Source organism: Pseudarthrobacter sp. AG30 (assembly GCF_003116525.1).
Taxonomy (GTDB): Bacteria; Actinomycetota; Actinomycetes; order Actinomycetales; family Micrococcaceae; genus Arthrobacter.
Map to the genome: position 1 here is coordinate 1 of NZ_QEHL01000003.1, position 55,910 is coordinate 55,910.

55 protein-coding genes, 5 tRNA genes and 1 other RNA gene (1 of these 61 running past the window's edge) are annotated in these 55,910 nt (G+C 66.5%); 39 read left to right on the forward strand and 22 right to left on the reverse strand.

What is annotated here, in order from left to right:
* Positions 1-447: 447 nt before the first annotated feature.
* The 7 genes from DC347_RS03180 to DC347_RS03210 all read left to right on the forward strand — a co-directional run bounded on the left by DC347_RS03180 (position 448) and on the right by DC347_RS03210 (position 5,403).
* The gene (locus DC347_RS03180) at positions 448-867 is read left to right on the forward strand and encodes a DUF3052 domain-containing protein (protein WP_109044682.1); all 420 of its coding nucleotides are present in this window, start codon (positions 448-450) and stop codon (positions 865-867) included.
* Complete coding sequence (locus DC347_RS03185) at positions 864-1,358, forward strand: peroxiredoxin (RefSeq protein WP_018763968.1); 495 nt, start codon at positions 864-866, stop codon at positions 1,356-1,358. Before DC347_RS03180 ends, DC347_RS03185 begins: the two co-directional genes overlap by 4 nt.
* A gap of 5 nt (positions 1,359-1,363) precedes the next feature.
* Positions 1,364-2,284 carry an NAD-dependent protein deacetylase gene (locus DC347_RS03190; protein ID WP_109044425.1) on the forward strand — a complete coding sequence of 307 codons (921 nt, stop codon included), beginning with the start codon at positions 1,364-1,366 and terminating at the stop codon, positions 2,282-2,284.
* Positions 2,285-2,385: 101 nt separating this feature from the next.
* Positions 2,386-2,458 (forward strand) — tRNA-Val (locus DC347_RS03195).
* 103 nt (positions 2,459-2,561) lie between these two features.
* Complete coding sequence (locus DC347_RS03200) at positions 2,562-2,852, forward strand: hypothetical protein (protein ID WP_165837973.1); 291 nt, start codon at positions 2,562-2,564, stop codon at positions 2,850-2,852.
* A 249-nt stretch (positions 2,853-3,101) separates the two neighbouring features.
* Positions 3,102-3,899, forward strand: a complete 798-nt coding sequence (locus DC347_RS03205; RefSeq protein WP_018763965.1) for an IclR family transcriptional regulator — start codon at positions 3,102-3,104, stop codon at positions 3,897-3,899.
* Between the two features lie 157 nt (positions 3,900-4,056).
* Positions 4,057-5,403, forward strand: coding sequence for an MFS transporter (locus tag DC347_RS03210; protein ID WP_109044427.1), 1,347 nt, complete (start codon positions 4,057-4,059; stop codon positions 5,401-5,403).
* A 207-nt stretch (positions 5,404-5,610) separates the two neighbouring features.
* Here the strand turns inward: DC347_RS03210 and DC347_RS03215 are convergent, their stop codons facing one another.
* Positions 5,611-6,675, reverse strand: coding sequence for a D-2-hydroxyacid dehydrogenase (locus tag DC347_RS03215; protein WP_109044428.1), 1,065 nt, complete (start codon positions 6,673-6,675; stop codon positions 5,611-5,613).
* 61 nt (positions 6,676-6,736) lie between these two features.
* Here DC347_RS03215 and DC347_RS03220 point away from each other — a divergent pair, with 61 nt between their 5' ends.
* The 3 genes from DC347_RS03220 to DC347_RS03230 are packed head-to-tail and all read left to right on the forward strand — an operon-like array spanning position 6,737 to position 9,518.
* Positions 6,737-7,663 carry an NAD(P)-dependent oxidoreductase gene (locus DC347_RS03220; RefSeq protein ID WP_109044429.1) on the forward strand — a complete coding sequence of 309 codons (927 nt, stop codon included), beginning with the start codon at positions 6,737-6,739 and terminating at the stop codon, positions 7,661-7,663.
* A complete protein-coding gene (locus tag DC347_RS03225; protein WP_109044430.1) occupies positions 7,660-8,430 on the forward strand; it encodes a glucose 1-dehydrogenase in 771 nt (256 codons plus the stop codon). Before DC347_RS03220 ends, DC347_RS03225 begins: the two co-directional genes overlap by 4 nt.
* Complete coding sequence (locus DC347_RS03230) at positions 8,430-9,518, forward strand: L-idonate 5-dehydrogenase (protein ID WP_109044431.1); 1,089 nt, start codon at positions 8,430-8,432, stop codon at positions 9,516-9,518. The genes DC347_RS03225 and DC347_RS03230 overlap by 1 nt, the downstream gene beginning before the upstream one ends.
* 3 nt (positions 9,519-9,521) lie before the next feature.
* Here DC347_RS03230 and DC347_RS03235 read toward each other — a convergent pair whose 3' ends face one another.
* A complete protein-coding gene (locus tag DC347_RS03235) occupies positions 9,522-10,247 on the reverse strand; it encodes a FadR/GntR family transcriptional regulator (protein ID WP_109044432.1) in 726 nt (241 codons plus the stop codon).
* A gap of 231 nt (positions 10,248-10,478) precedes the next feature.
* Here DC347_RS03235 and gndA point away from each other — a divergent pair, with 231 nt between their 5' ends.
* Both gndA and DC347_RS03245 read left to right on the forward strand, forming a co-directional pair.
* On the forward strand, positions 10,479-11,915 hold the full coding sequence (gene gndA, locus DC347_RS03240; RefSeq protein WP_018761620.1) for an NADP-dependent phosphogluconate dehydrogenase: 1,437 nt from the start codon (positions 10,479-10,481) through the stop codon (positions 11,913-11,915).
* 134 nt (positions 11,916-12,049) lie between these two features.
* Positions 12,050-12,883 (forward strand): oxidoreductase, encoded by an 834-nt coding sequence (locus DC347_RS03245; protein ID WP_109044433.1) that lies wholly within the window; start codon positions 12,050-12,052, stop codon positions 12,881-12,883.
* Between the two features lie 52 nt (positions 12,884-12,935).
* On the opposite strand, the gene epsC is transcribed toward DC347_RS03245, so the two are convergent.
* From epsC to msrA, 3 genes are all read right to left on the reverse strand, one after another.
* A complete protein-coding gene (gene epsC / locus DC347_RS03250; RefSeq protein ID WP_018761618.1) occupies positions 12,936-13,520 on the reverse strand; it encodes a serine O-acetyltransferase EpsC in 585 nt (194 codons plus the stop codon).
* A 41-nt stretch (positions 13,521-13,561) separates the two neighbouring features.
* A complete protein-coding gene (gene cysK / locus DC347_RS03255) occupies positions 13,562-14,497 on the reverse strand; it encodes a cysteine synthase A (protein ID WP_026264549.1) in 936 nt (311 codons plus the stop codon).
* 64 nt (positions 14,498-14,561) lie between these two features.
* Positions 14,562-15,086 carry a peptide-methionine (S)-S-oxide reductase MsrA gene (msrA, locus tag DC347_RS03260; RefSeq protein ID WP_018761616.1) on the reverse strand — a complete coding sequence of 175 codons (525 nt, stop codon included), beginning with the start codon at positions 15,084-15,086 and terminating at the stop codon, positions 14,562-14,564.
* A gap of 98 nt (positions 15,087-15,184) precedes the next feature.
* Here msrA and DC347_RS03265 point away from each other — a divergent pair, with 98 nt between their 5' ends.
* Together DC347_RS03265 and DC347_RS03270 are read left to right on the forward strand one after the other, a co-directional pair.
* Entirely contained in the window at positions 15,185-16,108 is a 924-nt protein-coding gene (locus DC347_RS03265) for a Nif3-like dinuclear metal center hexameric protein (RefSeq protein WP_206073876.1), read from the forward strand.
* A 98-nt stretch (positions 16,109-16,206) separates the two neighbouring features.
* Positions 16,207-16,944 carry a zinc ribbon domain-containing protein gene (locus DC347_RS03270; protein ID WP_109044435.1) on the forward strand — a complete coding sequence of 246 codons (738 nt, stop codon included), beginning with the start codon at positions 16,207-16,209 and terminating at the stop codon, positions 16,942-16,944.
* Positions 16,945-16,956: 12 nt separating this feature from the next.
* On the opposite strand, the gene DC347_RS03275 is transcribed toward DC347_RS03270, so the two are convergent.
* A complete protein-coding gene (locus tag DC347_RS03275; protein ID WP_018761613.1) occupies positions 16,957-17,721 on the reverse strand; it encodes a YaaA family protein in 765 nt (254 codons plus the stop codon).
* A gap of 57 nt (positions 17,722-17,778) precedes the next feature.
* Here DC347_RS03275 and rnpB point away from each other — a divergent pair.
* From rnpB to DC347_RS03300, 5 genes are all read left to right on the forward strand, one after another.
* Positions 17,779-18,165, forward strand: an RNA gene (rnpB, locus tag DC347_RS03280) — RNase P RNA component class A.
* 45 nt (positions 18,166-18,210) lie between these two features.
* The gene (locus DC347_RS03285; protein WP_165837974.1) at positions 18,211-18,750 is read left to right on the forward strand and encodes a TspO/MBR family protein; all 540 of its coding nucleotides are present in this window, start codon (positions 18,211-18,213) and stop codon (positions 18,748-18,750) included.
* Positions 18,751-19,001: 251 nt separating this feature from the next.
* Complete coding sequence (locus DC347_RS03290; RefSeq protein ID WP_109044437.1) at positions 19,002-20,480, forward strand: glyceraldehyde-3-phosphate dehydrogenase; 1,479 nt, start codon at positions 19,002-19,004, stop codon at positions 20,478-20,480.
* A 74-nt stretch (positions 20,481-20,554) separates the two neighbouring features.
* A complete protein-coding gene (locus DC347_RS03295) occupies positions 20,555-20,764 on the forward strand; it encodes a hypothetical protein (protein ID WP_018761610.1) in 210 nt (69 codons plus the stop codon).
* Positions 20,765-20,880: 116 nt separating this feature from the next.
* Positions 20,881-21,678 carry an HNH endonuclease family protein gene (locus tag DC347_RS03300; protein ID WP_109044438.1) on the forward strand — a complete coding sequence of 266 codons (798 nt, stop codon included), beginning with the start codon at positions 20,881-20,883 and terminating at the stop codon, positions 21,676-21,678.
* 19 nt (positions 21,679-21,697) lie between these two features.
* Here DC347_RS03300 and def read toward each other — a convergent pair whose 3' ends face one another.
* From def to orn, 3 genes are all read right to left on the reverse strand, one after another.
* Positions 21,698-22,270: a peptide deformylase gene (def, locus tag DC347_RS03305; RefSeq protein ID WP_018761608.1), complete on the reverse strand. Its 573-nt coding sequence runs from the start codon at positions 22,268-22,270 to the stop codon at positions 21,698-21,700.
* A 135-nt stretch (positions 22,271-22,405) separates the two neighbouring features.
* Positions 22,406-22,478: transfer RNA gene (locus DC347_RS03310), tRNA-His, on the reverse strand.
* Positions 22,479-22,607: 129 nt separating this feature from the next.
* Entirely contained in the window at positions 22,608-23,237 is a 630-nt protein-coding gene (orn, locus tag DC347_RS03315; RefSeq protein WP_081624126.1) for an oligoribonuclease, read from the reverse strand.
* A 152-nt stretch (positions 23,238-23,389) separates the two neighbouring features.
* Here orn and mptB point away from each other — a divergent pair, with 152 nt between their 5' ends.
* Entirely contained in the window at positions 23,390-24,946 is a 1,557-nt protein-coding gene (gene mptB, locus DC347_RS03320; RefSeq protein WP_026264543.1) for a polyprenol phosphomannose-dependent alpha 1,6 mannosyltransferase MptB, read from the forward strand.
* Here the strand turns inward: mptB and DC347_RS03325 are convergent.
* Complete coding sequence (locus tag DC347_RS03325) at positions 24,943-25,656, reverse strand: DNA alkylation repair protein (RefSeq protein WP_109044439.1); 714 nt, start codon at positions 25,654-25,656, stop codon at positions 24,943-24,945. The genes mptB and DC347_RS03325 overlap by 4 nt on opposite strands.
* Positions 25,657-25,736: 80 nt before the next feature.
* Here DC347_RS03325 and DC347_RS03330 point away from each other — a divergent pair, with 80 nt between their 5' ends.
* Positions 25,737-26,648 carry an aldose 1-epimerase family protein gene (locus tag DC347_RS03330; protein WP_109044440.1) on the forward strand — a complete coding sequence of 304 codons (912 nt, stop codon included), beginning with the start codon at positions 25,737-25,739 and terminating at the stop codon, positions 26,646-26,648.
* Here the strand turns inward: DC347_RS03330 and DC347_RS03335 are convergent.
* Positions 26,645-27,421 carry an alpha/beta hydrolase gene (locus tag DC347_RS03335; protein ID WP_109044441.1) on the reverse strand — a complete coding sequence of 259 codons (777 nt, stop codon included), beginning with the start codon at positions 27,419-27,421 and terminating at the stop codon, positions 26,645-26,647. The two genes, DC347_RS03330 and DC347_RS03335, sit on opposite strands and share 4 nt — an antisense overlap.
* Positions 27,418-28,500: a LacI family DNA-binding transcriptional regulator gene (locus tag DC347_RS03340; RefSeq protein WP_109044442.1), complete on the reverse strand. Its 1,083-nt coding sequence runs from the start codon at positions 28,498-28,500 to the stop codon at positions 27,418-27,420. Before DC347_RS03340 ends, DC347_RS03335 begins: the two co-directional genes overlap by 4 nt.
* Before the next feature lie 171 nt (positions 28,501-28,671).
* Here DC347_RS03340 and DC347_RS03345 point away from each other — a divergent pair, with 171 nt between their 5' ends.
* From DC347_RS03345 to DC347_RS03355, 3 genes are read left to right on the forward strand one after another with little or no spacing between them, the layout of a single operon-like run.
* Positions 28,672-29,841, forward strand: a complete 1,170-nt coding sequence (locus tag DC347_RS03345) for a Gfo/Idh/MocA family protein (RefSeq protein WP_109044443.1) — start codon at positions 28,672-28,674, stop codon at positions 29,839-29,841.
* On the forward strand, positions 29,841-31,055 hold the full coding sequence (locus DC347_RS03350) for a dihydrodipicolinate synthase family protein (RefSeq protein ID WP_109044444.1): 1,215 nt from the start codon (positions 29,841-29,843) through the stop codon (positions 31,053-31,055). Before DC347_RS03345 ends, DC347_RS03350 begins: the two co-directional genes overlap by 1 nt.
* Complete coding sequence (locus DC347_RS03355; protein ID WP_109044445.1) at positions 31,052-31,891, forward strand: sugar phosphate isomerase/epimerase; 840 nt, start codon at positions 31,052-31,054, stop codon at positions 31,889-31,891. Before DC347_RS03350 ends, DC347_RS03355 begins: the two co-directional genes overlap by 4 nt.
* Before the next feature lie 117 nt (positions 31,892-32,008).
* Here DC347_RS03355 and xylB read toward each other — a convergent pair whose 3' ends face one another.
* Positions 32,009-33,427, reverse strand: coding sequence for a xylulokinase (xylB, locus tag DC347_RS03360; protein WP_109044446.1), 1,419 nt, complete (start codon positions 33,425-33,427; stop codon positions 32,009-32,011).
* Positions 33,428-33,430: 3 nt separating this feature from the next.
* Complete coding sequence (gene xylA, locus DC347_RS03365; protein ID WP_109044447.1) at positions 33,431-34,618, reverse strand: xylose isomerase; 1,188 nt, start codon at positions 34,616-34,618, stop codon at positions 33,431-33,433.
* 141 nt (positions 34,619-34,759) lie between these two features.
* Here xylA and DC347_RS03370 point away from each other — a divergent pair, with 141 nt between their 5' ends.
* Positions 34,760-35,986 (forward strand): ROK family protein, encoded by a 1,227-nt coding sequence (locus DC347_RS03370; RefSeq protein WP_109044448.1) that lies wholly within the window; start codon positions 34,760-34,762, stop codon positions 35,984-35,986.
* Between the two features lie 51 nt (positions 35,987-36,037).
* Here DC347_RS03370 and DC347_RS03375 read toward each other — a convergent pair.
* Positions 36,038-36,110 (reverse strand) — tRNA-Arg (locus tag DC347_RS03375).
* A gap of 206 nt (positions 36,111-36,316) precedes the next feature.
* Between DC347_RS03375 and DC347_RS03380 the strand changes: the two genes are divergently transcribed.
* The 3 genes from DC347_RS03380 (at position 36,317) to ettA (ending at position 39,287) form a co-directional block, all read left to right on the forward strand.
* Positions 36,317-36,874 (forward strand): single-stranded DNA-binding protein, encoded by a 558-nt coding sequence (locus tag DC347_RS03380; protein WP_109044449.1) that lies wholly within the window; start codon positions 36,317-36,319, stop codon positions 36,872-36,874.
* Between the two features lie 112 nt (positions 36,875-36,986).
* Complete coding sequence (locus DC347_RS03385; RefSeq protein WP_109044450.1) at positions 36,987-37,544, forward strand: hypothetical protein; 558 nt, start codon at positions 36,987-36,989, stop codon at positions 37,542-37,544.
* Positions 37,545-37,604: 60 nt separating this feature from the next.
* The gene (ettA, locus tag DC347_RS03390; RefSeq protein WP_018761593.1) at positions 37,605-39,287 is read left to right on the forward strand and encodes an energy-dependent translational throttle protein EttA; all 1,683 of its coding nucleotides are present in this window, start codon (positions 37,605-37,607) and stop codon (positions 39,285-39,287) included.
* An 84-nt stretch (positions 39,288-39,371) separates the two neighbouring features.
* Here the strand turns inward: ettA and DC347_RS03395 are convergent, their stop codons facing one another.
* On the reverse strand, positions 39,372-40,307 hold the full coding sequence (locus DC347_RS03395) for an acyl-CoA thioesterase II (protein WP_018761592.1): 936 nt from the start codon (positions 40,305-40,307) through the stop codon (positions 39,372-39,374).
* A 64-nt stretch (positions 40,308-40,371) separates the two neighbouring features.
* Between DC347_RS03395 and DC347_RS03400 the strand changes: the two genes are divergently transcribed.
* Positions 40,372-41,031: a hypothetical protein gene (locus tag DC347_RS03400; protein ID WP_018761591.1), complete on the forward strand. Its 660-nt coding sequence runs from the start codon at positions 40,372-40,374 to the stop codon at positions 41,029-41,031.
* 24 nt (positions 41,032-41,055) lie between these two features.
* On the opposite strand, the gene DC347_RS03405 is transcribed toward DC347_RS03400, so the two are convergent.
* Complete coding sequence (locus DC347_RS03405; protein ID WP_018761590.1) at positions 41,056-41,535, reverse strand: globin; 480 nt, start codon at positions 41,533-41,535, stop codon at positions 41,056-41,058.
* Position 41,536: 1 nt separating this feature from the next.
* The gene (locus DC347_RS03410; RefSeq protein WP_018761589.1) at positions 41,537-42,220 is read right to left on the reverse strand and encodes a mechanosensitive ion channel family protein; all 684 of its coding nucleotides are present in this window, start codon (positions 42,218-42,220) and stop codon (positions 41,537-41,539) included.
* Between the two features lie 65 nt (positions 42,221-42,285).
* Between DC347_RS03410 and DC347_RS03415 the strand changes: the two genes are divergently transcribed.
* Positions 42,286-43,281 carry an NAD-dependent epimerase/dehydratase family protein gene (locus tag DC347_RS03415; RefSeq protein WP_109044451.1) on the forward strand — a complete coding sequence of 332 codons (996 nt, stop codon included), beginning with the start codon at positions 42,286-42,288 and terminating at the stop codon, positions 43,279-43,281.
* On the opposite strand, the gene DC347_RS03420 is transcribed toward DC347_RS03415, so the two are convergent.
* Positions 43,278-43,751, reverse strand: coding sequence for an OsmC family protein (locus tag DC347_RS03420; protein WP_018761587.1), 474 nt, complete (start codon positions 43,749-43,751; stop codon positions 43,278-43,280). The two genes, DC347_RS03415 and DC347_RS03420, sit on opposite strands and share 4 nt — an antisense overlap.
* Positions 43,748-46,321: an aminopeptidase N gene (gene pepN / locus DC347_RS03425; RefSeq protein ID WP_109044452.1), complete on the reverse strand. Its 2,574-nt coding sequence runs from the start codon at positions 46,319-46,321 to the stop codon at positions 43,748-43,750. Before pepN ends, DC347_RS03420 begins: the two co-directional genes overlap by 4 nt.
* A gap of 190 nt (positions 46,322-46,511) precedes the next feature.
* Between pepN and DC347_RS03430 the strand changes: the two genes are divergently transcribed.
* The 3 genes from DC347_RS03430 (at position 46,512) to DC347_RS03440 (ending at position 49,070) form a co-directional block, all read left to right on the forward strand.
* Complete coding sequence (locus DC347_RS03430; protein WP_109044453.1) at positions 46,512-47,528, forward strand: hypothetical protein; 1,017 nt, start codon at positions 46,512-46,514, stop codon at positions 47,526-47,528.
* 88 nt (positions 47,529-47,616) lie between these two features.
* On the forward strand, positions 47,617-48,111 hold the full coding sequence (locus tag DC347_RS03435; protein WP_018761584.1) for a ribose-5-phosphate isomerase: 495 nt from the start codon (positions 47,617-47,619) through the stop codon (positions 48,109-48,111).
* The gene (locus DC347_RS03440; RefSeq protein WP_109044454.1) at positions 48,111-49,070 is read left to right on the forward strand and encodes an Fpg/Nei family DNA glycosylase; all 960 of its coding nucleotides are present in this window, start codon (positions 48,111-48,113) and stop codon (positions 49,068-49,070) included. Before DC347_RS03435 ends, DC347_RS03440 begins: the two co-directional genes overlap by 1 nt.
* Before the next feature lie 45 nt (positions 49,071-49,115).
* On the opposite strand, the gene DC347_RS03445 is transcribed toward DC347_RS03440, so the two are convergent.
* A tRNA-Gly gene (locus tag DC347_RS03445) sits at positions 49,116-49,189 on the reverse strand.
* Between the two features lie 131 nt (positions 49,190-49,320).
* Between DC347_RS03445 and DC347_RS03450 the strand changes: the two genes are divergently transcribed.
* The 6 genes from DC347_RS03450 (at position 49,321) to DC347_RS03475 (ending at position 54,515) form a co-directional block, all read left to right on the forward strand.
* Positions 49,321-49,395, forward strand: a tRNA-Pro gene (locus tag DC347_RS03450).
* A gap of 80 nt (positions 49,396-49,475) precedes the next feature.
* Entirely contained in the window at positions 49,476-50,873 is a 1,398-nt protein-coding gene (gene tig / locus DC347_RS03455) for a trigger factor (RefSeq protein ID WP_109044455.1), read from the forward strand.
* A gap of 234 nt (positions 50,874-51,107) precedes the next feature.
* Positions 51,108-51,731 carry an ATP-dependent Clp protease proteolytic subunit gene (locus DC347_RS03460; RefSeq protein ID WP_018761581.1) on the forward strand — a complete coding sequence of 208 codons (624 nt, stop codon included), beginning with the start codon at positions 51,108-51,110 and terminating at the stop codon, positions 51,729-51,731.
* Between the two features lie 37 nt (positions 51,732-51,768).
* The gene (locus DC347_RS03465) at positions 51,769-52,428 is read left to right on the forward strand and encodes an ATP-dependent Clp protease proteolytic subunit (RefSeq protein WP_018761580.1); all 660 of its coding nucleotides are present in this window, start codon (positions 51,769-51,771) and stop codon (positions 52,426-52,428) included.
* A gap of 177 nt (positions 52,429-52,605) precedes the next feature.
* Complete coding sequence (gene clpX / locus DC347_RS03470; protein ID WP_018761579.1) at positions 52,606-53,886, forward strand: ATP-dependent Clp protease ATP-binding subunit ClpX; 1,281 nt, start codon at positions 52,606-52,608, stop codon at positions 53,884-53,886.
* 14 nt (positions 53,887-53,900) lie between these two features.
* The gene (locus DC347_RS03475; protein ID WP_304598357.1) at positions 53,901-54,515 is read left to right on the forward strand and encodes a DsbA family protein; all 615 of its coding nucleotides are present in this window, start codon (positions 53,901-53,903) and stop codon (positions 54,513-54,515) included.
* Positions 54,516-54,864: 349 nt separating this feature from the next.
* Here DC347_RS03475 and valS read toward each other — a convergent pair whose 3' ends face one another.
* Positions 54,865-55,910: the end of a valine--tRNA ligase gene (valS, locus tag DC347_RS03480; RefSeq protein ID WP_109044457.1), read on the reverse strand. Its footprint extends 1,576 nt past the window's final position; 1,046 of the gene's 2,622 nt are visible here — the last part of the coding sequence; its start codon lies off the right edge, out of view; its stop codon occupies positions 54,865-54,867.

Sequence of the window (55,910 nt, forward strand, 5' to 3'; positions counted from 1 at the left end):
AGGTATCTTCTCCTGCAGCCACGTCCAACCTCTCTTTGCGCGCATGAATCGGCGCACTCAGGCCAGGCAGGGTGACTGCCCGGCGTATATACGCCGTGTGCGACGTATCGGTTACAACAGCCCGGTCATGTGTGCCGGGCAGCTTCCTAGCGCTCCTATGCCTGTCCGGAGTCACAGGGGTGTCGTCCCGCGGGCATAGTTGTCACCAGCCACTCTAGCCCTGACGGCAACGCGATGCGTAGCTGCGGTCCAGGTGCTGCTGTTGTATTTCGTTCGTCATACTGGTTGTGTGGCCAATACCCTTGCCGGGCGCAGCCGCAGCTGGATGTGACGCAGAATATGCGCACTCCCGGGGGCGGCAGCTTGAAGCGCAGGCGCAAAGGGTGTTGGCTTGGGAGTAATGGAAATCACTATGCACAACGCATTAATGACGTATTGGAGGAACACGTGAGCGAGGCCGACGCCGCCACTTCGGTAAATGTGGCGGAAAAATTGGGTTTCAAAAATGGGGATCTGATTCAGGAGTTCGGTTACGACGACGACGTCGATTTCGACTTGCGTGACGATATTGAAGACCTCACCGGTTCGGAGTTGCTGGACGAGGACGACCACGAGGTGGCGGACGCTGTCATCCTTTGGTGGCGCGACGGGGACGGAGACCTCGTCGACAGCCTGATGGATTCCCTCACTACCCTGAGCGAAAACGGGGTTGTCTGGGTCCTGACCCCCAAGTCGGGCAGGGGCGGTTACGTTTCGCCGGCAGACATCCAGGAAGCCGCACCAACGGCCGGCCTGCATGTCACCACCTCTGCCGGTGTCTCAAAGGATTGGAGCGCGGCGCGCCTGGTCAGCAGGAAGAACAAATGACGGCAGCGGTCGAGGCCGCTTCCGCAGTTGTTCCCGCAGTGGGCACAACCGCGCCCGACTTTGAGCTGGCCAACCAGTACGGTGAGCCGGTGCGCCTCTCGTCCTTCCGCGGACAGAACGTGGCCTTGGTGTTCTACCCGTTTGCCTTCTCGGGGATCTGCACCGGCGAGCTCTGCGAGATACGTGACAACCTTGCCACGTTCGAGGATTCGAATGCCGTCGTCCTGGCAGTGTCCGCTGACAGCAAGTTCAGCCTTCGCGCCTACGCGGCCCAGGAAGGGTACGGCTTCGACCTGCTGGCCGATTTCTGGCCGCACGGGGCCGTGGCCGGCGCCTACGGCGTGTTCGACGCCGGCAGCGGCATGGCCAAACGGGCCACCTTCATCATCGATGCAGAGGGCACGGTCCGGTACAGCGTGGTGAACCCACGGGGCCAAGCCCGCGACTTCGGTGAGTACCGGGCGGCTTTGGCGGATTTGAAGCAGGCCTGAGGCGGATGGCTGGGCAGCGGCGGGGGACAGGCCTGACGGGCTTTGCCAGCATGCCGCCGGTGGCCCCGGCCCCGCCCTCGGGTGCGGACCTTGAGGTGTTGGTCCGGATCCGGGACCTGCTCGCGGGGGTTCGTTTCGCCCTGCTGACCGGGGCCGGGCTCAGCACGGATTCCGGGATCCCCGACTACCGCGGCCCGGACTCGCCGCCCCGTTCACCCATGACCTACCAGGAGTTTGTCCGCGACGCCGCCAACCGGCGCCGATACTGGGCCAGGAACCACATCGGCTGGTCGCATATGCGGCATGCTGATCCAAACCAGGGCCACTATTCCGCAGCCGAACTCGAACGGCGCGGTTTCCTTACCGGACTCATTACCCAGAACGTCGACCGGCTGCACCAGGACGCGGGCAGTTCAAACGTCGTCGACCTCCACGGCCGGTATGACCAAGTGATCTGCCTGGACTGCGGGCGGACGTATTCCAGGCGCCTCCTTGCCGGTGTTTTCGAGGAACTCAACCCCGGCTTCCTGGAGCGGGCGGCAGCTTCCGGACTCGTGGAAATGGCGCCCGACGCTGACGCCACCGTCGAGGACCAGGCGCTCATCCACAGCTTCGTGGTGGCGCTCTGCCCTGCGTGCGGCGGAACCCTGAAGCCAGACTTTGTCTACTTCGGTGAAAACGTGCCCAAGGACCGGGTGGAGCGGTCCTACGCGATGGTGGACGAGGCAGCCGCCCTGGTCGTGGCCGGTTCTTCCCTGACGGTCATGAGCGGCCTGCGGTTCGTGCGGCACGCCGCCAAGCAGTCAAAACCGGTGGTCATCATCAACCGGGGTGCCACCCGCGGTGATGACAAGGCAACCATCAAACTCGAAGCCGGGGTCAGCCAGGCATTGGGCTACCTGGCAGCTGAACTTCCTCCCCTGTAGTGCGGGAAGGCCCCGGGCGGGCCGATTCGCGTTCGCGGTCCAACGTCGGGTAGAGTTTATGTTCGTTGGTTGCGGCGTTACCGCCGGAAACCGCGCAATTTGGGTCTTTAGCTCAGCTGGTAGAGCGCCACGTTTACACCGTGGATGTCATCGGTTCGATCCCGGTAGGACCCACTCATGTGAAACCCCGTTGTCCCGCCTTCCCGGTGGGGCGGTGGGGTTTTTGCTTTTCGGCTTTTCCAGTCCCGTTGTCAGTGCCCTGCCATATGTTGCAGGGATGGAACACGTCATAGTGCACACAGACAGCGAGGGAATGCCGACGGCGGTGGTGAGCCGCGGCAGGGAATGGGCGGTGGGTGCCGCGCCGGTGAGGTGGTACGAACGCGTCAATTGGTGGGAGACCAGCCGCCGGATGCCGAAGGGCAACAGCGGCGTGGATGTGGAAGTCCTGCAGTTGCAGGTGCGGCTGGGTAACAACAGCCGGTCCGCGTTGACCACCATGTATCTCCAGCGTGACGGCCTGGGCGGCGGCTGGCGGCGCAGGGAGTCGGCATCGGATGCGGCCTGACCGGCCCCGCTTGGTCCGCCGGCTTCGGGGCATTGGAAAACCCTCCACCGCGACTATTGGGGGATGCCGCGGTGGAGGGCCTGGGATGAATATACCGTGAACTCCCGGAAACAAAAAGTCCCGAGGCGCCCGCGTGATCGCCCAGGCGTCGGCGGGCACGGCAGGTCCGCCCAAGCCAGCCACTATGATGGGTTGTGTTCAGCTGAATGGACAGAGCTGATGAGTGCATGCGCCTACCGAAGGAGAATCATGGCCGATTCCCGCACCCCACGTTCCTCCGACGGGCCTGCAAGCGCTTCGCCTGCGCCTGCCGTTACCCGGGCTGCCGCCGTCCTGGAGGCACTGGCTGCGTCCGCAGGGGGACGGCTGACCCTCAGTGACCTTGCCCGCGAGCTGGGAATCCCGAAGTCCTCCACCTCCAACCTGCTGTTGGCGTTGGAGGACGCCCGCCTCATCAGCAGGCAGGGCTCCGAATTCATGCTGGGCCGCAAGCTGGTTGAACTTGGCGCGGCGTATCTCAGCCGCATGGACGAGGTCCAGGAGTTCTACCGGTACTGCGAGCAGGCGCCCACCCTTTCCGGTGAGACGGTGCGGATTGCCATGCTGGACGGGACCAATGTCATCTACCTGGCACGCTACGAGGGGCATCCGGCCGTCCGGCTCACCTCCAACATCGGCGACAAAATGCCGGTCTCCCTCTGTGCTGTGGGCAAGGTCTTGATCGCCAGGCTTCACGACCACGACATCGACGCCTTGTTCCCCGATGACGCCGAGCTGCCCGTCCTCACCCCTAAGTCCCTGCGGACCGGTCGCGAGCTCAAGGATCAGCTGCGGTCCATCCGGGAGCAGGGCTACGCCTTCGAGGACGAGGAATCCACGACGGGCGTGGTCTGCCTGGGCGTGGCCGTCCCCACCCGCGGCTCCCACGGACCCAGCCTGGGGTTGTCGGTGACGGCGCTGAAGGCAACCTATACCCCCGAGCAGGGTGCGCAGATGGTCAAGGAACTTCAGGAACTTGCACGGTCCTTGGGTAATCCCATGAGCTAGGAAGGCGTCCCGCAGGGACCGTGCATGTACTTTTTGGCTTAACCGCTTGCCTGTTGTCCAACTTGCTGTACTCTGTTCAACATAGTGATCGACATCTCGGGTGTCGTTGCTGACCCGCCAGGCCAACGGGGGCCTGGCGCGTGATGAGGGAGTTCTTGTGACAACTCGTACTAATGCACCGCAGGCCGCGGACGGCACCGCCGTCGACGCCGACCAGCTGCGAAGGGCAACTCTTGCAAGTTCCGTGGGGTCCGCACTGGAGTACTACGACTTCTATATCTACGGCCTGGCGTCCGCGCTGATCTTCGGCCCGCTTTTCTTCGCCCCGCTGGGTGAAAGCGGCGCCGTTATTGCCTCCTTCGCCACCTACGGTGTGGGATTTGCGGCCCGGCCCTTCGGCGGCATCGTCTTTGGCCACATTGGTGACAGGTTTGGGCGCAAGATGGTCCTGATCCTCACCATCGGCCTCATGGGAATGTCCAGCTTCGCCATTGGACTCCTGCCCACTTTCGACCAGGCCGGAATGCTGGGTGCGGTCCTCCTGGTGAGCCTCCGCATCATCCAGGGCCTTGGGGCCGGCGCTGAACAGGCGGGTGCCACCACGCTGATCTCCGAAGTGGCACCGCGCCGCCGTCGTGGCTTCTTTGCCGCGCTGCCCTTCGTTGGCATCCAGCTGGGCACCCTCTTGGGCGCCGGAACATTCGCCTTGATGGCCATGGCCGACAAGTCCGTCCTGCAGGGCTGGCTGTGGCGTGTGCCGTTCCTTGCCAGCATCATCCTGATCGGCATTGCGGTGTTCATCCGCCTTCGCCTGAAGGAGACGCCGGTCTTCCAGGAGCTGGAAAAGCATAAGGCTGTGGTGAAGAACCCGGTGTCCCAGATCTGGCGGCATTCCAAGAAGAACGTCCTGGTGGGGATCGGCCTGCGTATGGGTGAAAACGGGAACTCCTCCATTTACTCGGCCCTACTGGTTTCGTTCATCAGCATGCCTGCCGGCGTCTTCCCGGGCGACAAGTTCATCGGACCAACCGGACTGCTGATCGCGGCCGGCTTTGCCGCCGTCATGGTGGTCGCATTCGGTGCCTTGTCCGACCGCTACGGCCGTGTCCCCGTCTACCGCTACGGTGCCCTGTTCCAGGCGGTCATCGCGCTCCCGGCCTTCTACCTGGTGACCCTCGGCAATGTCACGCTCGTCTGGGTGGTCATGGTGGTGGGAATCGCCCTCGGCGTCCAGGCCATGCTCGGGCCGCAATGTGCCCTTCTGCCCGAACTGTTCGGTTCCCAGCACCGCTTTACCGGGGTTGCCCTGAGCCGCGAACTGTCGGCCGTCCTTGCCGGCGGCTTCGCCCCGATGATCGGAGTCGCCCTGCTGGCGGCCACCAACCACTCCTGGCTGGTTCCCGCCCTGTACTCCCTCGTCCTCGCTTTGATCTCGTTCATCACTACGTTCTTCACGCCGGAAACCGGCGGCCGGGACCTGGTCCTCGTCGAAGACGCCAGCTGACGCCGGCCTGACGCCCGGTCCGGATCATCCGGGCCGGGCGTTTGGCGTGTGCGGGAGACAAGCCGGCCGGCATCGTGGAGGTCGGGAGGTTCCGAGGGGCACCGTTGATGCTGCGGCCTGATGGCAGCAGTCCGGCGCCACAAAAGAACGGCCGCTGCATCCCCTGGGCAGGGGATGCAGCGGCCTTTCCGGTGCCTTAACCAAGGGTCAGTAGAAGTGGACCGTGTCCACGAGGTGGGGGAGTTCGCCGCCGTCGAGGAAGGTTCGCAGGTTGCTGCAGAAACGGTCGGTGATCAGCCTGTTCTCCGCGGCGCTCAAAGCTGACGTATGCGGCGACACCAGAACCTTCGGGTGGCCCCAGAGCGGGCTTTCGAGGGGGAGCGGTTCCACTGCGAAGACATCAAGGCAGGCGTAGGAGACCTGGCCATTATCCAGGGCCTCGAGCAGCGCGTCCTCATCCACCACGGTGCCGCGTCCGACGTTGACGAAGACGGTGCCGGGTTTCATGGCAGCAAATACGTCCCGGTTGAACAGCTTCTCCGTATACGGGGTGCCCGGAAGGGTGTTCACCACGGCGTCGGCGGTGGCAAGGAGGCCGGGGAGGCCGTCGTTTCCGGTCACCTGGTCGATGCCTTCCAGGGGCTCCGGGGTCCTCTTGGTTCCGCTGACGGCCATGCCCAGGGCGCGGGCAAGCCGGGCCGTCTCAAGGCCGATCTCACCGAGCCCCGCAATGACCAGCCGGGAACCGCTCACCAGCCGCGTGGGAGTGCGGAGTTCCGGCCAATTCCTGGCCCGCTGGTCCAGCGCCAGCTCGGCGGTGCGTTTGAACCCGTTCAGGATGCCCATGGCTGCGAACTCGGCCAGGGGAAGCGCGTGCACGCCGGCGGACGTTGTGACCTTGAACTTTTGCAGTGTCTGCTGGTCCAGGCCAGACGCTTTAACCGCGCCGCCTGCGCCGGCTGCCATGGCGTGGACCCACTGCAGGTGTCCGTTGTCCGTGGCAACCCGGGCCAGGCCCGACGGGCTTTCGTTGGGGAATCCGTACAGGACCTGTGCGCTGTTCAGCATCGCCCAATAGCGTTCTTCCTGTTCCGGGGTCCGCCGGAAATCCGGATCTCCGGCGTGGTCCGCCGGGAAGCGCTCCGGCGGCAGGAGGTCGGGCTCGTACAGGACGGTCACGGACGGATCAACGGCCCTGATCCGGTCCACCAGCTCGGCTTCGAGCGGCACGGCAATGGCCACGGTAGTTATGGAAGTCATGGTGTTCATCATACTGAATCATGGCTAGGATATTGAACAAATCTTTAAAGCACGATGACGTGAGGCTGGGTAAATGGAGGACAAACGCGCAGGCTTTGCAGGCCTGGGATTGATGGGCGGACTGATGGCGGCAAACGCCCTCCGCAGCGGATGGCAGGTCACGGGCTGGAACCGGTCTCCAGGGGCAGCGGCCCGGTTGCGGGACCTCGGCGGAACAATTGTCCCCGCGGTGGAAGACCTGGGCCATCTTCCCGTCATCGTTTTCATGCTTCCAGACCTGCCACACATCGAGGAGGCGGCGGCCGGGCTCCTTGCCCGGTGGAAAAAAGAGCCGCCGGCGCCCCAGACCGTCCTGCTGGTCATGAGCAGTGTCTCGCCCACCGCCGTCCAGGTTTTCGGGCGCCGCGTCACCGAGCTCACCGGCGGGCGCGCCCAGGTTGTCGACGCCCCGGTCAGCGGCGGCACCAAGGGCGCCGCGGACGGCACCCTCGCCATCATGGCCGGCGGCGAGGAGTCCGCGTTCCGCAGGGCAGAGCCGCTCCTGCACGCCATGGGCACCACCGTCCGCCGCCTTGGTCCCCTTGGCGCAGGGTCGCTCGCCAAGGCGTGCAACCAGCTGGTCGTGGGGACGACGACGGCGGCGCTCGCCGAGGCTGCCGAACTGGCAGAGCGTTCCGGGCTCGAACCGGCGGCGCTCTTCGACGTCCTGTCGGGCGGTTTGGCCGGCAGCAGGGTGCTGGATATCGTCGGACCGCGCCTGGTCAGCAAGGACTACGCCCCCACGGGCCCGGCAAAATTCATGCACAAGGATCTTTCCTTCGTGCTCGACGCAGCCCGCGCAGCGGGAACGGCAACCCCGATCGCCACGGCCGCCGCCGAACTCTACGCCGAGCTGAAGCGCCAGGGCCTTGGCGACCAGGACCTCGCAGTAGTGCGCCAAACCATCTCCAACCTCAGCCATAGGGCCGCAGTTGCGGCGGAAGGAACAGCTGCTCCATGAGTTCACTTTTTGATTTGTCGGACCGGGTTGCGTTGGTCACCGGGTCGAGCCGGGGGATTGGCTCGTCGCTGGCCCGGGCGTTGGCGGACGCCGGTGCAACGGTTGTGCTGAATGGCGTCAATGGGGAGCGGCTCAAGGAGGCCGAGGCGGCGATGGCCGCCGATTATGCCCCGGGCCGGGTGCATAGTGTCGCGTTTGACGTTACCGACGGTGAGGCGGCAGGCCGCAGTATCGCGTGGATCGAAGAGCGTGTGGGTGCGTTGGAGATCCTGGTGAATAATGCCGGGATCCAGCACCGGGTGCCGATGCTGGAGTTGGACGTGGCGGATTGGGAGCGGGTGATTTCCACGGACTTGACCAGTGCGTTCCTGGTGGGGCGGGAGGCGGCCCGGCGCATGATTCCGCGGGGCCGGGGCAAGATCATCAATATCTGTTCGGTGCAGACGGACCTGGCCCGCCCCACGATTGCCCCGTATGTTGCGGCCAAGGGCGGGCTGCGGAACCTGACCCGGGCCATGACGGCCGAGTGGGCCGGGTCCGGCCTGCAGGTCAACGGGATCGCGCCGGGGTATATCCATACGGAGATGACGCAGAACCTGGTGGATGACGAACAGTTCAATACCTGGATCCTGGGCCGCACCCCGGCCCGCCGCTGGGGCACGCCGAAGGATCTGGCCGGGCCGGTGGTCTGGTTGGCTTCGGACGGGTCGGATTTCGTGAACGGGCAGACCATTTTTATCGACGGTGGAATGACGGTGGTGGTCTGATGCCCGCGAACACACCCGTCCAGCCAGGGGCCCACATGCTGCCCGGCTCCGGGCCGGCCGTGGTGGCCCACGCCGCGGGGGATCTCCGGGTCGATGTGGTCCCGCTGGCCCGGCCGGCGGATGACCAGGCCGTGGTTGAGGTCTTGTACGGCGGGATCTGCGGGTCGGACCTGCATTACTGGCTGCACGGTGCGGCCGGGGAATCCATCCTGAAGGCGCCCCTGGTGCTGGGCCACGAAATCTCCGGTGTGGTGGTCCGCGCCGCCGCCAACGGCCAGGGGCCGCGGCCCGGAACCGCCGTCGCCGTCCACCCCGCCACCCCCGGTCCGGGCGCGGCCCGGTATCCCGCGGACCGGCCCAACCTCTCACCCGGGTGCACGTACCTGGGCAGCGCCGCCCGCTACCCGCACACCGACGGCGCTTTCAGCCGGTACGTGAACCTGCCGGCCCGGATGCTGCGGGCCCTGCCCGAGGGCATCGACCTGCGCACGGCCGCCCTGGTCGAGCCCGCGTCCGTGGCCTGGCACGCGGTCTCCCGGGCCGGGGACGTGGCCGGGAAGACCGCGCTGGTGATCGGGTCCGGGCCCATCGGTGCCCTCGCTGTCGCGGTCCTCAAACGCGCCGGTGCAGCGCACATCACCGCTGTGGACCTCCATCCCAAGCCGCTGGAGATCGCCCGGGCCGTCGGTGCCGACCAGGTCATCAACGCCGCAGACACCGAAGCGATCGCCGCCGTGGAGGCGGACGTGGTGATCGAATCCTCCGGCAACCACCACGGACTGGCCTCCGCCATCCGCGGCGCGGTCCGCGGCGGGACCGTGGTCATGGTGGGGCTGCTGCCCACCGGCATGCAGCCGCTGCCCATCTCGCTGGCCATCACCCGCGAGCTGGACCTCAAAGGCTCCTTCCGCTTCAACGACGAAATCGACCAGGTCATCGCGGCGCTTGCCGACCGGTCCCTGCACATCAGCCCCGTCATCACCCACCAATACCCCGTCGAGGACGCCCTGCACGCCTTCGAGATGGCCAAAGACTCCACCAGCTCCGGCAAAGTCCTCCTCAGCTTCGACGGGAACGGAAGCAGCTGACCGTTACTGCCGGACGGGGATGAACACCCGCGGTTGCTCCGTCCAGGTGTCAGCCATCTGTGACATGGTCCGCCGCATGATCCGGTCCGATGCCTCGCGGGCAGCGGGAGCGTCGCCCTTGGCGATCGCCTCTGCCACATCTTCGTGCCATTGCAGGGCGGCCTGGTGGGGATGGTCCGGCATCAGGCCGTGTACCGTCCGGCCCGTCAGTGTTTCGGCCACCTGCCCCATCAGGTTGGCGAACATCTCGTTGCCGGAGCCGGAGAGCAGCAGCGAATGGAAGCGGATATCCAGTTCCAGGAAGCGGGCAACCTCGCCCTTGTTGCCGGCCTCCCGCATGGCGCGGGCAACATCCACGAGTTCCAGGCGCAGCGGCGCCGGCGCGTTCTCTGCCGCCAGTTCGGCGGCTGCAGGTTCGACGGCGGCACGGAGTTCGGCGAGGGAGCGAAGCTGGGCTCCGCGCGCATCGCTGGCCAGCCGCCACCGGATCACCTGCGGGTCAAAGGGGTTCCAGCGGCTTGAGGGCAACACCCGGATCCCCACCCGCTTGGTGGTTTCCACCAGCCCCAGGGACTGCAGGACGCGCACGGCTTCACGGATTACGGAGCGGGAAACCTTCAGTTCATCCTCCAGCTGCTCGGCGAGCATGACGTGTCCGGCGGGGAGATCCCCTGAGATGATCCGGGTGCCCAGGTTCTCGATGGCACGGTGGTGGAGGCTGCTGGTCATGCTGTAAGCCTAGTTGCTGGCGGATGCGGGATTGCGGGCTGACCCGGACGGCCGGGACAGGGGAGTGCGGCAGTCCTAGACTGGCAGCGACACAATCGGTTTCATGACGCGGACGTTACTTTCGCGTCACCGCCAGAATATATATGCTTTATTCCGACCCCCTGATATGCCCCGGCGTCCCACCCCGCACCGGAACCTGGATCCGGGGCAAACAATGAATTGGAGTTATTGATGTCTGCACACATCGGTGTCACCGGCCTCGCAGTGATGGGCGCCAACCTTGCCCGCAACCTCGCCCGCAACGGGTTCACGGTTGCCCTGCACAACCGGTCGGTGGAAAAGACCGACGCACTGCTGGAGAAGCACGGCTCGGAGGGCGATTTCATCCGGACCGAATCCCTGCAGGAGCTGGTCGATTCCCTGGAGAAGCCGCGCCGGGTGCTGATCATGGTCAAAGCCGGAAAGCCGGTCGATTCGGTGATCGAGCAGCTGGAACCGTTGCTGGAACCGGGCGACATCATCATCGACGCCGGCAACTCACACTACGAGGACACCCGCCGCCGGGAAGCCGCGCTGGCCAAGAAGGATCTGCACTTCGTGGGCGTCGGCGTCTCCGGCGGCGAAGAGGGTGCCTTGAACGGTCCGTCCATCATGCCCGGCGGCTCCAAGGAGTCGTACAAGGCCCTGGGTCCGCTGCTGGAAAAGATTTCGGCAAAGGTGGACGGTGAGCCCTGCTGCGCGTGGATTGGCACCGATGGCGCCGGCCACTTCGTCAAAATGGTCCACAACGGCATCGAATACGCAGACATGCAGGTCATCGGCGAGGCCTTCGACCTCCTGCGCTCCGGTGCCGGCATCGAACCGGCCGAGCAGGCAAAGATCTTCTCCGAGTGGAACCAGGGCGAACTCTCGTCCTTCCTGATCGAGATCTCCGCCGAGGTCCTGGGCCACGTCGATGCCAAGACCGGCAAGCCGTTCGTGGATGTCGTCGTCGACGCCGCGGGCCAGAAGGGCACTGGACGCTGGACCGTGATCTCGGCCCTGGAGCTCGGTTCCCCCGTGTCCGGCATCGCCGAATCGGTCTTCGCCCGTGCGCTCTCCTCCCAGGCTGCCCAGCGCAAGCTTGGCCAGGAGCTGCTGGCGGGCAACGAGGCAACGGTTGAGATCCCCGAGACGTTCGTTGAGGATGTCCGCCAGGCGCTCTACGCCTCCAAGCTGGTCTCCTACGCGCAGGGCCTGGACATGCTGACCTCGGCAGCCAAGGAATACGGCTGGGACCTCAAGCTGGACGAAATCGCTTCCCTGTGGCGCGCCGGCTGCATCATCCGCGCGGAGCTCCTCAAGGACATCACCAAGGCCTACGCTGCGGACGAGAAGCCCGCAAACCTGCTGTTCGCACCGGCGTTCACCAAGGCCATTGGCGACGCCCTCCCGGCGTGGCGGCGGGTAGTAGCCACCGCCGTGCAGCTTGGCATCCCGGTGCCGGTGTTCTCCTCCTCGCTGGCCTACTATGACGGCCTGCGCCGCAAGCGCGTTGCCGCCGCCCTGATCCAGGGCCAGCGCGACCTCTTCGGCGCCCACACCTACGGCCGTGTGGACACCGAAGGCACGTTCCACACCCTCTGGGGCGAGGACAAGTCCGAAATTTCGGCAGTCGACACGCACTAGCCCACGGCGCTTCCGGCGCGGCGGCCGGCGCTTCCCGATACTCTGGGGGCGCCGGCCGTCGGCATTTCCGGCCGCACCGCCCCTCATCCGCGCAGCCCGCCCTCCCTCCGGGGCGGCGTCCCAAGGAGTCCGCCATGAACCAGCCCGTCGCTTTCGTCACCGGTGCGTCCACTGGAATCGGCTTCGAAGCTGCCCGGAAGCTCGCAGCCCGCGGATTCACCGTGTACGCCGGTGCCCGCCGGGTGGAGAAGATGGAACCGCTCAAGGCCGACGGCGTCCGGACCCTGGCGCTTGACGTGACGGACGAGGCGTCGATGGTCGCCGCCGTCGGGGAAGTCCTGTCGGCCCACGGCCGGATCGACGTGCTGGTCAACAACGCCGGCTACGGATCCTACGGCTCGCTTGAGGACGTCGAATTGGCGGAGGGCCGCCGGCAGTTCGACGTCAACCTGTTTGGCTTGGCACGGATGACGCAGCTCGTGCTGCCGGCCATGCGGGCCGCCGGCCGGGGGCGGATCATCAATATCTCCTCGATCGGCGGAAAGATGTACGAGCCCCTGGGCGCCTGGTACCACGCCACCAAGTTCGCCGTTGAGGGCCTTAGCGATTCGCTCCGGGTGGAACTCAAGCCACACGGCATCGACGTCTCCATCATCGAACCGGGCGGCACCCAGTCCGAGTGGGGCGCCATCTCCGCGGAGGGCCTGCTGGCGAATTCGGGGACCGGACCGTACGCCGCGCAGGCCAAGGTGGTGGCGGCAGCGCTGGCTTCAACCGACGGTTCGGCGTTGTCCTCGCACCCCGCCGTGATAGCGGACGCAATCGTTCATGCCGCCACCTCGCCGCGGCCCAGGACCCGCTATCCGGTGGGCAAGGGCGCGCGGGCCATCCTGCTGCTGCGCCGGCTGCTTCCGGACCGCGCCTTCGACACCGTGCTGTGGAACATCTACAAGCGCTTCCCCGGCTAACAGGACAGCGGGCCAAGCTAGGGCCCGAACTTCGTCCAGGCAACGCCGGACCCTAGATCCGGTACTCGATATCGTATTCGGCCGGATCCACTGCGGGTTTGGTTTCCCGCTGCGCATCGCGGTGCCGCCACTTGGCAGGAACGCCGGTAACGATCGACTCCGGCGGCGCGTCCTTGACCACGACCGCGTTGGCACCGACCGCGCTGTCCCGGCCAATGGTAATGGGCCCCAGGATTTTGGCTCCCGCACCGATCGTCACGCGGTCCCCGATGGTGGGGTGGCGTTTAATCCGGGCCAGCGAGCGGCCGCCCAGCGTGACGCCGTGGTAGATCATCACGTCCTCGCCAATTTCCGCGGTCTCACCGATCACCACCCCCATGCCGTGGTCGATGAAGAACCTGCGGCCGATGGTGGCACCCGGATGGATCTCGATGCCGGTGGCAAACCTGCCCAGCTGCGACAGGAGCCGTGCGGGAAAACGCAGGGCAGGGTTCTGCCACAACCGGTGGGTCAGCCGATGGATCCAGATGGCGTGCAGGCCGGAATAGGCGAAAAAGTTCTCAAAAGAACCTCGAGCCGCCGGGTCGTGGGACCGGGCGGCCTCGAGGTCTTCCTTCAGTCTTGCGAAAAAGCCCACAAAGTTCTTTCTACAGGAAACGGGCGGGCAGCTCAGTCTGCTTAGCCCCGGATGTCGTCATAGAGCACGGTGGAGATGTAACGCTCACCGAAGTCGCAGACCACGGCCACGATCAGCTTGCCCGCGTTTTCGGGGCGCTTGGCCAGTTCCAGCGCACCCCAGACGATGGCGCCCGAGGAGATGCCGCCCAGGATGCCTTCCTTGATGCCCAGCTCGCGGGCAACGCGGACCGAGTCCTCAAGCGAAGCGTCGATGACCTCATCGTAGACGGTGGTGTCCAGCAGTTCCGGAACAAAGTTCGCGCCGAGGCCCTGGATCTTGTGCGGGCCAGGAGCGCCGCCGTTCAGGATGGGGGAGTCCTTGGGTTCCACCGCCACGATCTGCACGCCGGGCTTGCGCTCCTTCAGCACCTGTCCGACGCCGGTGATGGTTCCGCCGGTGCCGACGCCCGCCACGAAGATGTCAACGGCACCGTCGGTGTCGGCCCAGACCTCTTCTGCGGTGGTCTTCCGGTGGATCTCCGGGTTGGCTTCGTTGGCAAACTGCTGTGCCCAGATGGAGTTCTCCGTGTTGGCCACGATCTCCTGGGCCTTTTCCACGGCTCCGCGCATACCCTCGGAGCCCGGGGTCAGCACGATCTCGGCGCCGAAGGCGCGCAGCATGACGCGGCGTTCGGTGGACATGGTTTCCGGCATGGTGAGGATGACCTTGTAGCCGCGCGCGGCACCGACCATGGCCAGGGCGATGCCCGTGTTGCCGGAGGTGCCCTCGACGATGGTGCCGCCGGGCTTCAGTGCACCCGACTTTTCCGCGGCGTCGATGATGGCGACGCCGATACGGTCCTTGACGCTGTTGGCCGGGTTGTAGAACTCCAGCTTGACCGCAACGGTGGCGTCCAGTCCCTCGCTGAGCCGGTTCAACCGAACCAGCGGGGTCCCGCCGACCAGTTGCGTTACATCGTCATAGATCCGTGCCATGTACATACGCCTATCTCTAAGGGGTGAATACTGAGGTCAGCCTAACGAGGCCGCGTAACGCAGGCTAAGCGTTAAGCCATGCAGAGTAATATTTCCTGGCCTTGGCCAGCTTGGGGTTGATGATCACCTGGCAGTACCCCTGTTCCGGGTGCTTGGCGTAGTAGTCCTGGTGGAATTCCTCCGCCACGTGGAACCGCGGCAGGCGGCTGACTTCGGTGACGATGGGGTGCTTCCACAGCGCCTGGTTGCGTTCGATCGCTTCCTCGAACAGGATCTTTTCCTCCGTGGTCTCGTAGAACATGGAGGAACGGTACTGGGTACCCACGTCGTACCCCTGGCGGTTGAGCGTGGTGGGGTCGTGCAGGGCAAAGAACATGTCCAGGATGACTTCGGCCGGAATGACCTCCTCGTCGAAGGTCACGGCCACAACCTCCGCGTGGCCGGTGGTGCCGCTGCACACCGAGTAGTAGTCGGGATGGGGATCGTGGCCGCCGGTATAACCGGACACCACCGAGGTGACGCCCCTGGTCTTCTGGTAGACAGCGTCGAGGCACCAGAAGCAGCCCCCGCCAAGAACAAAAGTTTTCATGACCTCTTCAATGGTTGACGGCCCCGGATGATTCCCGCCGGCCCTTCCCGGCACCGCAACATGCGGCGCCGGGAAGGCGATGGGGTAAAACTAAGACTATGGAACCTGTGGACACCGACGTTACCGGCCAGGCAGATCACGACGGCGAAGCCTCCTCCGACGCGCTGGGCCACGACAGTGCCCCCGAGGCTCCCACCCTGGCCGAATTGTTGCTTGCCGTTGAGGAACTGTGGCCCGAATCGCTGGCGGAGAACTGGGACGAAGTGGGGCTCGTGGCAGGCCACCCGTCCGCGCCCGTCAGCAAGGTGATGTTCGCGGTGGACCCCACCCTGGAGGTCATCGAAGAAGCCGTTGAGTGGGGTGCCGGCCTCCTCATTACCCACCATCCGCTGCTGCTGAAGGGTGTCACGTCGGTGGCGGCAACCACGGCGAAGGGACGGGCTGTCCACCGGCTGATCGAGTCGGGGACGGCACTGCTGACCGTGCACACCAACGGCGACTCCGCCGTCGGCGGCGTTTCCGATGTCCTGGCCGACGCGCTGGGACTGCAGGATGTTGCCCCGCTCACCGCGGCGGCCAACGGGCTGCCGGAGGAAGGCATTGGGCGGGTCGGCGACCTGGCGGATGCCATGAGCCTGGGCGATTTCGCTGCACGGGTGTTCGGCATCCTTCCCTCCGTGGCCGGGGGTGTGCGCGTTTCCGGGGACAAGGATGGCGTGGTGCGGCGGATTGCAGTGTGCGGCGGCGCCGGCGATTCCCTGTTCAACGAGGTCAGGGCCAGCAACGCGGACGTGTACGTCACCGCGGACCTTCGCCACCACCCTGCGTCCGAGGCCCGGGAAGCTGCCCTCAACGGCCGGCCCTACCTGGTGGACGTCTCGCACTTTGCCAGTGAATGGCTCTGGTTGCCGGCCGCCGCCGCAGCCCTGGGCAACGTCCTGGCGGACCAGGGGCACGACCTGGAGATCCGGGTCAGCACCACCAACAGTGATCCTTGGGACTTCATCCTCACGCCGGGCTGAGCCCGGCAGCGAGGCAACGGTTCAGCCCAGGCGATAGAGTCTAGGAAGCGCCCATAGGGTGCCCGGCCCTGGCCGGAAGGGATCAAGCGGAGGTAACAGTGGCGAAGGCAGCACCGGCGGAACAGTTGAAGTTGCTCGAACTGCAAGGACTGGACGCCAGGCTGACCGGCCTCGCCAACCGCCGTCGGACGCTCGAAAATGATCCCCGGATCAAGGACCTCGAAGCGGCCCTGTCCGTGGCCAACGGAGAACTGGGCGCTGCCAAGGTGGCCGTGCATGACGCTGAAGCCGCGCTCAAGCGGGCGGAAGCCGACGTCGAACAGGTCGCTTCGCGCATCGAACGCGACGAGGCCAGGCTCAACAGCGGAACCGGGCTCTCCAAGGACCTGGTGGCCCTGCAGAAGGACATTGAATCGCTGAACAAGCGGCGCTCAGACCTCGAAGATGTGGAACTGGAAATCCTGGAGCGGCTGGACACGTTGCGGGAACGGCAGGCCGCCCAGCAGGCGATCGTTGATGACATCCAAGGCTCGTTCGGCACGATCCGGGCAGAGCTGGACGCGGCCCTCGCCGAGGTGGCCGCCGAAGCCGAAGGGCTCGTGGCCCGGCGCGCCGAATTCGCCGCAGGCCTTGATGCAGGCATGCTGGCCGTCTACGAAAAGACCCTCGCCAAGCGGGGCGTGGGCGCCGCGCGGCTCTTCCACGGGACATCGGAGGCCTCGGGGATGAAGCTCAGCCCAGGCGACCTTGCCGAGATCAAGGCGGCCGCGGCGGATGACATCGTGTTCTGCCCGGATTCCGGCGCCATCCTGGTCCGCTCGGACGACTGGTCCTGAACCGCCGGCGCCTCAGCCCGGCAGGATGATGTTCAGGGCATGGGGCCTGCGTGCCGTACCCGGCACCAGCTCCGCGTCCCATTTTTCGCGCGCAACCTTCAGCAGGTCAGAGGCCGCAGCCGGAGCCTTCCCGCGGCGGGCCAGCAGGTGCCGGGCCAGTTCGCCGCGGGTGTGCTTGGCGAAATGGCTCACCACTTTCCGGACTCCTGCGGCTTCGGTAAAGACGTTCACCGTGACCGTACGCTCCGGCGGCGCCGCCCAGGCGGCCGCGTAGGTGCTCGACCGGCAGTCAACCACCAGATGGCCCTCCGCGGCGCGGCCCAGCGTGTCATCCAGCTGTGCCTTCCAGAACGAAGCCAGCCGGCCGACGTCGGGCAACGCCGTCCCCATGGAAAGCCGGTAGGCGGGCACGCTGTCGCCAAAGCGGATTGCCCCCCACAGCGCGGAGACCACCAGCACGGACTCGTCGGCCTTGCGCCGCTGCGCGGGCGTCAGGCTCCGGTATCCCAGGGCGTCATACAGGACCCCCGAGTAGATGCTGTGTGCCGGCGCGGCCGGCTCAGCGTGGAGGCGGGTGTTGCGTTCGACGTCGTCCCGCAGGGAGGCGCCCACGCCCAGCAGCGAGAGGGCGTCCGGGTGCCCGCTGACCGCTTCCAGCGCCGCCAGGACCTTGGTGCGGCAGGGATTGAGCTCAGGGAAACTCAGCGAGGGCCAGTCGACGGCGGACCCGCGGCGCGCGGGTGTCTTGCCTTCGGAAGGGGGTAGCAGAATCAGCACCGTCCGATCCTACCGGCGACAAAAGCGGTCGGAGGCGCCCGGTAGACTGGATCCGGATGGGACAGCCAGACGGCCGCGCGCCACGCAAGTGGCTCGAGGAACGTCCGGGCTCCGCAGGGCAGGGTGGTGGGTAACGCCCACTCGGGGTAACCCGCAGGCCAGTGCCACAGAAAACAGACCGCCTGCATGTCCGGCCTTGGCCGGAGAGGGCAGGTAAGGGTGAAACGGTGGTGTAAGAGACCACCAGCTTCCCGGGTGACCGGGAAGGCTAGGTAAACCCCACCCGGAGCAAGGCTAGACAGGACACGTTCGAGGGCTGCCCGCCCGAGTGTCCGGGTAAGCCGCTGGAGGGTGCCGGCAACGGTACTCGTAGATGGATGGCCGTCGCTCCCTTGCCGGCAACGGCAGGGAGAACAGAACCCGGCGTACCGGCTGTCCCATCCGCAAAACCGGGTTTGACCTTGGGCGCTGTGTTGGGGATGCTGGACCGTGCCCGTTATTACTGATCTCCGGCCGGCCGCCGGAACGGCCGGAACCTTGCCCGGCCTGCGCTCCCAAATTGTCGCCTTTGCGGGCTTCCTTGGACTGTCTGCTGCGGCCTGGGTGCTTGCCTCGATCCCCATCATCCTCAATTCCACGGGCTGGTATGCCGGCTCGCTCAAGGCGCCGTGGATGCCGCCGTCGCTGATGTTCCGGATCACCTGGATGGTGCTGTACGTCGGGGTGGCCGCTGCGGCGTGGCTGGTCTGGCGCAAAGGTGGATTGACCGGCCCGGCCCTGGCAGGGTACTCCGTCCAACTCGTGCTCAACGCCGCGTGGCCGGTGGCGTTTTTCGCGATGTACCCCATGGCAGGCGCCGCGGCTTTGTGGGCGGCATTCCTCGTCATCTGCACCCTGGCCGCGACCCTGGCGTTCCTGATCGTCCGGTTCGGCCCGGTGGACGCCACCGCAGGGCTGCTGGTGTTGCCGTACTTCTCCTGGGTGGTCTTTTCCGCCAGCCTCAACTTGTATGCTGCCATCCACAACTGAGCCCACGGGGTGAGCCGTGTGAGTGATTTCACGCAGCGCAGGCGTGTTCGGGGGGCTGCGCCAAATTAGAATGGATCCCGGACGCAGGAGTTCTACCGCCGAAAGTTGCGTTCGCAGCCGGCGGTTTTTCTTTGCACGCGATCCAGGTGCCTGGGGGCCGACCCCTGCAGGTGCCGGTGCCCCTGGACATCATCAGGTGGCCTACATCTGTGTACGAGGACGTACACGGCTGACCCGAGGAAGGTATTTCAGTGAGCCAGACGTCTGATTCTTGTCTTGATACGTGGATGGGCCGGGAGGCCCTCGCCGAGGCCATGATCCCGGTGATCGGCAGGCTGTACCGGGAAAACAACGTGGTGACCAGCATCCACGGCCGGAGCCTGATCAACAAGTCCACCATGAACATCCTCAAGGCACATCGCTTCGCGCGCCGGATGAGCAAGGACGAACTGCTCCTGGAGGACACGGCGCCGCTGCTCAACACGCTGGCCGGGCTGGACCTGGGCGCCGCCGCGATCGACATCGCCCGCCTGAACCAGAAATTCAAGAAAGAGGGCAACGGGGCCACCCTTGAAGAGTTCCTCCGCGCCGAACTCGCCGAGATCGTTGGCAAGCGTGGCGGCGACGAACGCACCAGCACCGATGTGGTGCTCTACGGCTTCGGCCGCATCGGCCGGCTCCTGGCACGCCTGCTGATCGAAAAGGCCGGTGGCGGCCACGGCCTGCGCCTGCGCGCCATCGTGGTCCGCCGCGGGTCCGACAACGACCTTTCCAAGCGGGCCAGCCTGCTCCGCCGGGACTCGGTCCACGGTTCCTTCGAGGGCACCATCCGGATCGATGAAGAGGCCAACACCATTACGGCCAACGGCGTCCGTATCCAGGTGATCTACTCGAACGATCCCGCCACCATCGACTACACCGCCTATGGAATCAAGGATGCCCTGGTGGTGGACAACACGGGCCGCTGGCGCGACGCCGAAGGACTGTCCCAGCACCTCCAGAGCAAGGGTGTTGCACGCGTCCTGTTGACGGCTCCGGGAAAGGGTGAACTGAAGAACATTGTCCACGGCATCAACCACCGGGACATCGACGACTCCGACCGGATCGTGTCCGCAGCCTCCTGCACCACCAACGCCATCACTCCGGTCCTGAAGGCCATCAACGACAAGTTCGGCGTGATCCACGGGCACGTGGAAACCGTGCACTCCTTCACCAACGACCAGAACCTGATCGACAACTTCCACAAGGGCGACCGCCGCGGACGCTCGGCCGCGCTGAACATGGTCATCACCGAAACCGGTGCCGCCAAGGCGGTGGCCAAGGCCCTGCCCGAGCTCCTGGGCAAGCTGACCGGCAGCTCCATCCGCGTTCCCACCCCGGACGTCTCCCTGGCCATCCTGAACCTCAGCCTGGAGAACGGCACCACCAAGGATGAGGTGAACAACTACCTGCGCGAGATGTCGCTGCACTCGGACCTGCGCAAGCAGATCGACTACATCGACTCGCCCGAGGTGGTCTCCACCGACTTCGTGGGTTCCCGCCGCGCCGGCATCGTTGACGGCCTGGCCACGGTGTCCACGGACAAGAACCTGGTCCTCTACGTCTGGTACGACAACGAATTTGGCTACAGCTGCCAGGTGGTCCGGGTCATGGAGGAGATGGCCGGCGTGAACCCGCCGTCGTTCCCTGCCAAGGAAAGCGCGGCCGCCCTGGCCGCCATCGCCGTCTGACCAAAAGCGACACGTCCTGCCAATTCCCGGCTGTTTCACTGGAATCAGCCGGGAAACCGGACCAGACTGGTGGCATGGACAACGAATCGACGCTTCAGCACGAGACCACCCTCGAACACGCACTCGACGTGGCGAAGGCCAACCACAAGGAAGCCCTCAGGCTCCTGGAGGGCGCCCGCGCCGCCCACCAGGCCGGGGACGCCAGCGAGGAGCGCGTCCGCCAACTCGAGGAACTCCTGGCCACCGCGGAGGAGGACCTCCGGAGGGTCACGCGCGAGCAGTAGATGCCGCGGGCGGGTGAGGGATCACCCGTCCTCCACAGTGTGGATATCGGCCGCCGGCCGGGCTCCCCGTCCTAGGCTCGTGGGGTGCCTCCCACTAGTGATCCGGTATCACCGCCGTGACTGTCAGCTGGTCCGACTACCGCCGTGCCCGCCGCCGGTCCCGGCAGGCTTGGGGTCTGCTGGCCGCCTTCGCCGTCTCAGCTGTGGCCGCGCTTTTCTGGTTCTTCACCGCCGGACAGTTCGCGGCAGCCGGACCTGCGGCCGCCGGGCCGACGGAGGCGCCGGTTTTCGATGCCGCCTGGATGAAGCCGGTGGCGGAGCCCCATCCGGTACCGGGAGGGGCCGCCGTTTCTGCCCTGGATGGCCTGGCCGTGAAGGGCAGGGTGCCGAATACCGGCTACAGCAGGGAAGCCTTCGGCCAGGCGTGGCTGGATGTGGACCGGAACGGGTGCGATACCCGCAACGACATCCTGCGGCGCGACCTCGCGGGAGTCATCTTCGCCGACGGTTCCACCTGCAAGGTATCGGGCGGTCATTTCCAGGAGCCGTACACCGGACACGCCATTGAATTCCGCCGCGGCGCCGACACCAGCAGCGCGGTGCAGATCGACCATGTGGTGGCCCTGGGCGACGCCTGGCAAAAGGGCGCGCAGGGCCTGACCCCGAAGGAACGCCAGAGCCTCGCCAACGATCCGCTCAACCTGATCGCCGCCGACGGGCAGGCGAACCAGAAAAAGGGTGCCGGTGACGCCGCAACGTGGCTTCCAAAAAACACTGCGGTCCGCTGCCACTACGTAGCCCGGCAGATCTCCGTCAAGGCCGCCTACGGCCTGTGGGTGACTGCGGCGGAGAAGGATGCCATGAAGAAAGTGCTGGCATCCTGCCCCGGGCAGCCAACGATCACCGCCGGCTGAGGGGCGGCCCGGGAACCGCTTAGTGGCCGAACGGGTCGGGATCGACGCCGGGCATCCAGGTCAGCCCTGGCACGCCCCACCCGTTCTTCTTGGCCTGTTTCAGGGCCTTCCGGGCGTAGCGGTCCATCAACCGGTTGACGTACAGCTTGCCGTCCAGATGGTCGAATTCATGCTGGATGACCCTGGCAAACCAGCCCGTCGCCTCGAACTTCACCGGCTCGCCGAAACCGTCGAAGCCTTCCACCCGGGCCCACTCGGCCCGCTTCAGCGGGTACTGCTCGCCCGGGAAGGACAGGCAGCCCTCTTCTTCCTCGTCCGGGTCCGGGGCGGCGCCGGAAACCTTGGAGAGGGTGAGGACAGGGTTCACCAGCACACCGCTCGGTGGCGCGCCGTCGTCGTTGGCGTACTTGTAGACGAAGATCCGCTTGCCCACGCCGACTTGCGGCGCCGCGAGACCCACGCCGTTGGCGGCGTCGTTGGTCTCGAACATGTCGGCAATCAGGGTGCGCAGTTCGTCGTCGAAAACCTCGACTTCGGCTGCCCGGCGGTGCAGGACGGGCTCGCCCCAGATGGTAATCGGCAGAACGGTCATAGCATTAGTCCTTCGGCTTCGGGGCCGGCAGCGCCGGCGTCCCTGCACGTACCTTGGTGGGACACAACAAAGGAGGCCGCACCGGATATCCGGTGCGGCCTCCTTTGTTGACGGCTGCAAGTGCCGCCCCGTGAGGGTGAGCGACGGGGGTTGAACCCGCGACCTCCTGGACCACAACCAGGCGCTCTGCCAACTGAGCTACGCCCACCATGTGTTTCAAGGTCAGGCCGTGTTACCGGCTCCTTGGAAACGCAACTCAAATAGCTTACCTGCTTGGAAGGGGTGCTTTGTCCACTTTCGGCGATTTCCGCGAAATTTCCTCCAAACGTGGCGCAGATTACTCGCCGGCAGGGTTGGCAGCGTCGCCGCTGGTGATGCGCCGGGCGATCTTCTGGGCGGTGGCGCTGTCAGGGCCCGGCGCCGGCACGAACACCGCTTCGCGGTAGTAGCGGAGTTCATCAATGGAGTCCTTGATGTCGCCCAGTGCCCGGTGGCCGCCCTTTTTCGCCGGTGACTGGAAGTACGCCCGCGCGAACCAGCGGCGGGAGAGTTCCTTGATGGTGCTGACATCGATCACCCGGTAGTGCAGGTGCTCCACGACGGCGGGCATGTCGCGGGAGAGGAACACCCGGTCGGTGCCCACGGAGTTGCCGCCCAGGGGAGCCTTCCGCGGATCCGGAACCCACGCGGAGATGTACTCCATGACGGCGGCCTCAGCCTCCGCCATGGTCTTGCCGTGGGGGAGTTCCGCCAGGAGCCCGGACTTGGTGTGCATGTCCCGGACGAAGTCGGACATCTGGGCGACGGCCGCGTCCTCGGGCTTGATCACCACGTCGACACCGTCCCCGAGGATGTTCAGTTCCGAATCGGTGACCAGGGCTGCCACCTCGATGAGGGCGTCGTTCTTGATGTCCAGGCCGGTCATTTCGCAGTCGATCCAGACGATTCGTTCGTTAGATATAGGCACCGGACCAGCCTACCGTTACCGCCCCGGACGCCCCGCCGATGCTAGGATTTCGGGTACGCGGCGGGTCGCCCCGCCGCCCTCGAAGACGTCCCGGCCGCCCACGCGGTCCGCCGGGTAACAGCGGAAACGCAAGAAGATTGGACATTCCTGAGATGACGGCGCCTGTGCCCGCAGCGGGGGAGATGGCGGCGGCTGGTACTGCCCCGGCGGGCGGTGCCGAGGTGGACAATCCCCGCTCTCCACTGCTTGCCGGCTTCCTCGGGTCGATGTTCATGATGTTCGGTTCCGCCGGCGTGGGCTGGCTTGCGCCGGTCTCCGAACTCCGCCGCATGCCGCTGTTCATCTGGATGCGCACCGAAGCGCCGGGCGTAGCCCTGTCCATCGTGCTGGTCGCGGCAGGGGGCATGCTGCTGGTTCGCGCCTGGCTGCGGCTCGGCCAAAAAGTCCGGGTGTGGGGCGGCCAGGCCCGGCGCGCCACGTTGGCGGCGGTGGTGGCGTGGGGGCTCCCCATGATGTTCAGCGTCCCGTTGTTCAGCCGCGATGTCTATGCCTACATCGGCCAGGGGCGGCTGATGGTGGAAGGGTTCAACCCGTACGAAAACGGCATCTCCGCCCTGTCCAACTACTTCCAGCTGGGAGCCGACAAGCAGTGGACCGAAGCTCCGGTTCCCTACGGCCAGCTGTTCCTCTGGATCGAGCAGTTCGTTGTGTGGGTGACCAACGTCCAGCCGGAAGCCTGCATCATGCTGTTCCGGCTGGTTGCCTTGGCCGGCGTGGTGCTCTGCGTGATCTACGTGCCCCGGCTCGCAGAGCTGCACGGCATCAACCCGCACAGGGCCTTGTGGCTCACCGCGGCCAACCCGCTCTTCCTGACCAACTTCATTGCCAGCGTGCACAATGACTCACTCATGATCGGGCTGGCCCTTGCCGGGCTCTACTACTCCGCGACCCGCCGGGAGGTCCGGGGCGTCGCGCTGGTCACGCTGTCCATCGCCGTCAAGCCCATCACCATCGTGTTCCTTCCGTTCATCGGCCTCCTCTGGGCGGGCAGGAACGCGGGGTGGCTGCGAAAGATCGCATTCTGGGCGCTCACGGCCGGCCTGAGCCTGGCGTTGCTGGCCCTGATGAGCCTGGTCAACGGCTTCGGCTTCGGCTGGATCAACGGACTCTCCGCCCCCGGCAGTATCTCCATCTGGTATGCCCCGGTGGGCCTGCTCGGCATGGTGGTGGGGTCCCTTGCCAACGCGTTCGGCCTCGACGGCTCAGTCCCGGCGGGCTGGGTGTTCGACGCCGGCAAGCTGCTTGCCGTGGCCATCCTTGCCTGGCAGATCCTGAAGGGCGACCATGACCGGCTGATGCGCCGCCTCACGCTCGGCCTGGCCGCCGTGGTCCTGCTGGCCCCCATCATCCAGTCCTGGTATGTAGTGTGGCTGATTCCGTTGTTCGCCGTGACGGGCATTCGTAATGACTGGCAGGTCAAGGCCCTGTACTTCGTGGTGTCGTTCTTCATGATCTACGCAATCTCGGACCAGCTGGACGTCTTTCCCTACCTGCAGACCCAGGACCTGGGCTTCGCCCTCCTGCTGGCCCGGATTGCGGCTGCCCTGACCGCCTTGCTCTTTGGGCTTTACCTGATCTTTTGGGATCCCGGCACCCGCCGGCTGTTCCGGAAGTCGCACGAGCCCGTCGTCGAACGTCCCGTCATTTAGCGGGGACGCTGCGGCCGGCCGGTGCTGATCCTCCGCAGGGCCTCCCTGCGGGACAACGGACTCATCTCCTGCCCGTGCAGGGCGACGAATTCCTGCACCCACTCCGGCGCCGTTTTGGCGTACTCGCGCAGCGCCCAGCCGATCGCTTTGCGGATAAAGAATTCCCGGTCCGCCAGGTTCGGTTCAATGACATCGGCAAGCAGCACCGTATCGGTGGCTTCCTTGGCCCGCAGCTGCGATGTGATGGAAGCGCGCCGAATCCAAAAGTCCGGATCACGGCTCCACGTCCTTAGCACCGCGGACATCTCCGCCGGGTGAGCCAGCAGCAGGTTGCAGATCCTGCCGGACACGCCGTCCGCGAAATCCCACCATGCTCCGGTGCGGATGATTTCCTCGTACACCGGCAGCATGTCCAGGTCATTGGCAACCAGCCGGTTGCCGGTCAGGTCGATGGCTGCATAGCGTTCTTCCCGGAACGCTGCCGTGCGCCACAGTTGCAGCGCTGTGGCGCGCAGCCCGGCGGCTGATGCCGGAGGAAACTCTGCCGTAGCGTGCGCCGCGATCCGCCGGACATCCGGGACCCGGACACCCAGCGACGGAACGGAAGACTTCATGTACGCCTGCGCGCCGGCGGCACGATCGGGATCGGACAGCTCCCACAGTGCGCTCCTGACGGCGGCGATAAGGTGCTGGTCGGGTGCCGCTTCCATGGGGCAACTCTAGCCAGCCGGATTCCGTTGCGATGACGTATGCTGTTTTAGCGCTAACAAAGATCATCGCGGAGGAAGCCATGCCCGGAACCGAAGTCCGCATTACCCACGGACCCTACACCGCCGTCGTGACCACCCGCGGTGGCGCCCTCCGGGAGCTGCGCTGCGGGGACCGGAACCTGGTGGTGGGCTTTGGGCCGGAGGGCGGGGTCCCGGACTACCGGGGCGTCATCTGTGCACCGTGGCCCAACCGGCTCGCTGACGGCGCCTATTCGTACGCCGGCCAGTCCTATTCGGCCGCCATCAATGAGCCGGAGCGCGGATCGGCCCTGCACGGGCTGGCCATCCATCAGGCCTGGGACATTGTGGAGGCATCGACGGACCGGGTGGTGCTGGGTTGCCGCGTTCCGGCCGGGCCGGGCTACCCGGGCAGCCTGGAACTCACGGTCGCCTATTCCCTCTCCGATGACGGCCTCCGCGGTACGGTTACCGCCGTCAACACCGGTACCCGGGCCGCGCCGTATGGAGTGTGCCCCCATCCCTACCTTGTCGCCGGCGCTGCTCCACTGGATGACTGGTCCCTGGAACTTCCGGCAGCTGCCTACCTCGAGGTCACCCCGGACCGGCTGCTCCCGGTGGCCGTCCGGCAGGTGGAGCAGGATGCTTTCGACTTCCGCCTCCCGCACAGGTTGGGACCGGTCAGGATCGACCACGCTTTTACCGGTATCTCCCGCGACGCTGCCGGACTGGCGCGCGTGCGCGTCATGGATCCATCGGGCACGGGCGTGGAGCTTGAATGGGGGCCGGAGTGGCCTTGGGTCCAGGTGCACACGGGAGACAAGCCTGTCGGTCCGGACCGGCTGGGCCTCGCGGTTGAGCCCATGACCTGCCCGCCGGACGCGTTCAATTCCGGAACGGACCTGATCCACCTGGAGCCGGGAGAGTCCCACTCGGCGGGGTGGACCATCCGCGCGGTGGACCGGCGGGGCTAAAGGCGGCCGGCTGCTGCGGTGAGGGTTGCTGCGGCCGTGGGCTCCGCCCAGCCGGCACGAACCAGCCAGGACGCGCACAAGGACGTCCACTGTCCGGGGCCGGGGTCACCGGCTGCCAGTCCGAGTCCGTGCCGCCCTTCCGGGAAGACGTGCAGTTCGGCAGGAACGCCGGCGGCGATCAGCGCCTTGGCGTAGTTCAGGCTGTTGGCCACCGGGACAGCGTCGTCGTCCGCGGTGTGCCAGAGGAAAGCTGGCGGGGTCCGGGCTGTCACGTTCCGGTCCGCGGAGAGGTCCGCAAGAAGGTTCGACGGCGGCAGCCCGCCCAGGAGGTTGTCCACCGACCCCTGGTGCGTGTCCTGGATCAGCGACACCACAGGGTAGCAAAGGACCGAGAGGTCCGGGACGGCGGCATCGACGTCGAGGTCCCGGTTGCCGGTGGCTGCTGCGGTGGACAGCGTGGCCGCCAGATGGCCGCCGGCCGAGAATCCCAGGACGCCCACACGCTCGTGGTCCACGGCCAGTCCGCGCGGTCCGCTCCGGATGGAGAGCATGGCCTCCTTGGCGTCTTCAAGGGGCGCCGGGTGGCGGTCCGGCGCCACTCGGTAACGCAGGACGAAAGCGTGGATACCCAGCGCTGCGAGCCATTCCGCAACCGGCTCCGCCTCGTGGTCCGCCTGGCGCGCGTAACCGCCGCCGGGCAGGACAAGGATGGCCGGGCGGGGGCCCGCGGCTTCAGTGCGGGCCGGAACGGCGGTGATCCTTCGCGGCATCATACGGCGGCGGCCTCGGTGCTGCGCCGCAGCGTGACCTCGCCGGTAACGGCTTCGTCGGGCGCTGCTTCCTGGTCCTGGCCGGCCGGGCGGGGGCGGGTGGCCCTGGTTGCCAGCCGTCCAATATCTTCGAGCGGCAGGCGCACGGTGGACAGGGCCGGCCGGAAGTCCCGCAGCGTTTCGATGTCGTCGAAACCTGCGATTGACGCGTCGCGGGGAATCCTCAGCCCCTCGGACCGCAGTGCTGCTGCGGCGCCGATCGCCATCACGTCGTTGACCGCGAAAATGCAAAGCTTCGGCGCGGCAGGGTTGCCGGCGGAGGCTGCCTTGATCCGTGCGGCCAGTTGCAGGCCGGCCTCGTAGCCGCCCGAACGGTTGAAAGCGCTCCTGAGCACCTCTGCCGGGCGGTGTCCGGCGCGTGCCAGGCCTTCCTGGAAACCCCGGACCCGGTCATCGGAGGTGTACAGGCCGTCGGGCCCGCCGATGATGACGAAGTCGCCATCCCAGCCGGCGGCAAGCTCGGTGGCCAGCCGGCCCGCAAGCTCCTGGTTGGGGACTTCGACGACGTGGTAGCCCTCCAGTGCGGTGGCGCCCACCACGGGATGCCCCACCACTGCCACCCTGCCGCCGTTGCGGCAATAGCGGTCCAGTTCGGCGGCCAGCTGTGCGTTGCCCTCCTGGTCCTCGGCACGGCAGGAGCGCGAACCGGCGATCACGATGGAGTCGGCACGGCGGGCGGCGAAGGCGGCCACGGCCTCCTTTTCTTCAGCGGGGCCGCCCCCCGTCGTGGCAAGGAGCACCATTTTCCGCTGTTCCCGAGCGGCATCCTGCACGCCGCGGGCAATGGCGGCGAAATACGGGTCGGCGATGTCGTGGACAATCAGGCCGATCAGGCCCGAGCTGGATTTGGCAAGGCCCTGGGCTTGCGCATTGGGGATGTACCCCAGTGAGTCCGCCGCCTGGCGGACGCGCTCGGCAATGTCCTTGCCTGGGGTCCGGGCGGAGCCGTTCAGCACGCGGGACGCCGTGGCAGGCGAGACGCCGGCGAGGCGGGCAACCTCGGTAAGGGTACTAGCAGCCACAGCATCTCCTGGTGGTCGGGGCGGCCTCAACGGCTAAGGACATTATGACAGTTCAAACTACTTCCGGAAAGCGCTTGCCAAGCGGAACGGCGCGGTGCATCATGGAAACAGAGGGAATGCGCTTTCCCGATTCGTCTTGAGTACACCTTGCTCACTCACCGTGGAGGACACATGGGCTTCGAAACTAAAACGATCCGTATTGCCATGAACGGCATCACCGGCCGCATGGGCTACCGCCAGCACCTGCTGCGGTCCATCCTGCCCATCCGCGACGCCGGCGGCTTCACGCTGGAAGACGGCACCCGGGTCCAGGTGGAGCCCATCCTGGTGGGCCGCAACGAAGCCAAAATCCGCGAGCTGGCGGAGCAGCACAAGGTGTCCGAGTGGACCGCGGACCTGGACGCCGTGATCAACGACCCCACCGTGGACGTCGTCTTCGACGCGTCCATGACCAGCCTGCGCGCCGCCACGCTGAAAAAGGCCATGCTGGCAGGCAAGCACATCTTCACGGAAAAGCCGACGGCAGAAACCCTGGAGGAGGCCATTGAACTGGCCCGCATCGGCAAGGAGGCCGGCGTGACGGCCGGCGTTGTGCACGACAAGCTGTACCTTCCCGGCCTGGTCAAGCTCCGCCGGCTGGTGGACGAAGGCTTCTTCGGCCGGATCCTGTCCATCCGAGGCGAGTTCGGCTACTGGGTCTTCGAAGGCGACATCCAGGCGGCCCAGCGCCCGTCCTGGAACTACCGCAAGGAAGACGGCGGCGGAATGACCACCGACATGTTCTGCCACTGGAACTACGTGCTCGAAGGCATCATCGGCAAGGTCAAGAGCGTCAATGCCAAGACCGCCACCCACATTCCGGCACGCTGGGACGAAGCCGGCAAGGAGTACAAGGCCACCGCCGACGACGCCTCCTACGGCATCTTCGAGCTCGTTACCCCGGCCGGCGACGAGGTCGTCGGCCAGATCAACTCCTCCTGGGCTGTCCGGGTATACCGCGACGAACTGGTGGAATTCCAGGTGGACGGCACCCACGGCTCGGCCGTCGCCGGCCTGAACAAGTGCGTCGCCCAGCAGCGTGCCCACACTCCCAAGCCCGTCTGGAACCCCGACCTTCCGGTGACGGAGTCGTTCCGCGACCAGTGGCAGGAAGTACCGGCCAACGCCGACCTGGACAACGGCTTCAAGCTGCAGTGGGAGGAATTCCTCCGCGACGTCGTCGCCGGCCGCGAACACCGCTTCGGCCTGCTCTCCGCCGCCCGGGGCGTCCAGCTCGCGGAGCTGGGCCTGCAGTCCAACGACGAACGCCGCACCATCGACATCCCGGAGATCACGCTCTAATGACTTCCCTCATCCTTCCCTCCGAAGACGGCGGCACCCGGGAGTACCGGCTGCAGGGCGGCGCCACGTGGGCCCGCCCCACGGCACCCCTGACCGCACGCCGGGCGTACGCCGCCGCCCACGTCATCCCCGAAGTCCTCGCCGACAACACCCCGGGTGCCCCCGCGCGGCTGGACTGGGACGCCACGCTGGCCTATCGCCACGAGCTGTGGTCCTACGGCCTGGGCGTGGCCGACGCCATGGACACCGCCCAGCGGGGCATGGGCCTGGACTGGTCCGCCACCCAGCAGCTCATCAAGCGGACCGGGGTGGAAGCTGCCTCCGTGGTTTCGTCCGGCAACGCGGCCACCGCCGGCAAGTCCGTCCGCGACCTCGTCTCCTGCGGCGCCGGCACCGACCAGCTGGACATCGACGCCCTGCCCTCCGGCGAGGCCGGCATCAAAGCCGTCCTTGAGGCCTACCGCGAGCAGATCGCCGTCGTCACCGAGGCCGGGCCCAAGGTCATCCTCATGGCCTCCCGCGCCCTGGCAAGAGTGGCACGCGGCCCCGAAGACTACCTGGAGGTGTACTCCACCCTGCTGCAGGAAGTGGACCAGCCGGTCATCCTGCACTGGCTGGGCACCATGTTCGATCCCGCCCTCGCCGGCTACTGGGGATCGGACGACGTTGCCACGGCCACCGAAACGTTCCTCGGCCTCATTAAGGACAATGCCGGCAAGGTGGACGGTGTCAAGGTCTCGCTGCTCGATGCCGGCCACGAGGTGGCCCTGCGGGCGGCCCTGCCCGAGGGCGTCCGGCTCTACACCGGCGACGACTTCAACTACCCGGAACTGATCGACGGCGATGGCAGCCACCACTCCGACGCCCTGCTGGGCATCTTCGCGGCAATCTACCCCGCCGCTTCGGTCGCCCTGCAGAACTACGACGCAGGCAACGCCGCCAAAGCCCGCGAAATCCTCGACTCCACGCGGGAACTGGGCAAGCACATCTTCAGCGCCCCTACGTTCTACTACAAGACGGGCATCGCGTTCATGTCCTGGCTCAACGGCAAGCAGCCCGGTTTCCAGATGGTGGGCGGCCTGCATTCGGGCCGCTCGGTCTGCCACCTGGCCAGGACCTTCGAGCTCGCGGACCAGGCCGGACTGCTGAAAGACCCCGCACTGGCGGCCTTCCGGATGTCCGACTACCTGCGCATCAACGGGGTGGGCGTATGAGCGACTTCGCGCGCCTGTCCATCAACAGCGCCACCACCAAGAAGTGGACGCTCGCCCAGGTGGTGGAGGGGTGCGTCAACGCCGGCATTCCCTCGATCGGCCCCTGGCGGGACCGGGTGGAGGAGGCCGGCCTGGACAAGGCGGCCCGCCTGATCAAGGATGCCGGCCTGCGTGTATCCTCGCTGTGCCGCGGCGGGTTCCTCACCGCGGCGGACGCCGACGGCCAGGCGGCTGCGCTCGCTGACAACCGCGCGGCGATCCTTGAGGCTGTGGCCCTGGACACCCGGGAACTTTTCCTGGTGGTCGGCGGCCTGGCCCCGGGGGAGAAGGACGTCGTGGCGGCGCGGCAGCGCGTTGCCGACCGGCTCGCCGACCTGGTCCCGTTCGCTGCGGAGCACGGCGTACGCCTGGTGCTGGAGCCGCTGCACCCGATGTATGCGGCCGACCGTGCCCTGATTTCCACGTTGGGGCAGGCGCTGGACCTCGCCGCGCCGTTCGATCCCTCAACGGTGGGCGTCGCCGTCGACACGTTCCATGTCTGGTGGGACCCGGAACTGAAGGCGCAGATCGCGCGCGCGGGCCGGGAAAACCGCCTCGCCTCCTACCAGGTGTGCGACTTCAACATGCCCATCGCCGCGGACCCGCTGCTGTCCCGCGGGTACATGGGCGACGGCGTGGTGGACTTCGCCACGATCGGCACCTGGGTGCGGGACGCCGGCTACACCGGAGACATCGAGGTGGAGATTTTCAACCAGGAAATTTGGGACACGGACGGCAATGCCGTCTTGGCCACGGTCAAGGAGAGGTACAAGGAGCTCGTCCTCCCGTTCGCCTGACCGGATGCAGACCGTGGGCTCCTGCCGGCGTTTTCCGCAGGCAGGAGCCTGCGCCCCATATGGAAGGACCCGGACCGCCGCAGGCGGTCCGGGTCCTTCGTGGTTTCGCGGACCGCCCTAGGCGTACGCCAAGGCGACGCTGCGGTAGCGGGCCAGCACGCCGGCGTCGTCCGTTCCGCCGGGCAGCTCGACGGCGTCCGCGGACCAGGCGGGGAACTGCCCGGTGAGTGCGGCGGCGGCCTGGCGGGCCGCTCCGTCCGCGACATACTCGCCCGGGCGGGGAACCGTGACACTGGTTCCCAGCAGGCGCGCTGCGACGTCCTGCACTGCGTCGGACTGGGCGCCGCCGCCCACGAGGAGGATCCGCCGCGCGGCCACGCCCTGGTCCTGCAACGCTGCCAGGCCGTCAGCCAGGGAGCAGACCACGCCTTCGACGGCGGCGCGCGCCAGGTTGGCGGGGGTGTAGTTGGCCCGCGTGATGCCATGCAGGGTGCCGGTGGCGTCCGGGAGGTTGGGCGTCCGTTCCCCGTCGAAGTACGGGACCAGGGCCAGGCCTCCGGCGCCCGGTTCGGCGGAGAGTGCCAGCCTGTTGAACTCCGCCAGGTCGACGCCCAGCAGGGCGGCGGTGGCATCGAAAACGCGCGTGGCGTTCAACGTGCACACCAGCGGAAGGTAGTGGCCGGCTGCATCGGCGAACCCGGCCACCAGTCCCGATGCATCCGCCGGCGCCGTGTCCGAGACGGCAAATACGGTTCCGGAGGTGCCCAGGGACATGACGACGTCGCCCAGGTCCGCTCCGGCGCCGAGCGCGGCGGCCGCGTTGTCCCCGGCACCGGCTCCGAGCAGGGAGCCGGCGGGGGTGCGGCCCGCCTGTTCCAGTGGCCCGAGAACCTTGGGGACGGTGGGGACGTGTCCCAGCGCGGATGCCAGGACGTCCGGCAGGTACCGGCCCTCCGCCGACGAGTAGTACCCGGTGCCCGAGGCATCAGAGCGGTCCGTTGCCAGTGCGGCCAGGCCCGACGCGCCGCTGCCGGGCCCGTAACCGGCGAGCCGCCAGGTCAGCCAGTCGTGCGGGAGGCATACGGCCGCGACCTTGGCGGCGTTGTCCGGCTCGTTCTCCGCAAGCCAGCGCAGCTTGGTCACTGTCAGTGAGGCCACGGGGACGGTGCCCGTGGCGTTGGCCCAGTACCGGGCGCCGGCAACGGGGTCTCCGTTGCCGGCGCCGTTGATGAGCTCCACCGCTGCCCCGGCGCTGCGGGTGTCGTTCCACAGCAGTGCCGGACGGACCACGTCACCGTCTGCGTCGAGGCAGACCATTCCGTGCTGCTGGCCGCCGACGGAGATGGCGGCCACGTCATCCAGGCCGCCCGCTTCGGCAACGGCTTTTTGCAGAGCCGTCCACCAGTGGTCCGGATGGATCTCGGTGCCGTCGGGGTGGCCGGCGCGGCCTTGGCGGAGCAGTTCTCCGGTGTCCGCGTCGCGGATTACCACTTTGCAGGACTGGGTTGAACTGTCGATCCCTGCGACGAGTGCCATGGCCTAGCGGGCGCTCAGGAGGTGTTCGATGGCAAGCTGGTTGAGGCGGACGAACGCGAAGGAGCGCTCGGCGGCCTTGTCGGCGTCGAAGTCCTCGAAGGAGGCGGCGTCGGCGAGCAGGTCCGCGGTGCTTTCGCCGGCGTTGAGCGTGGGCTCGCCGAGTTCGAAGACGCCGGAGGCCTTGAGCGCCTCCTGGACTTCGGGGTTGGCGCGGAAGGCGAGGGCCCGCTCCTTGAGCAGCAGGTACATGGACATGTTGGCCTTCGCGGATTCCCAGACGCCGTCGTAGCCGTCGGTGCGGGAGGGCTTGTAGTCGAAGTGGCGCGGGCCGTCGTACTTCGGTCCACCCCCCGGGAAGCCGTTTTCGAGCAGGTCCACCGTGAAGAAGGCGCTGGTCAGGTCGCCGTGGCCGAAGACAAGGTCCTGATCGTACTTGATGCCGCGCTGTCCGTTGAGGTCGATGTGGAAGAGTTTGCCGGCCCAGAGGGCCTGGGCGATGCCGTGGGTGAAGTTCAGCCCGGCCATCTGCTCGTGGCCGGTTTCCGGGTTCAGGCCCACGATGTCGCCGTGTTCCAGTTGGGCGATGAAGGCCAGGCCGTGTCCGACAGTGGGCAGGAAGATATCGCCGCGGGGTTCGTTGGGCTTGGGTTCCAGTGCGATCCGCAGGTTGTAGCCCTTGTCCTTGATGTAGCCCGCTGCGGTGTCCACGCCCTCCTTCATCCGGTCAAGCGCGGCGGCCAGGTCTTTGGATCCGTCGTACTCGCTGCCTTCGCGGCCGCCCCACATGACGAAGGTTTCGGCCCCGAGTTCCGCGGCGAGGTCAATGTTGCGCAGGACCTTGGAGAGGGCGAAACGGCGGATGGAGCGGTCGTTCGAGGTGAAGCCGCCGTCCTTGAATACCGGGTGGCTGAACAAGTTGGTGGTGACCATCGGGACCTTCAGGCCGGTCTCTGCCAGGGCTGCGCGGAAGTTCTTGTGGATCAGCTCCCGCTCGGAGGCGGTGGCGTCAAAAGGGACCAGGTCGTTGTCGTGGAAGGTGATGCCATAGGCGCCCAGTTCGCTAAGCCGGTGGACTGCTTCCACGGGATCCAGCGCGGCGCGGGTGGCCACGCCGAACGGGTCGGCGCCGGTCCAGCCGACGGTCCAAAGGCCAAAGGTGAACTTGTCAGCGGGGGTGGGGGAGTGAGTCATGATGCGTCCTTGCAATCGAGTGCTCCGCCGGATGCGAAGCTTTAGTTTATTGCCTGAACTATATGGGCGGACGTAGGGTGGGGTCAAGGGTCCGGCGGGCACATGACGGCCGGGCCCACGTGCTGACGGAGGAGCTTTGTGATGGTGATACCGGCACCTGCCGTGGCGGGATCCGGGGGGTCGGCCCCTGGAAGCGTGGGGGACGTCCGGCGAAGCAACCTGGCCTTGGTGCTGGGGCGGATCGCCGAGTTCCCGCGGGGGGCCCATCCCAGCCGTGCCCAGCTGGCAGCCGCTACCGGCCTGACCAAGGCATCCGTGTCCAGCCTGGTGCTGGATCTCCTGCATGCCGGCATCATCCGCGAGATCGGCTTCAACCCGCAGGGGCGCGGGCGGCCGGGTGTCGGGCTGGAACTTAACCCCGGCCGGGCAGTGATGGGGATGGAGATCAATGTGGACTACATCTCCGCTGCAGTGGTTGACCTGGCCGGAAAAGTGCTGGTCCGTGAGGTGCAGGAACGCGACAACCGCAACAGCGTGGAAGGTCCCGTCATGGCGGCGCTCGCCGTTCTGGCCGCCCGGGTACGGAGTGCGGCCGGGGAACACGGCGTCGAGGTCCTGGGCGGCGGGCTCGCCGTGCCCGGGCTGGTGGACCCTGCCGCCGCACGGGTGCTCACGGCACCCAACCTGGGCTGGGCCGGCGTCGACCTTGACCTTGGCGCCCTCCTGCCGGAAGTGCCGTTGGGGGTTGCCCTCTTCAACGAAGCCAACGCTGCGGCCTTGGCCGAGCTGCGGCACCGGCCCGATGGGGCATCCGATTTCCTCTTTGTCTCCGGTGAGGTGGGCGTCGGTGGCGGCCTGGTGATTGGGTCCGAACTCTTCACGGGCCCCGGCGGCCATGCCGGCGAAGTGGGCCACATCGTGGTGGACCCCGACGGCGCGCGATGCTCATGCGGCGGGACGGGCTGCCTGGAAACCGTGGCGGGCCAGGATGCCATCTTCGAGGCGGCCGGGATTGGACCCGTGGAACATTCGCGTTCGGCCGCCATGGCCAAGCTCCTCCAGGCGCTGGACGCACGGCAGCCCGGCGCGTTGGCCGCCGTCGAGCGTGCGGGGCGCTGCCTGGGCATAGCGCTCGCGTCAACAGCCCGGGTGGTCAATATTGCCTCCGTCGTCCTCGGCGGCCACTTCGCCGTCCTCGAACCATGGCTTCGCAGTCCGCTGCTTGGGAGCCTGCAAAAGTACGCTCCAGGCAGGTACGCGGCCGGCCAGGTCTCGGTTTCGGCCGTGGGGGAGTCGGGGGCGCTCCTGGGTGCCGCCGGCAGTGTCATCCGGTCGCTCGTCGAAGCGCCGCACAGGCTGCTGGCATAGCAAGGGTTAATGCAAAAAACGCCCCGGTCCGAAGACCGGGGCGTATCCGGGTGCCCCAGGAGGGAATCGAACCCCCGACCGGCGGATTAGAAGGCCGCTGCTCTATCCCCTGAGCTACTGAGGCAATGGGTTCCGGCCTGTACGCCGGCGCCTCGAAAAGTTTACCTTGCCGGAGCTGCCGGCGCTGTCATCCGTCACCCACTGTCCCTCCACAAAGGCACCTGCACCATCGTTGTCCACATACACCAACCTCCCCCTCCTTCCGTCCGCCGCCGGGCGCAATGCTGGTCATGCCTGCACAGGGCAGCACCATTGAGACAGGACGAAGAGATGAGCGAAACGATCACCATCCGGGGCTTCGTGGCCACCGAGATCACGAGTTCCACCACGCCGGGGGGAGTGGCCACGGCCTCTTTCCGCGTCGGTTCCACCAGCCGCCGTTTCGACCGGGAAACCAAAACCTGGCATGACGGCCACACCAACTGGTTCACCGTCCAGGGCTACCGCCAGCTCGCGGGAACCCTTGGATGCAGTATCAGGAAAGGACAGCCCGTCATAGTGGTTGGCAAACTGAAGATCCGCACCTGGGAGAGGGACGGGCGCGTCTACCACTCCACCGTCATTGACGCCGACACCGTGGGGCACGACCTTTCGCTGGGCTCGGCCAACTTCATCCGGACATCGTCACGGCCGGCGCTCTCGCTCGTGGAACAACCACCAGCCCCCGAGCCCGGCCCCCACCCGGGCTTGGACCAACTCCCGGATGAGCCCGAGGACAGGGACGACGAACACCCGGACGATGAAGGCCATCTGTCAGTGGTCATCGAGGACAGTGATGGTGCCATGGCCTCGCTTGACCTCGAAACGGGGGAACTCGCAGAAGTCTAGGAACCACGCATCAGCCTTCAGCGCGTCCCATCAGGTCCCGGGCGGGCGGAGCGGCGGCACCCCCCGGCCGTCCACCGCCCGTCCGCTTACGGGGCCATGGCAGAATGGCACCATGCGGCACACCCTTTCCCACCGGCAGTACAACCGGGCCGGTGCAGCGCTGGCGTGCGCCGTCCTGGCCACACTCTTGACAGGGTGCGTTGCCGGTCCTGCATCGAACGATCCCGCTATGGCCCAGCCAGGCAACCCGGCTCCGTCAGCTGCCGCCCAGGCCACGCAGGGACAGTCCGCGCGGCCCCAGGCCTCGGCGGCCACTGGTGAAAACAGCGGCGGGGCGCTCGCGGACACCTCCGGAGCTTCGTCGCAGGCCGCCGACGCCGCGGCCACCGAGACGGTGAAGCGGACGGTCACCGACGCCCTGACCAAGTTGGCCGCCGGTGCCCCCAAACCCGCCACGGGGCAGGTAAGCGACGCCCTGACGGGAGCCGGCATTTCACCGGGCGTGCTCCAGGTCTCGCAAAGCCGCACGCCGACCGGGCTGGAAGCGGATGCCATCGAGGCGGCGGTGCTGCAAGGCAAGGACTGCGTGATCGGACAGGTCCGGGAAGGGGCCGTGACCGTCACCGTCCTGCCCGTCCTTGCCAGCGGGAAGTGCTTCGTCGGGTCCTGATCGATCCGAAGGATCCCTGCAAATGTGAGATCTGCCCGCCGACCCACTAGATTTGAGACCATGGCGGAATTTATCTACACAATGACCAAGGCCCGCAAGGCCGTTGGCGAAAAGCTCATCCTTGATGACGTAAGCATGTCCTTCTTCCCGGGTGCCAAGATTGGTGTTGTAGGCCCCAACGGTGCCGGTAAGTCCACCATTCTCAAGATCATGGCCGGGCTGGACACGCCCTCCAACGGTGAGGCCAGGCTCAGCCCCGGATACAGCGTGGGCATCCTGCTTCAGGAACCGCCGCTGAACGAGGAAAAGACCGTCCTGGGCAACGTCCAAGAAGGCGTTGGCGAGATCTACGGCAAGATCCAGCGCTTCAACGAGATCTCCGAGGAAATGGCCAACCCGGACGCCGACTACGACACCCTCCTCGAAGAGATGGGCAAACTGCAGGAAGCCATTGATGCCGCCGACGCCTGGGACCTCGACTCCCAGCTCGAGCAGGCCATGGATGCCCTCCGCTGCCCGCCGGCCGACGCCGACGTTACCAACCTTTCCGGTGGTGAGCGCCGCCGCGTGGCACTGTGCAAGCTCCTGCTGCAGAAGCCGGACCTGCTGCTCCTCGACGAGCCCACCAACCACCTGGACGCCGAAAGCGTGCTGTGGCTCGAGCAGCATCTTTCGAGCTACCCGGGCGCCGTCCTCGCCGTCACCCACGACCGGTACTTCCTCGACCACGTGGCCGAGTGGATCGCCGAGGTGGACCGCGGACACCTCTACCCCTACGAAGGCAACTACTCCACCTACCTGGAGAAGAAGCGCGCCCGCCTTGAGATCCAGGGCAAGAAGGACGCCAAGCAGGCCAAGCGCCTCGCGGAGGAACTGGACTGGGTCCGCTCCAACGCCAAGGGCCGCCAGACCAAGTCGAAGGCGCGTCTGGCCCGGTACGAGGAAATGGCTGCGGAGGCCGACCGCACCCGCAAGCTTGACTTCGAAGAAATCCAGATCCCGCCGGGACCCCGCCTCGGCGGCGTTGTGCTGGAGGCAAAGAACCTCCAGAAGGGCTTCGAGGACCGGACCCTCATCGACGGGCTGTCCTTCAGCCTGCCGCGGAACGGCATCGTGGGCGTCATCGGCCCCAACGGTGTTGGCAAGACCACGCTGTTCAAGACCATCGTGGGCCTGGAACCGCTTGACGGCGGCGACCTGAAGATCGGCGAGTCGGTCAAGATCTCCTACGCGGACCAGAGCCGTGGCGGCATCGACCCCAACAAGACCCTGTGGGAGGTCGTGTCGGACGGGCTGGACTTCATCCAGGTCGGCAACGTGGAGATGCCCTCCCGCGCCTACGTTGCAGCATTCGGCTTCAAGGGCCCGGACCAGCAGAAAAAGGCCGGCGTCCTGTCCGGTGGTGAGCGGAACCGCTTGAACCTAGCCCTGACCCTGAAGCAGGGCGGCAACCTGCTGCTCCTTGACGAGCCCACCAACGACCTCGACGTCGAAACCCTCAGCAGCCTGGAAAACGCCCTGCTTGAGTTCCCCGGCTGCGCCGTCGTCGTTTCCCACGACCGGTGGTTCCTCGACCGGGTGGCCACCCACATCCTTGCGTACGAAGGTGACGAGGAAAACCCCTCGAAGTGGTACTGGTTCGAGGGCAACTTCGAATCCTACGAGGAGAACAAGGTCGAACGCCTCGGACCCGACGCTGCCAAGCCGCACCGTGTGACCCACCGCCGCCTCACCCGCGACTAAACCGCGGCCGACAAAGCGGCCTACCCACGAAGACATAAGGGCGGCACCCGAGAGGGTGCCGCCCTTATGTCGTCCAGGGATTCCCTATGACCCGGATTCGGGTGGTCCCGCCGTGTCGAGCGGGACCCGCACCATGCCCTCCTGGGCCACGGAGGCGACGTGCTGGCCTGCCCTGTTGAAGATCCTGCCGGTGGCCAGGCCGCGGGCGCCCTGGGCGCTGGGCGACTCCTGGACGTACAGCAGCCAGTCGTCCACCCGGGCGGGACGGTGCCACCACATGGCATGGTCCAGGCTGGCAACGTTCATCCCGGGGGTGATCCAGCTCAGTCCGTGCCTCCGGAGGATTGACTCGAGCAGGGTGTAGTCGCTGGCATAGGCCAGGGCCGCCCGGTGCAGGTTGGGGTCGTCCGGCACGGGACCGAGGGTCTTCATCCAAACGGCGTTGCGCGCCTCGCGCGGACCATTGGCCGAAACGTACAGGGCAGGGTCTACATGCCGGATGTCGAAGGGCCGCTCATACGCCCAATGCCGCGCCACCGGATGGTCGAACTTGCCCAGCAGGTCCGCAGTGCTGGGAAGCGACTCCGGATCCGGGATCCCGGCCGGCATGGCGGCCGCGTGTTCAATGCCCTCGGCTTCAACCTGGAAGGAAGCAATCATGGACAGGATCGGCACACCGTCCTGGTAGGCATGGACACGCCTGGCCGAAAACGACCTGCCGTCCCGCAACCGCTCCACACCGAACGTGATGGGCTTGTTGGCGTCGCCGGGCCGCAGGAAGTAACCGTGCATGGAATGGACCAGCCGGTCCGGATCAACCGTCCTGGTGGAAGCAACAAGCGACTGCGCCAGCACCTGGCCGCCGAAGACCCTGTGATGCGGCTGCCGCTGGGAGGGGCCAAGGAAGATGTCCTCGTCCGTCCGGGCGCCTTCGAGATCACCAAGGTCCAGCAGTTCGATCAGCGATGAGGTGGGATCGCCGCTGGGGGGCGCCAGCAGTCCGGCTTCGGCTTCAGTCATGGTCCGACTCTAGACGGCGGCCGCGGAACCACTCAACCTGCCCGCAGCCGGTAGTGTTCTTGTTGTGTCTGATCTCCTCACTTCGTCCTTCCGTTTCGCCGATCCCAGGGATCTTGCGGACCTGAAAACGTTCGCCACCCGCGCCAAGGCAATTGACGACGGCGCCATCCGGCTTCAGGCCGCCGGCTCCGTCCTGGCGGCCTACGTGTGCGTCCTGCGGCCCCGGCTGCTTGGTGAATCGACCCCCACCATCCTGGGCCTGCGCACCATGGCGCTGGCGGAGCCGTCAGCGACAGACGTCACGGTGCCCCTGGCGGCCGTCCTGGACCGGCTTGCCCGCGCCGGCGCATCCGACGTTGACCTGCCGGTTCCGCCCACCACCGTCACCGAATCCTGGACCGGGGTAGGCGCCCCGCGTGGCGGATGGGAGCCGTTGGGCGCCATCAGCGACGCCCGCCTGCGGGAGGCCGCCGAGTCGGGCATCGGCGAAGTGGCGGGCATCGTGCCGGACAAACCCGGCGCCCTGATCGTCAACAACGCCCGGGCTGCCGTGTGGGGACGCGAACTGGACCACTCCGGCCTGCCGGCCGGCGCAGCTTTCGCAGCACTTGCCCTGGGGTTCCTTGCCGACGGCGAACAGGCACTCTACCGTGCCGGCCGCTGGTTCAGGCTCAGTGGCCCGCGCGGGCACGTCCTGGCGCGCACCGGCAGCGGCCTCCTGTAAACCCGGGCTCCTGGCGGGCGGGCATCACGCGCCGGACGGACTGTTCACCATGGACAGGGCCGCACGCTCCATGTACTCCCACAGTGTTCCCTCATAGAGCGGCGGCAGGTCCAGGGCGTCCACTGCCGCGCGCATGTGGAACAGCCACCGGTCCTTTGCTTCCGGCGTGACCTTGAAGGGCATGTGCCGCATCCGCAGGCGCGGATGCCCGCGCTCCTCACCGTAGGTTGTGGGTCCGCCCCAGTACTGCTCAAGGAACATCAGGAACCGGCGCTTTGCCGGAGCCAGGTCTTCCTCCGGGTACATCGGCCGAAGCAGCGGATCGGCGGCGACCCCGTCGTAGAAAACATCAATGAGCTTCACGAACGTCTCGTGGCCGCCCACGGCTTCGTAGAAACTGTCGGTGTACGCCGGCTGGCTGAAGGGGTCGTTCTGCATCAGCTGGGGCCGCTGTGGCTGGAGGGGGCCCGGGACGCCGGGGCGTGGTTCGATGGGAAGAGTCATGCTACTCGCCGGCTTTCTGGTCAGTCTTTGGGGTCTCCACGTGGGCAGAGGCCTGGTCGGTGGTACCGTCCTCGGACTCATGCAGCGGAAGGTAACGGCCCTGCGAGCGGTTCCCCACGCGCAGGATCTCGCCATTGCGCAGGTACCAGATGGCGCCGTCGTCGGAGCGGACCCGCGTGATCCGGAGCCCCATGGACTCCACGACGCCCACCACCTCGCTGGTTTCGATGACATCGCCGATGCCGTACTGGTCCTCGATGGTGATGAAGATCCCGGCCAGGAAGTCGCGGATCAGCTGCTGGGCGCCAAAGCCGATGGCCACACCCAGGATTCCCACGCTGGTCAGCAGGGGAGCGATGTTGATGTCCAGGTTCTGCAGGACATACATGCCGGTGATGACTGCCACCAGGACCCCGACGATGCTGTTCAGCAGCGACCCGATGGTTTCCGCCCGCTGGACGCGCCGTTCGTGGTCCAGGGCCCTGAGGGCAGGTGCCACCCACTTGAACGTGGGTTTCTTGAAGAAATTGCTTCCGGACGCCACCCGCTTGGTGATGCGCGAGATGATGAAGGTGGCAACAAGCCAGACGCCGACACCGACACCGACGCTGATCACTATGCCCGGAACGCTGACGCCGCCGGGCTGGCTGGAGACCGGGGGAATGATGGACAACATACTGACCATGGGGGAAATAGCTCCTTGGGGGTTTGCGCTGTTCTCTTTCAACCCTAGCGCCGTAGCGTGGAGCAATGCGCATCCTCATCCTGGGCGGTACGGCCTTCCTCTCCAAGCACATTGCCGCACAGGCGTTGGCCGCGGGACACGCCGTCACCTGCCTGGCCCGGGGAACCGCGGGTGGACCGCCGCGGGGCACGGCATGGGTGCAGGCGGACCGGTCCGCCGGCGCTGCGGCATATGCCCAGGTGGAGGGCGAGTGGGATGCCGTGATCGAGGTGGCGCGGGACCCCGGACCTGCCCGCGGCGCACTCAAGGCGCTGGCCGCCCGGACGGGGCACTGGACCTTTGTTTCCAGCTGCTCGGCCTACGCGGACCATTCGGTTCCGGGCGCGGCGGAGGACGCACCCCTCCTGCCTCCGCTCGCTCCGGGGATCCCGTCCGCGCCGGAGAACTATGGAGAGTCCAAAGTGGCCATCGAGGCGGCCACCCTTGAGGCGACTGCCGGGAACGCCCATCTGTGCCGCGCCGGCCTGATCAGCGGCCCCGGCGACCCGTCCGACCGATACGGCTACTGGCCCGCGCGCTTCGCCCGTAGCCAGGAGCCGGTATTGGTCCCGGATATTGCCGCCCATCCTACCCAGGCCATTGACGTCCGGGACCTGGCCGCCTGGATCCTGGCCGCGGCCGTACAGGGCACCACCGGTGCTTTGAACGCCTGTGGGGAAGAGGTGCCGTTCGGCGCCCTGGTGGATGCCTGCCGGGAAACAGCAGGCCACCAAGGTGCTCCGGCCACTGCCGCCGAAGCGTGGCTGGTGGCGCAAGGGATCAACTACTGGTCAGGCCCGGACTCCCTGCCGCTCTGGCTCCCGCCCGGCCACGAGGGTTTCATGGCCCGGAGCAACCAGGCCGCCAGGGCCGCGGGAATGGTGCTGCGGCCCTGGCGGGAAACCCTGGCGGACACCTTGGCCGACGAACGCGCCCGGGGGCTGGACCGGCCCCGCAAGGCCGGCCTGTCGCCCGAGATGGAGCAGCGGCTGATCGCTATGCTCCACCAAGGCGGTGCCTAGCCTGCCACCGTAACGGGCTGGTGCCCCACCGGGAAGTTCACGCTCCGGGCAATGAAGCACACCTGGTTCGCCTCATGGTGCAGCCCGGCGGCCAGCTCAACCTGGCCGGCGTCGGCCACGGTGACCCTGGGGTGCAACGTCACTTGTTCGAACTGGCCGCTGCCGTCGCGGTTGAGCCGCATTACCCCGGAGGCCTCGTCCCGATAGTCAGTGACCACCACGCCATGCTTCACGGCCACGTGCAGGTAGGACAGCATGTGGCACTGCGCCAGGGCCGCCAGGAGGAGCTGTTCGGGGTTGTACCGTTCCCGGTCCCCATGGAATGTCGGGTCCGCCGAGCCCTTCAATACCGGCAGGCCCGGGATGAGCACGTCATGGTCCCGCGAGTAGCTCCGGTACGACGACGTGCCGCCACCCCGGTTGCCGGTCCACTGGACCGTCAGCGTGTAGGTGTGTTCGCCGATGCTCACCCCGCGCTGCCGTCCGGCAGCACGTCGGCTGCGCGGGCGCGCAGGGCCCGGGCCACGCCGTCGCGGTTTTCCAGCATCATCCGCCGCAGCGCGGCGCTTTCCGCGGGCAGCGCCGCCAGGAAGGCGTCGGTCTGGTCGATGGTGGCCTGCGTGGTCAGCAGCGCCGGGTAGAGGCCGACGACGATCTGCTGGGCGAGTGCGTGGGTCCGGGTCGCCACGATGGCCGGCACCGCCGCGAAATACTTCTCCGCGTACGGCTCCAGCAGCGACCGGTCCCGGACCCGCATGAAGCCGGCCACGGCCGATCCCTGCAGGGCGTTGGACAGGTCACCCTTGACCACGATCGACTCCCAGGCGGCCGCTTTGGCCTCCGCCGTGGGAAGCGCGGCCTTTGCCAGGGCCGCGGCGTTCTGCCCGCTGGACGTGTTGTCCCGTTCCAGCTCGGCGTCGATGCCCTCCTGGCCCATCCGGCCGCCGGCCACCAAGGATGCCACGAGCTCCCACCGGAGGTCCTGGTCGACGGCCAGCCCGTCCAGGACCGCTGAGCCGTCCAGCAGGGCCGCTACCCGGTCGAGCTGGGACGCGCTGCCGGCAAGGAGGGCAAAGGACTTCACGAACTGCAGCTGCGCGTCGGAGCCGCCGGGGACTTCCGATGCCAGCTCCCACAACCTGTCTGCGGCTGCCACCATGGTGGCTTCGCGGTGTTCTTCCGCCACGTAGAAATTCAGGGTGGTGGCCAGCTGGCGGAGCTGGACCAGGATGACGGACGAATCGGTCTCCGCGGCCACATTGGCCAGGATCAGCTCCACGTACTTCCGTGCCGGTGCCTGGCCGTCCCGGGCCGCATCCCATGCCGAGTTCCAGACGAGGGTGCGGGGCAGGCTGGCCTCGAAGTCCTTGAGGTGTGCGGTGGCGGTGGCCAGGGATTTCGGGTCCAGCCGCACCTTGGCGTAGGCGAGGTCATCGTCGTTGACGAGGATCAGGTCCGGCTGCGCCAGGCCGGCCACGCCCGCCACCTCCGTGCGTTCGCCGTCGACATCCAGCTCCTCGCGGTGCACCCGCTCCAGCTTTCCGGCGTCGTTGAGGTTGTAGAACCCCACGGCAAGGCGGTGCGGCCGGAGGGTGGGCCACTCCGGAACGGCGGACTGCACGATCGCCAGGGACTTCAGCGTCCCGTCCTGGTCCACGTCCAGCTCGGGGGTGAGGGTGTTCACGCCCGCCGTCTCGAGCCACTGCCGGCCCCAGCCGTCAAGGTCGCGTCCGCTGGCCTTCTCCAGCTCCACCAGCAGGTCGCGCAGCTCGGTGTTGCGCCAGGAGTGCTTGGCGAAGTACTCCCGGACGCCGGCCATGAACTGTTCAGGACCCACCCAGGCCACCAGCTGCCGGAGCACCGAGGCGCCCTTGGCGTAGGTGATGCCGTCGAAGTTGACCTCGACATCCTGCAGGTCGTTGATCTCGGCGAAGATGGGGTGGGTGGTGGGCAGCTGGTCCTGGCGGTAGGCCCATGACTTCTCCACGGACGCGAACGTGGTCCAGGCACTGGTGAAGGACGTGGCCTCCACCGCGGCCAGGTGGGACATGTACTCCGCAAAGGACTCGTTGAGCCAGAGGTCGTTCCACCACCGCATGGTCACCAGGTCCCCGAACCACATGTGGGCCAGCTCGTGGAGCACCGTAATGGCGCGCCGCTCGATCTGCGCGCCGGTGACCTTGCTGCGGAAGACGTAGCCCTCCAGGATGGTGACCGCGCCGGCGTTTTCCATGGCGCCGGCATTGAATTCCGGCACGAACAGCTGGTCGTACTTCTCGAACGGGTAGGGGCAGCCGAACTGGGCTTCGAAGAACCCGAAGCCCTGCCGGGTCAGTTCGAAGATATTGTCCGCGTCCAGGTACTGCATGAGCGACTTCCGCGCGAACACGCCCAACGGGATGACGCGTCCGTCCGAGCTGGCCACCTCGCTGCGGACGGACTGGTACGGTCCGGCGATCAGCGCGGTGACGTAGGAGGACAGGCGCGGGGTGGGCGCAAATGCCCATACGGACCTGGCTCCGCCGTCCTCCGCGGGCGGGGCCTGCACCGGCTCCGGGGTGGGGGAATTGGACACCACATCCCAGTGCGAGGGCGCCGTGACCGTAAACGCGAAGGTTGCCTTCAGGTCGGGCTGTTCGAAGACGGTGAACATGCGGCGTGAATCCGGAACCTCGAACTGGGTATAGAGATAGACCTCGTTGTCCACCGGATCCACGAACCGGTGCAGGCCTTCGCCGGTATTCATGTAGGGCATGTCAGCCACGACGGTCAGCTCGTTGTGCTCCTCCAGCCCGGGCAGTTGGATCCGCACGCCGTCGGACATGGTTGCGGGATCGAGGGCGCGGCCGTTCAGCGTCACGCTGTGCACGGTCCGGGTCACAGCATCAATGAAGCTGGACGATCCCGGCACGGCCGTGAATTTCACGGTGGTGGTGCTGCCAAAGACCTCTCCGCCCCGGGTCAGGTCGAGGCTGACATCGTAGGACTCGGCGGTGATCAGTTCGGCGCGCTCACGGGCTTCGGCGCGCGTCAGGTTCATACCTGGCAAAGGAGGGCCTCCAGAGAAGTTTCGGTTGCCGGCCGGTGGTCCCGGTTCCGGCACTGTGCTGCATTCTTTCATCCTTGCAGTCCTTGGCAAGTTGCCCGGGTCACAGCTTGCCCGGGTCACAGCGCGCCGCGGCCCCGGCCGCGTCATTTCCTCCCGGGGTTGCGGGGGTAGCGTTGGACGCATGGGAAAGCTGCTGGATTCGGTGGATGCCAAGGCGCTGCGCTTTGCCCTCGGGTTCCCCGTCGCGCTCGCCGCCGCCTTCGCCTTCTGCGCCTGGCTGCTCCGGCCTGACCTTCCAGACCCGCTCGCGGTGCGCTGGACGGCCGACGGCGGTGCCGCCTTCGCCCCATTCGGCGCCTATGTGGGCGCAGGGGCCGGGGCGATTGTGGTTGCCGGCTGGGTGGTCCTGCTGCAGGCGGTGCCCCTGGGCAGGCCCGTGCTGATGCGCCGGATCATGATGGGCACCGGCTTCTTCCTCAGCCTCTTTATCACCTCGGCCCTGGCGGCAGGCCTCATCGGCCAGGTGGGACTCGCTGACGCCCGGCAGTCACGCGTGGACATGACCGTCCTGGCGCTCGGGAGCGGCGCTGCTGTTTCCCTGGGCGTCACCATGGCCATGGTCTACAAGGCTGACCGGCAGTGGTCCCCGGACGACGACCGTGCCCTGCAAACCGCCATCGCCAGGGAAACGGACCCGGATCTCGCCTTGGACACCATCCGGTTGTGGGTGCACGCCCGGAGCTCGGTCTTCGTCATGATCGGCATCGCCACGCTGTTCCCGGCAGCGCTGCTCGCCGTCGTGCTGCCGTGGCTCGGGATCCTGCTGGTCCTCCTGGCCGCTGTCAGCACGGCGTTCCTGTTCGCCCGCGTCAAAGCTGACCGCGGCGGCCTGAAGGTCCTGCTTGCCGGAGTGGTACCTGTCATGGATGTCCCCGCCGGCGCCATTTCGGCCGCCAGCGCAGCCGAGGTGAGGGCCGCTGACTACGGCGGGTGGGGCTACCGGCACCATCGCGGCACCGCGGCGATGCTGGTCAGCAGCGGGCCCGCCGTCGTCGTGCGCAAGACGGACGGCCAGCGCCTGGCCGTAAGCGGCGGCACCCTGGCCTCTGCGGCACGGCTGGCCGATGTCCTGACCAGGGTCGCGGCCAGGGCACGGCGCGGGGGCGGACCGCCGGCGGTTGGGCAGCCCGGGTCCTGACCCCGGAGCAGTCCTAGTATCCTTATCGGTGTTGTTCCGGCCCCCACCCGGCCGGCCGCCAGCCCACCGAACCGAACGGATCTTGCTCGTGACAACTTCCCCTGCCTTCCCGCGGGTCCACATCGCTACCGACCACGCCGGGATGGAGCTCAGTGCCCACCTGGTGTCCCACCTGACGGGCAAGGGGTACGAGGTGGTGGACCACGGGCCCAAGGTCTACGACGCCCAGGACGACTACCCCTCCTTCTGCATTAACGCCGCCCTCGCCGTGGTCGCCGACCAGCAGGCAGGCGTGCACGCCTTGGGCATCGTGCTGGGCGGTTCCGGAAACGGTGAGCAGATTGCCGCGAATAAGGTCAAGGGCGTACGTGCCGCCCTGGCGTGGAACCTTTCCACCGCCACCCTCGCCCGCGAGCACAACGACGCGAACGTGGTGGCGGTGGGCGGCCGCCAGCACTCGGTGGAAGAAGCCACCGAACTGATTGAGGCCTTCCTTGCCGAGCCGTTCAGCAACGATGAGCGCCATGTCCGCCGGATTGGCAAGATCGCAGCCTATGAGGCCACGGGCGAGGTCATCGAGTAGTGCCTGAGGGACATTCGGTCCGCAGGCTCGCCCGGCAGTTCGGAGACGTCTTCCTTGGCGAGACCCTGGCTGTTTCCAGCCCGCAGGGCAGGTTTGCCGGGGGAGCGGCCCTGCTTGACGGGCACGCCCTCGTCGCCGCCCAGGCACACGGCAAGCACCTGTTCCTCCACTTTGACAACGCGTTGGTACTGCACGTCCACCTCGGCCTGTACGGCGCCTGGAGCTTCGGCGGCGACAGTACTTTCGCCGGCGCCTCCAGTATTGGCGCGCCCCGCCGGGTGGGGGAGCGGGAAGCCTTTTCCGGCGGGGATGACGACGGCGGCGCAGCGTACGAGGGTCCGCCGCCACCGGTGGGGGCCGTCCGGGTCCGGCTGGCCGGGAGCCATGGCTGGGCGGATCTGCGCGGGGCAACCACCTGCGAAACCATTACCGCCGCGGAGGCGGACGCCGTCCTGGCCCGGCTCGGACCGGATCCGTTGCGGAACCTGCGGGGCGACGCGGGCCGGTTCGCGGCGAACCTTCGGGCCCGGAAGACGCCGCTGGCTGCGCTGCTGATGGACCAGAAGATCATTGCCGGGGTAGGCAACGTCTACCGCGCCGAAGTTCTGTTCCGGCGCCGGCTGGATCCGTGGCTTCCCGGCGGCGCCGTCGCGGACGGCGATGCCCGGAAGCTGTGGCGTGACGTCGTCGCCGTCATGGCCGACGGCGTCGCTGACGGGCGGATCATCACCACGCCGCCAAAGTACTGGAAACTCAACGGAACCACGGCGGCCAAGGCCGCTGCGGCCGGGAATCCCGTGCCGCCCAAGGGCGCGCACTTCCCCGCCCGCGAGGACGTCCACTTCGTCTACAAGCGGCAGGGCCTGCCCTGCAGGGTGTGCCGGACCACCGTGCTCGTCACCGACCTCGTGGGGCGAAACCTCTACTGGTGCCCCTCCTGCCAGCGGCCGGCCGAGTAGGAAAAACGAAGAAGGCCCCTCCATGGAGGGGCCTTCTTGTATTTATGGAGGGGACGACGGGAATCGAACCCGCGTAATCAGTTTGGAAGACTGAGGCTTTACCATTAAGCTACGTCCCCGAAGGAAGATCCGCTTTTCGCGGAAACTCCGGGCTGGCTGTTGAAGCCGGATACAACTAAACCTAATCCATGGCCTACGTGTCAAATGTGCATTCGCGACGCGTATCACCGTAGACTTGCCTGTGCACTTACGGGGTGTAGCTCAGCTTGGCTAGAGCGCCTGCTTTGGGAGCAGGAAGTCGCAGGTTCAAATCCTGTCACCCCGACTCTGCGGCCAGGACCAGCAGGCCTGGACATCCAACGCGTTTTGCAGAAACCCATCCCACAACCCAGGAGTACTTAGACCGTGAAGAGCGCTGTCGAGAACCTCACCCCCACGCGGGTCAAGCTCAATGTTGAGGTCCCCTTTGAGGAACTGAAGCCCAGCATCGACTCGGCCTACAAGACCGTTGCCTCGCAGATCCAGGTCCCCGGGTTCCGCAAGGGCAAGGTTCCCGCCAAGCTCATCGACCAGCGCGTCGGCCGCGGCTACGTCCTGGAGACCGCCATCAACGATGGCCTCAACGGCTGGTACCAGGCTGCCGTGCAGGAATCCGGCATCCGCCCCCTGAGCCGTCCCGAGGTGGAGATCACCGAGGTGCCCGATCCTTCCGCAACCGACGGCGGCCTGAAGTTCGCCGCCGAGGTTGACGTCCGCCCCGAAATCGAACTCCCGGATTACTCCGGCATCGAGGTCCAGGTCGCCGCCGCGGAATCCTCCGAGGCTGACGTGGACAAGGCCCTCGACGAGCTGCGCGGCCGCTTTGGCACGCTCAAGTCCGTTGACCGTCCGGCCGCCGACGGCGACTTCCTGACCATCGACATCACCGCCACGATCGACGGCGAAGAGGTTGACTCCGCTGCCGGCCTGTCCTACCAGGTGGGTGCCGGCACCATGCTCGAGGGTATGGACGAGGCCGTCACCGGGCTCAGCGCGGATGAGGACGCCATTTTCGACACCACCCTCGTGGGTGGCGACCACGCCGGCGAAGCCGCCCAGGTCAAGGTCGTCGTGAAGGCCGTCAAGGAGCGTGAACTGCCCGAAGCGAACGATGATTTCGCCCAGCTGGCCTCCGAATTCGACACCCTTGCCGAGCTCCGCGAGGACCTCGCCAAGCAGGCTGCCGACTCCAAGATCGTCGAGCAGGGCGTCGAAGCCCGCGACAAGGTCCTCGACAAGCTCGTCGAGCTGGTTGAGGTCCCCGTTCCCGATTCGGTGGTCGAAGAGCAGCTTGAAGCCCACTTCCAGGAGGGCAACGGCCACGGCGACGGCGAACACGACACCGAAGAGCACCGCGAAGAGGTCCGCGCCAACACGGCCCGCGCCTTCCAGAACGAAATCATCCTCGACGCCATCGCGGAAAAGGAAGAAGTCAACGTCAGCCAGAACGAGCTGATCGACTACATCGTCACCACCGCCAGCCAGTACGGCATGGACCCCAACCAGTTCGCCCAGATCATCGATCAGAGCGGCCAGGTCCCCATGATGGTCTCCGAGGTCCGCCGCCGCAAGGCACTGGCCGTCGTCCTTGGCCAGGCCACGGTGACCGACACCGAGGGCAACGCAGTCGACCTGAGCGACTTTGTCCGCCCCGGCGGCGAGGAAGTTCCCGCCGAGGAAGCCCCGGCTGAAGCTGACGCCACCGAAGCTGTGGAAACCGAAACTGCCGAGGCAGCGGAAACCACTGCCGAGGCCAAGGCATAGTCCTTCCCAGCAGCAGCGAACGGCCCCTGGATCCTTCCGATCCGGGGGCCGTTCGCGTTGGGCGGCAAACCGGAGCGGGCGCTGTCCGCCGATCGTGCGCCGTCAGCGAACAGCAGTCAGTGCGCGAACAAATCATCCGGGAAACCGGTTAGTGTCCAAGTAGTGATTTTCAGTGATGTCACCGTCACCAGTGAGAGGTAAATAAACATGTCACAGCACTCAGAGGCCCCCCGGATGGCGACCGTCGATCCTGCAGCCCAGGACAACTACATTTACAACCGCCTCCTCAAGGAGCGGATCATCTGGCTGGGCTCGGAGGTGCGTGACGATAACGCCAACGCAATCTGCTCGCAGCTGCTGCTCTTGTCCGCCGAGAATCCTGAAAAGGACATCTACCTCTACATCAACTCGCCCGGCGGTTCCGTGACGGCAGGCATGGCCATCTACGACACCATGCAGTTCATTCCCAACGACGTCGTCACCGTGGCCACCGGCCTGGCAGCCTCCATGGGCCAGTTCCTGCTGTCCTCCGGCACCAAGGGCAAGCGCTACGCCACGCCGAACGCACGCGTGCTGATGCACCAGCCCTCCGGCGGCATCGGCGGCACCGCCTCGGACATCAAGATCCAGGCCGAGCTCATCCTGCACATGAAGAAGGTCATGGCGGAACTGACTGCCGAGCAGACGGGCCAGACCGTGGAGACCATCCTCAAGGACAACGACCGCGACAAGTGGTTCACCGCCACCGAAGCCCTTGAATACGGCTTCTTCGACAAGATCGCCGCGCACGCCGGGTCGGTTTCCGGCGGCGGCGGAACGTCCAACGGATCCTCCGGCGAATCAGCCTCGCAGAACTAACCGGCATCCAGAACCCTTTCGATCAGGAGTAAACACAATGAACTACAACTTTGGGTGGTCCGCCGGGAATCTTCCGTCCAGCCGCTACGTCCTGCCGCAGTTCGAGGAACGCACGCCCTATGGCTTCAAGCGCCAGGACCCGTACACGAAGCTCTTTGAGGACCGCATCATCTTCCTCGGCGTGCAGGTGGACGACGCATCTGCCGACGACATCATGGCGCAGCTGCTGGTGCTGGAGTCCACTGATCCGGACCGTGACATCACCTTGTACATCAACTCTCCGGGTGGCTCGTTCACGGCCATGACTGCCATCTACGACACCATGCAGTACATCCGTCCCGAGATCCAGACGGTCTGCCTGGGCCAGGCCGCCAGTGCGGCGGCCGTTCTGCTGGCCGCCGGTACCCCCGGCAAGCGGCTGGCACTGCCCAACGCCCGCGTCCTGATCCACCAGCCGGCGCTCTCCGGCGGCCAGGGCGGCCAGGCCTCCGACCTTGAGATCCAGGCGGCAGAGGTCATGCGGATGCGCTCCTGGCTGGAGGACACCTTGGCCCACCACTCCGGACGCACGTCGGAGCAGGTCAACAATGACATTGAGCGCGACAAGATCCTGACGGCCGCTGAAGCGCAGGCCTACGGCCTGATCGACCAGGTGCTCGATTCCCGCAAGATCAAACCGCAGGCGATCACGCGGTAGCAGTGCCATTAGCCGGTGCGGCCAAGTTCATTTGGCCGCACCGGCCTTTTCATTCCACCCTTGGCGTCGAATGTGACCTAGAGTGGAAGATGTCACAAACCGGTCCCCGCTGGCCGGAAGAGATTTTTCAGCAACGGCGCAGGGCTGCCTGGCAGCAGGATACTAAGGGGTTCACATATGGCTCGGATTGGCGAGAGCACTGATCTGCTGAAGTGCTCTTTCTGCGGAAAGAGCCAAAAGCAGGTCCGCAAGCTCATAGCCGGGCCCGGTGTCTACATCTGCGATGAATGCATCGAGTTGTGCAACGAAATCATTGAAGAGGAACTCGCCGAAGTCGCGGACCTGGGCAGCTTCGAACTTCCAAAACCGCGGGAGATCTTCGACTTCCTGCAGGAATACGTCATAGGCCAGGAGCCCGCCAAGCGTTCCCTCGCCGTTGCGGTCTACAACCACTACAAGCGCATCCAGGCCGGGCACGCGCCCAAGTCCGGGAGCCTCGGCGACGCCGGGCACCATGACGACGTCGAGATCGCCAAATCCAACATCCTCCTCATCGGTCCCACCGGCTGCGGCAAGACCTACCTTGCCCAAACCCTGGCCAGGCGCCTGAACGTTCCGTTCGCCGTGGCAGATGCCACCGCTTTGACGGAGGCGGGCTACGTTGGCGAGGACGTCGAGAACATCCTGCTTAAGCTCATCCAGGCTGCGGACTACGACGTCAAAAAGGCCGAACAGGGCATCATCTACATCGATGAGATCGACAAGATCTCGCGGAAGAGCGAAAACCCTTCCATCACCCGGGACGTGTCCGGCGAGGGCGTCCAGCAGGCACTCCTGAAGATCCTGGAAGGCACGGTGGCGTCGGTCCCGCCGCAGGGCGGCCGGAAGCATCCGCACCAGGAATTCATCCAGATCGACACCACGAACGTCCTGTTCATCGTGGCCGGTGCCTTCGCCGGGTTGGAAGAGATCATCGGCTCGCGCTCCGGGCGCAAGGGCATCGGGTTCGGCGCCCCGCTCAACGAGGCCAGCAAGAAGGTCGACTCATACGGCGAAGTCATGCCGGAGGACCTGTTGAAGTTTGGCCTGATCCCCGAATTCATCGGCAGGCTTCCTGTCATCACCACCGTCTCCAACCTGGATCGTGACGCCTTGATCCAGATCCTGTCCACGCCAAAGAATGCCCTGGTGAAGCAGTACCAGAAGATGTTCCAGATTGATGGCGTGGAACTGGTGTTCGACGACACCGCCCTGGACGCCATCGCGGAGCAGGCCCTTGAGCGCGGCACCGGTGCCCGCGGCCTTCGCGCCATCCTGGAGGAAGTCCTGCTTCCGGTGATGTTCGATCTGCCAAGCCGCGAGGACGTTGCCAGCGTGGTCATCACCGAGGATGTGGTGCTGCGGGGCGCCGAACCCACCCTGATTCCGCACGCGGCCAAGCGCCGCAAGTCTGCCTGACCGAGAGGATTTTCGTGACTGCACCCGCCAAGAACAAAGCCGATTTCTGGTTCGACCCCCTGTGCCCGTTCGCGTGGATTACGTCCCGCTGGATTGGCGAGGTGGAGGCCGTCCGTGACATCGAGACCGAATGGCACGTCATGAGCCTGGCCGTCCTGAACGAGGGCCGCGATCTTGAGCCGGCCTACCGGGAATCCATGGACAACGCCTGGGGTATGGTCCGCGTGATCATCGCGGCCCGCGAAGGGCACGGCCCGCAGGTCATCAAGCCGCTGTACGACGCCATGGGAACCCTGATCCACGAGCGTGGGGAGAAGGACCGGTCGGAGGTCATTGCCAAGGCCCTCGCCGAATGCGGCCTCCCAGAGTCCCTCGCCGACGCCGCGGCCACTGACGCTTTTGACGCTGAGCTCCGGGCCAGCCACGAGGAAGGTATCTCCCTGGTGGGCCAGGACGTTGGGACGCCGGTGGTGGCCTTCAACGGAACAGCCTTTTTCGGCCCCGTCCTGACCCGCATTCCGCGTGGCGAGGTTGCCGGGCAGCTGTGGGATGCCACCACCGCGATCGCCGGCTATCCCCACTTCTTCGAGCTGAAGCGCAGCCGCACTGAGAGCCCCGAGTTCGACTAGAACCCGGTTCGATTGCACGCCAAGGGCCCCGGGGGAACTACTGTCATGTAGTTCCCCCGGGGCCCTTGCACGTGGCCCGGCACGGGAGAACAATGGTTCTTACCCACTTCGAAAGAAGCGGGACGCAGGAACCAAAGATTCAGTGATATGCAATTTCGACGCAGCCATCGGCAAAGTCGAATGCAAGCTGCCAGTGACGGAGCAGTAAGACCTGGAAACTCAGCGGATCCTGCCAGACCATCGGAAAAACGTCACCAGATGGCCGAAAAGTCGAAGCCCCACCAACGGCAAAACGCTGATGGGGCTTCCCCTTTGCCCTGGAACCAGGGCGGCCTGACGGGACCGGGTGTCAGGCCTTGGCGGGCTCGTCGCTCGCGGCGAGGGCAACGTCGGTGACCGCAAGATCCCCGTCACCCACCACCAGGGTAATTTCGCGGGCGTTTGATGCCGCCTTCAAATCCGCCAGCCCGGCCCGCAGCTGTGCCGTCAGGGCCTCAGTTGCGGTGATCGTGGCAGACAGCACCTCGGTCCGCTGCTTGACCTTCGCCTCGGATTTGGCCTTGCGGACTCCGCTGAGGGCAATCCCCACCGTGGCCAGCATGGTGGTGTCACCGCCGGGAATCTCCAGCGCTGACGGCCATGCTGCGCGGTGGACTGAGCCGCTGCGCCACCAACTCCAGACTTCCTCCGTGGCGAACGGGAGGAAGGGGGCAAAGAGCCGCAGCAGGGCGTCCAGGGTGGTTGCCAAAGCGGCCAGCACCGACGCCTGCTCTGATTCGCCGGCAGCACCGTAGGCGCGGTCCTTGATCAGTTCCACGTAATCGTCCGTGAACTGCCAGAAGAACGATTCCGTGAGTTGCAGGGCCCGGGCATAGTCGTAGTTCTCAAACGCCTTGGTGGACTGGGCAACGACGTCGGCAAGTTGCGCCAGCAGTGCGCGGTCCAAGGGGTTGGTCAACACCGAAAGATCGTCAGAGAGGACAGAGTTTTCGGTGGCGCCCAGGTTCAGCACGAACTTGGAGGCGTTGAGCAGTTTGATGGCCAGGCGCCGGCCGATCTTCATCTGCGCAATCTCATAGGCGGTATCGGCCCCGAGGCGCGCAGAGGCGGCCCAGTAACGGACCGCATCCGAGCCGTACTCATTCAGCACATCCGTGGGGACAACGACGTTGCCCTTGGACTTGGACATCTTCTTGCGGTCCGGGTCCAGGATCCAGCCGGAGATGGCCGCGTGCTTCCAGGGCGCACTCTCCTGGAGGGCGTCGGCGCGGACCACAGAGGAAAACAGCCAGGTGCGGATGATGTCATGGCCCTGGGGGCGGAGGTCGAACGGGTACACCTTCGCGAAGAGGTCCTCGTCGCGGCTCCAGCCGCCCACGATCTGCGGGGTCAGGG

Bases quoted from the DNA above. Each gene is read 5' to 3' on its own strand.
- DC347_RS03345 (WP_109044443.1), top strand. From the start codon at position 28,672: ATGGGCTTCGAAACTAAAACGATCCGTATTGCCATGAACGGCATCACC.
- DC347_RS03220 (WP_109044429.1), top strand. From the start codon at position 6,737: ATGGAGGACAAACGCGCAGGCTTTGCAGGCCTGGGATTGATGGGCGGA.
- DC347_RS03295 (WP_018761610.1), top strand. From the start codon at position 20,555: ATGGACAACGAATCGACGCTTCAGCACGAGACCACCCTCGAACACGCA.
- DC347_RS03460 (WP_018761581.1), top strand. From the start codon at position 51,108: ATGGCGACCGTCGATCCTGCAGCCCAGGACAACTACATTTACAACCGC.
- DC347_RS03205 (WP_018763965.1), top strand. From the start codon at position 3,102: ATGGCCGATTCCCGCACCCCACGTTCCTCCGACGGGCCTGCAAGCGCT.
- mptB (WP_026264543.1), top strand. From the start codon at position 23,390: ATGACGGCGCCTGTGCCCGCAGCGGGGGAGATGGCGGCGGCTGGTACT.
- DC347_RS03350 (WP_109044444.1), top strand. From the start codon at position 29,841: ATGACTTCCCTCATCCTTCCCTCCGAAGACGGCGGCACCCGGGAGTAC.
- pepN (WP_109044452.1), bottom strand. From the start codon at position 46,321: ATGAACCTGACGCGCGCCGAAGCCCGTGAGCGCGCCGAACTGATCACC.
- DC347_RS03370 (WP_109044448.1), top strand. From the start codon at position 34,760: ATGGTGATACCGGCACCTGCCGTGGCGGGATCCGGGGGGTCGGCCCCT.
- DC347_RS03410 (WP_018761589.1), bottom strand. From the start codon at position 42,220: ATGGTCAGTATGTTGTCCATCATTCCCCCGGTCTCCAGCCAGCCCGGC.
- DC347_RS03415 (WP_109044451.1), top strand. From the start codon at position 42,286: ATGCGCATCCTCATCCTGGGCGGTACGGCCTTCCTCTCCAAGCACATT.
- clpX (WP_018761579.1), top strand. From the start codon at position 52,606: ATGGCTCGGATTGGCGAGAGCACTGATCTGCTGAAGTGCTCTTTCTGC.
- DC347_RS03190 (WP_109044425.1), top strand. From the start codon at position 1,364: ATGGCTGGGCAGCGGCGGGGGACAGGCCTGACGGGCTTTGCCAGCATG.
- gndA (WP_018761620.1), top strand. From the start codon at position 10,479: ATGTCTGCACACATCGGTGTCACCGGCCTCGCAGTGATGGGCGCCAAC.
- DC347_RS03235 (WP_109044432.1), bottom strand. From the start codon at position 10,247: ATGACCAGCAGCCTCCACCACCGTGCCATCGAGAACCTGGGCACCCGG.
- DC347_RS03325 (WP_109044439.1), bottom strand. From the start codon at position 25,656: ATGGAAGCGGCACCCGACCAGCACCTTATCGCCGCCGTCAGGAGCGCA.
- cysK (WP_026264549.1), bottom strand. From the start codon at position 14,497: ATGGCACGGATCTATGACGATGTAACGCAACTGGTCGGCGGGACCCCG.
- DC347_RS03225 (WP_109044430.1), top strand. From the start codon at position 7,660: ATGAGTTCACTTTTTGATTTGTCGGACCGGGTTGCGTTGGTCACCGGG.
- DC347_RS03405 (WP_018761590.1), bottom strand. From the start codon at position 41,535: ATGACTCTTCCCATCGAACCACGCCCCGGCGTCCCGGGCCCCCTCCAG.
- DC347_RS03200 (WP_165837973.1), top strand. From the start codon at position 2,562: ATGGAACACGTCATAGTGCACACAGACAGCGAGGGAATGCCGACGGCG.
- ettA (WP_018761593.1), top strand. From the start codon at position 37,605: ATGGCGGAATTTATCTACACAATGACCAAGGCCCGCAAGGCCGTTGGC.
- DC347_RS03380 (WP_109044449.1), top strand. From the start codon at position 36,317: ATGAGCGAAACGATCACCATCCGGGGCTTCGTGGCCACCGAGATCACG.
- def (WP_018761608.1), bottom strand. From the start codon at position 22,270: ATGACCGTTCTGCCGATTACCATCTGGGGCGAGCCCGTCCTGCACCGC.
- msrA (WP_018761616.1), bottom strand. From the start codon at position 15,086: ATGAAAACTTTTGTTCTTGGCGGGGGCTGCTTCTGGTGCCTCGACGCT.
- DC347_RS03395 (WP_018761592.1), bottom strand. From the start codon at position 40,307: ATGACTGAAGCCGAAGCCGGACTGCTGGCGCCCCCCAGCGGCGATCCC.
- xylB (WP_109044446.1), bottom strand. From the start codon at position 33,427: ATGGCACTCGTCGCAGGGATCGACAGTTCAACCCAGTCCTGCAAAGTG.
- DC347_RS03355 (WP_109044445.1), top strand. From the start codon at position 31,052: ATGAGCGACTTCGCGCGCCTGTCCATCAACAGCGCCACCACCAAGAAG.
- DC347_RS03230 (WP_109044431.1), top strand. From the start codon at position 8,430: ATGCCCGCGAACACACCCGTCCAGCCAGGGGCCCACATGCTGCCCGGC.
- DC347_RS03265 (WP_206073876.1), top strand. From the start codon at position 15,185: ATGGAACCTGTGGACACCGACGTTACCGGCCAGGCAGATCACGACGGC.
- DC347_RS03385 (WP_109044450.1), top strand. From the start codon at position 36,987: ATGCGGCACACCCTTTCCCACCGGCAGTACAACCGGGCCGGTGCAGCG.
- DC347_RS03430 (WP_109044453.1), top strand. From the start codon at position 46,512: ATGGGAAAGCTGCTGGATTCGGTGGATGCCAAGGCGCTGCGCTTTGCC.
- DC347_RS03330 (WP_109044440.1), top strand. From the start codon at position 25,737: ATGCCCGGAACCGAAGTCCGCATTACCCACGGACCCTACACCGCCGTC.
- DC347_RS03465 (WP_018761580.1), top strand. From the start codon at position 51,769: ATGAACTACAACTTTGGGTGGTCCGCCGGGAATCTTCCGTCCAGCCGC.
- DC347_RS03215 (WP_109044428.1), bottom strand. From the start codon at position 6,675: ATGATGAACACCATGACTTCCATAACTACCGTGGCCATTGCCGTGCCG.
- xylA (WP_109044447.1), bottom strand. From the start codon at position 34,618: ATGACTCACTCCCCCACCCCCGCTGACAAGTTCACCTTTGGCCTTTGG.
- DC347_RS03335 (WP_109044441.1), bottom strand. From the start codon at position 27,421: ATGATGCCGCGAAGGATCACCGCCGTTCCGGCCCGCACTGAAGCCGCG.
- DC347_RS03185 (WP_018763968.1), top strand. From the start codon at position 864: ATGACGGCAGCGGTCGAGGCCGCTTCCGCAGTTGTTCCCGCAGTGGGC.
- DC347_RS03245 (WP_109044433.1), top strand. From the start codon at position 12,050: ATGAACCAGCCCGTCGCTTTCGTCACCGGTGCGTCCACTGGAATCGGC.